Raw genomic sequence first — 57671 nt, forward strand, 5'->3', positions numbered from 1 at the left:
TGGAATCTGTGGAATCTGTGGAATCTGTGGAATCTGTGGAATCTGTGGAATCTGTGGAATCTGTAGTACCGTTAAGTCCACCTGTTCAGAGTAATTCACTCGATATTGCACAGTATCATAAGAGTTCAACCTACCAAAACTTAAAAGCTAAATTTGGCTATAGGCATTACAAAGCGCCAACTGTTAAAGAGGGGTTTAAGAAAAATCAACGTAAGAGTAATGGAGTTAATTGGTGGTGGATTGTTTTGGGTCTCATTGGCTTATTGTGTATCAATTTAGCTCTATATACCTATAAGCGTTATCAGCACTATCAACAAGATCAAGCAATTAAGTTAAACAAGCTCACTGCGGAACAAAAACAGCAGGTAGCTGAACAGCGTCGTGCTTTAGGTCGATTACCAAATAAAATATTATCAAATCAAGCCCTAGATGAATTACTCGGAAAAAACCGAGAAAAATAAACCATTCATCGCAATAGGATAATTAGTGATAAATTGATCACATAACAATCAAAACAGTGTTTGAAAAAAATAGTTAAATCGCATATAACCTAATGAGAAGTAAGGATATGGATAAGCTCATGTATAATTTAGGCAGAGTAAAAGAATATCAGCCTGATCATGGTTTCGGTTTTGTCACAGTACAAGATAATAATGAGACGATTTTTTTTGAAATCTCAGATTTTCCATCTGAAGGGGGATTGCCACGTAAAGGTGAAAATGTAAAATTTATTATTGTACAAAATCAAGGGAAATTAAAGGCAAGCCAATTTATTCGTTTAGATCATGCACCTAAATATTCTTTTAAAATGCCTTCATTGAAAGTACAATCTTGGCATGATCCTGTACAACAAAATCGTTCTAAAGCAACTAAAGTATTTGCATGGCTAAGCATTTTGTTCATGGGCACATTGGCGGGAGGTTATTATACTTGGAATATATTTCAGGATTATCAGGCTGAGCAAAACTTTAAACTAGATTTATATACACAACAACAAAATGATATCGTGATTGAACAGCGCAAAGCTGTTGGACATGTAAAACAAGTTTATTTTTCACAAAAGTCACGTGAAGCATTGAATGAAACAACTTCTAATCAGACTGAAACAAGGCAAATGACAGCAAAAGTGATTGCGCCTTCACTAGAAAAAAATGAACAAGCATTACAGAAGTCGGAACAGAAAGAAAGACCCGCCGCTGATGTTCGTGTCACAAGTGATTTAATAAAGCGTAGTCAGATCATTGATGAAGGTAGCAATCAAAATTAATAAAAAACGCCATTAAGATGGCGTTTTTTAATTTGATATTGAGAATTCAAGAAAAATTATCTTAAGTCACAGAATTGCATAAAGGCTTTCAGACCTGGTCCTTGATATTTTTGACGATGTACAAGCATGAACAATGGGCGCGCTAATTGCCAAAAAGGTGTATCGAGAATTACCAATTGATTTTTTTCAAGTAAGGGTTCAATCGCAAGTTTCGAAATACATGATATGCCTAAGCCACCTGCAACAATTTTTAAAATAGCTTCATTGTGTCCAAGTGTGAGGCGAATATTGGCATTTTCCAAATCTTTTAAAATAGCAGTATCAAACACTTCTCGTGTGCCTGAACCTTCTTCACGCAAAATCCATTCCGCTTGTTGAAAATCTTGAGGTTTTAAAAGACGGTTTAATTGTGCTAAAGGATGATCAGGTGCACAGCACACGGCTAACTCATCATCACGCCAATGGATACACTGTAGTTGAGGTAAATGGCATGAGCCTTCAATGAGGGCTAAATCGAGCTGAAATTGATTGACTGCTTCAATCATCTGGCGGGTATTGCCCACTTGTAGTTGCAAGTGTGCTTTTGGTTGCATTTGCAAAAAATTAGCCATTAAATCAGGCATCAGATAATCACTAATGGTCAGTGTTGCGCCAATGCGTAAATCAATACTTTGCAGTTCACCTTTAGCTGCTTGTTCAAAAGCATCACAACGACCTAAAATTTCCAATGCTTGTGGCAGTAAAAAACGACCAAGATCATTGAGTTGTAAGCGTTTTCCAAGACGATCAAAGAGTGGTGCACCCAAACCATCTTCGAGGTCTGCCAATGCCATACTTGCTGCACTTTGGGTTAGACGAACAGCATCACTTGCCTTGGTGACGGTACCTTCTTGAGCCACGGCTACAAACACAGCCAATTGGCGTAAAGTCATACGCATGGAGATCGCCTTAACATTTAAAATTATTCATCATTTAGCCTGTCATGCTAACATGAGCTGTATCACTCACGCCACGTAGAAATCATGTCAATTGATAAATTTAGCTTAGAAACGGTTTTATCTGTACATCGTTGGACCAATACTTTATTTAGTTTCACCATGACTAGACCTGCTCATTTTAAATTTACCGCAGGTCAGTTCGCTCGTATTGGTTTAAAAGTAGGTGATGAATTGGTGGTTCGGGCATATTCAGTGGTGTCATCACCCTTTGATGAAACGCTCGAATTTTTCTCAATTGTCGTACCCGATGGTGCTTTTACCTCAAATTTGCAACATTTAAAAGTAGGCGATGAGCTGTATTTGGAAAAAATTCCTTATGGATTTTTAACGTTAGCACGTTACCAATTGCCTTTGCCACAAGATTTATGGTTACTTGCGACAGGAACTGGTTTAGCCCCATTTATTTCGATGCTACAAGATTTTGAGACATGGACGAAGTATCAGCATATCAATCTTGTATATAGTGTACGTACTGAAGCTGAGTTGGCATATGTAGCGCGAATTCAAGAGATTGCCGAAACTTTTGGCGAAGGGCATCAAGGTTTTAAATTTATTCCAATTATTACACGTGACCCAAATGCGATATTACATGATCGTTTACCAGTGTTGATCGCAAATGGCGAATTAGAAGAAGAGGCGGGTTTGGCTTTTAATCCTGCGACTACGCATGTCATGCTCTGTGGCAATCCACAAATGGTTGATGATACCAAAGATGCACTTAAAGCGCGTGGTTTGACTATGAACCGTCGTGGTGAAGGTAATATTGCAGTCGAAAATTATTGGTAATGTTGCATCAGGGTAAGTGTTAGATCAATGAAAAACTCAGATGTGTGATTCAAAATATTGATGCTCTAAACATAAAATCCTCAGAGTTGAGGATTTTTCTATACCCATATTTTTATTTTTAAATTAAGCTTTAATGGACAAACATATCCATCATTTCACGTAATTCTTGAATTGCTGTTGCTTGGTCGCAGCTTAACCATGTTGGCTCAAAAATGCCTGAATAATGTTCTAGGCGATCTTGTGGAACGACTAAACGAATTGGACAATCTTCCTCAATTAAGCGCCATGGAATAATAGGAACTTCATTATCCAAAAAGGCAGCGACATCTCGAATATCAATAATCATCGCGTTGATACAATCAGGCAATGGCATAACAGACAATTCTTCAGTACGACGACGAAAAAACTCTAAGTCACCCCATTTTAGAATATAACTCGGTTTCTTAAATTCAACGATACCAATCAAATTTTCATCACGCGTTGTATGTAAAAAACACTGTGCAGTGACATCTGTGTCTAGATCAAGCGAGACACTTTGCCTAAGATAGGTCATACCTGAATTGCCAAAAATTGAGCGGGAACATAGTATAGCCCACTTTCAAACTGAACATGCTAAATCCCCTAATTTACTTTTTTATTTGAGTTGTTTTAAGATTGGATGAATATTATTCTATTTTTGGAATGTGATTGTAAAACATAAGCTTAATAAATAGTCTTGGAGTATTCGCTTCATCGGAAAAAAATGACCCGAATTCACCTGTTCATTAAAATATAAATGAGTACACAATGACCTTTATATTATTTAAAAATATGCATAGTATTTTGAATGAACTTGTATCTATTTGATAAAAAATGAAGGAGAAAATCAATGACCGATAAAAAGCCGAATAAATTCGTTGCACCTATTATTATTGCGGGAATTACGGTAGGTTTTTTGGCAAGTGCTTATAAATTTGTTTTTGCCAATAAAGATACATCTCGTGCTGATATACAGAAAAAACAAGATTCCACGGACAGATCTCAAGTTAAAAAAAATGACCAAAAAGATGAATAATTTTTAATCGTTATAGACTTTTGATGTGAAATAAATTAGATTTAAATTATTAATATATAAAATATTAATTGATAATGTAATTGATTGGGTCTGAAGAAGAAGGAACTTCTATGAAATTTATCACTATTTTTAAAAAGATTGTTTTGGCAAAATTAAGCCAATTGGAAAAACGTATTCAGAGCATTGCACCGCAAGATCCAATGGATCAAGCTATTGCACGTGCCCATATATCTCAAGCGCAGTTATTTCAAATGGATTATTTGGAATAAGTTCTATATTGGATGATATTGATTTAGATGTCACAAAAAAGCAGTTTGAATTAATGACAATTCAAACTGCTTAATTTTTTGTAAGGTATTTTACTTATACATATTCAGATGCTGCATGTGCAGAAGCCCAAGCCCATTGGAAATTAAAGCCCCCTAAATGTCCTGAAACATCCAAAATTTCACCAATGAAAAATAAACCTTTTTGTTTTTTACTTTCCATGGTCTTCGATGAAACTTCAGTGGTATCGACACCGCCTAAAGTCACTTCTGCAGTACGGTAACCTTCAGTACCAGAAGGCTTAACTTCAAATTGATGTAATTTATTGGCAATGCTTTCAAGCTTTTCATCGCTGAGTTGCCCTATTGCTGTTTCAGCCCATTCAGCCCAAATTAAAGTCTGTAATTCAAGCACCACACTTTTTGGTAAATGTTCAGCCAATAATGTACGCAAAAGTACTTTAGGATGGCTTTGTTTTTTTACTTTAAATAATTCAAAAAGTTCCACAGCAGGTAAAAAGTTAATGTTAAAACTTTGCCCAACATTCCAATAATTTGAAAGCTGTAATGAACTTGGACCACTCAAACCACGATGGGTAAACAATAAGGCTTCAGTAAAGCTATTGAGTTCATTTGATAAAGTTGCTTCTACTGCATTACCACTGAGTCTTGTTGTGACTTCTTTGAATTGATCGGAAAAAGTAAATGGCACTAATCCTGCACGAGTGGCGTGAATGGAATGTCCAAATTGTTTGGCAATGTCATAACCAATAGCAGAACCACCAAGTGTTGGAATAGATAAACCGCCTGATGCAACAACTACCGATTCAGCTTCAAAATAACCTTGATTTGTGGCTACTTGAAAATTTTTACCATCAACAGTTGAAACCGCTTTGACTTCGCAACTAGTTTTAATATCGACAGATTTTGTTTTTTCACATTCATTCAATAACATGGCTAAAATTTCTTTCGCACCATTGAGTGTGAATAATTGTCCATGTTTCCGCTCTTCGTATTCGATGCCATATTCACAAACCATGCCGATAAAATCCCAATTGGTATAACGGCTGAGTGCCGAAATAACGAAATGTGGATTATGTGAAATGAAGTTTTCAGGCTCAACATAAAGATTGGTAAAGTTACATTTACCACCGCCTGACATGAGAATTTTTTTACCAATTTTATTTGCTTTTTCAACTACTAAAACTTTACGCCCACGGGCAGCAGCTTTGGCAGCAAGCATTAAACCTGAAGCACCAGCGCCGAGAACAATAACATCATAGAGGTTGGAAGACATGACACACTCAAGAGGGGGGAGAAGAAAGCACAGCATTATAGACAATATTGCTTTCGATTTCTTGCGTATCTTTTTAGTTGCAGATTTGACAAAAAATTTCTAGCTGTTACATCATTGATTTAAATCAGAAAATGGCATTTTTCGTCCCTGTAAACCACCTGAATGAATCACCAATATTCGAGTATTTTTCGCAAAATGATTATTTTCGATTAAATTCAAAAGTCCAAATAGCATTTTGCCTGTATAGATCTGCTCTAAAGGAATTTGATATTGTTGTTCAAAATTTTGTATAAACGTAAATAATTCAACAGTGGTTTTGGCATAGCCTCCAAAACAATAATCATCTGTAATTTTCCAATTAGATTTAGCCGTTTTAAGAGCAATTTCCTTTTGTAAGAAATCACCTTTAAGTGCTGAAAAGCCTAAAATTTTTTGATGAGTCGAACTTGCTTCAATGAGTCCTAAAATTGTTCCACCTGTACCGATGGCACAGCAAATCACATCATAATTTTTACGATCATCATCGGTTAATATTTCCTGACAGCCTAAAATGGCAAGCGCATTACTACCGCCTTCAGGTACGATGTAGGCATCGGGATGTTCTTTTTTGAGTTGTTGTAAAAATGCTTCTGTATCTTTTTGACGATATTTTTCTCGTGAAAAAAATTGCAGTTGCATGCCAAATTGTTGCGCTGTAGATAGGGTATGATTTAAAGGTTTATCTGCTAACTCTTCACCCCTAATAATACCTATACTCTCAAAACTAAATAGATGTGCTGCATAAGCTGCCGCTGCAATATGATTGGAATATGCGCCACCAAAGGTAATGATTTTTTTTGCAGCTTGTTTTTGTGCTTCAAGTAGGTTGTGTTTTAGTTTAAAAAATTTATTGCCCGAAATGTGTGGATGAATTTGATCGAGTCTTTTAATGGTGATTTGAACAGGTGAATCTAAGGTCAATGTTTGATAAGACACAGTTTGGGCAATACGATCAAACATAGACATAAAGACAATTCCTTATAAAGTTGAGTGCATTGTATATGTAATAAGTTTTACAACGACATTCTTATAATTGATAAAAAGACATTATTTAGTGTGATGCTGTATTTTCAGAATGGTAGTTGTTTCGAGCGAATTTTCCCAAATTTACTCTTCCTTTTGATGATGCTTTCGCATGAGATTGGTTTGAAAGCCGATTCACATATTTAACAGACATTTTTTTGATCAAGACCCTTACTATTTATATCATTCATTTTTAAATTTAAACTTTAGAGAATTACTTGGAGATAAGATCAGATAAGTTAAAGTGAATGATGACGATTAAAATTAAAGCATTTTTTGATATATCTATCTGATTTAACAAATCTAAATAAAAGAGAACCCAAGTGAGTGTAATAAAAACAATTATTTTTATAGTCAGTTTGTTGAGTACATTATTTATTATGGGTTGTGATATGAAAAAAGATCCAACTCAGGAGAAATCAGAAAATAAAAATGAGTTAAAAGAAAAGTTTAATCATTGGAAAGCCGAGCAAGATCCTAAACTTGTAGATGATTATTTTCAATTTATACGCCAATATTTAACACAACCACCAACAAAGCTTGAAATTATGACCAATCGTAATGTCATGGTGAAAGCATGTGAATCGGAGCGTTTTGCTATTCCACCGAAAGCGTATTGGAATAATATTGTGGGTAGTTTAAAACTACTCGATCAACTGTATCGTGATGCATATTTTGAACGTTACACCATTACAGCAATGTATCGTAGTCCATCGCTCAATACCTGTGTGCATGGGGCTAAGCAAAGTAAGCACGTTTATCATTATGCAGTCGATTTTCATGTACTTGATCCGAAAGAAACACATGAGCAAGATCGTAAATTATTGGTCAAAGCCTTATGTCAATTTTGGCAAACTGAAGGTACAAAATTGAAGATGGGTTTAGGTGTGTATGGAAATAATCGTTTTCATATTGATACTCAAGGCTATCGAACATGGGGTAAAGACTTTAAGTCAAAAAGTTCGCCGTGTTTAAAAGAATCTGTAAATTAAGTTATTCATTTTAAGATGCAAAACATAAAATATTGAAAATAGATTATTACAATAACAATTGAATGATGAGCTGATTTTTTAAGCAGAAGTGCTATGCTGTAAAGAATAAAAATAATGAATGGGAATCTGTGATGAAAAAATTATCGATAGGTTTGAGTGTATTCGTCATATGTATGTTGGCAGGATGTGACCAAAAAGCACCAACACCGACAAAGACTGAGGTTCGTTCAATTCATATTGCAGGTATGCCTGTATATGAAAAAGATTATCGACTGAATGTGGGTGATTTCAATACTGAACTGAATATTGAAAATAAATAACGATTTAATTTAAGCGGATAGATTGAATGATAAATTGCCAGATCTATCCTGAGCTATTGCATATTTGAATGGCTTAAATTAAATCAATTTTCCAATTTGATGCCTGAATTTCTAAATTATACTGATGTAATTGAGTTGTGATCTCATCATAATGTTTCTGTAAGTCATTCATAGAAATAGTATGAATCCATGAAGGATCTTGTTTATATAAATGGTAGTCTTCATTCACCTTATCAATTGCTTGCTGAAGAATCATTTGTTGATGTTTCAATGCTTGTCGATCTGCAAGTACATTTAATATTTTACGATTATGAATCGTTTTTGTAGCGGCATTGGTCGCATTAATACGATGGGTCAATTCGTAAATTTCTTTATTTACTGCAAATGCTTCACGAATTAAACTTTGTGGTGCCACACTGAGTTTAGCACCCGCTTTGATTAATAAGTTGTTATTTATACGTTGCTGTAAAGCATCTCGCTTTGTAATAAGATCAATACGAAGTAAAAGTGCTTCAGCAATTGTCATATTTTTAAAAGTATTCTTTAAATTCATTGAACTTATTTTTAAGTATTTGTTAATTATGTCTGCTAGTTTAAGCTTTTTAAATTATAAAATAAAGTAAATAATAATTATTAAAATCAGAATTTTACATGTAATTTGATTTGACTGTTTCTTAGGGTCTGAATATTTCATTTTTTTATTTAGAGAATTTAATTTTTAGTTCATTTTTGCAGTAAAATTACGCAAATTTATTCAATGATAAGGTTGGACACTTGGAATCATTACTTATATTGGGTTCTATTGCTTTTGCGCTGATGCTCGGCGCAATCAGTCCAGGTCCAACGTTTATTTATGTAGCTAAAAACTCGATTGCAATTTCACGCCGTCATGGTTTGTTTACTGCTTTAGGTACAGGTACAGGCGCAGCTTTTTTTGGCTTACTTGCTGTAATGGGCTTGCAGGCTATTTTATTGGCAGTGCCTTCAGCCTATTTGATTTTAAAAATTTGTGGTGGTCTATATTTACTTTGGCTTGCCTATAAAATTATTAAACATGCCAAAGAACCGATGGAGCAGGCAGATAGTCAGGCTCAGGTGATGAGTTATGCTCAAGCATATCGTTTAGGTTTTATTACTCAGCTCAGTAATCCTAAAATTGCGATTGTTTTGGCGAGTATTTTTACTGCACTATTACCAAAAGAAATTCCAAGTTATTTTTATGTGGTTTTGCCGATGTTGTGTTTTTTTATTGATGCAGGTTGGTATTCACTTGTTGCCGTTGCTTTATCTGCGGAAAAGCCACGCCGTGTGTATTTAAAATTTAAGAAAGTATTTGACCGTATTGCTGGTGGGGTAATGACTTTACTTGGATTAAAGTTAATTTTTGGGATGAAGTGATAAACATTAATACGTTAGTTCCTGTTGGAACTACAATGGTTTGCCCATTTTTGAAAAATTTAGTAATTAGTTTTAGGAGTAGCATTTAAATAAGGAATTATTTCAGTATTTATTTTTCTATTCAAGTTGTGTACAAATAACTGTTGAAGGAACAACTATTATAATCAATTCAATGTAAAGAAAGTTCTTGAAACTATTTCCCATGATCATAATAAAAATAAAGAGTGCCCACATCAAATTGCGGATACAGCCGTAGAAAAATGCTTTTCAAAAAGTTGTTGGAACTATTTTGGCTTTATAGAAATGCTCAAATAAGAATTGGGTGATTACGGAAGAAAAAAGCCAAATACATAACCTAATGGGGAATTCAAATAAGTGTACCAATCATGGGAACAACAATCGAAGGAGTGATTAAACCTTGTAAAAAATATTGTGGATTTCGTAGAATGGTCGATGCATGGAATGTGAGGGTAACACAAAATGTCCCAATAAAAGGACTAATCGTAACAGAGCATATAATATTTTAATCAACACGAATTAAAGAGCACGAATAATGATTTATAAAGCTTTATTTTTAAGTTTAATGTATGGGGGTGTATGCCAAGCATATGCAAATGAAGAAATATATGAAACACGCTATGGTCAGTTTCAAATCAAAGAATCTAATGAATATCTAGGTGGTGCATTATATTTTAATAATAAACTAGTTAATCCTGTGATAGAAGGTAACAATAGTTTAGATGTTGAGGGGATTTATCAGTTGAAAGGCGATGATGTGCTTCTTGTGGAAGACGTAGGAGGACGTGGTTGCCCAATCACTTTGTATTTCGTAAAAATTGCTCCGACAAAGAAAGTTAGTGTTTCACCCGCTTTTGGTTCTTGTTCTGATCTAATCAACGTGAGTACAACAACGAGTCAAATTGTTGTCAAAATGCCTGATTTTATCGGGGCGCCGGAAAGTGAAGCCCAAGAAAGAGCAGTGGCACAGCATAAAATGATTTATATTTATGATGGTCATGTAGTTAAAGAAAATGGAAAAATAGTGCAGCAAGATAATTAAAATAGTGTGATTATAGATTTAAGTGATAAAAAGCCCCTACATCAGTAGAGGCTTTCATCTTAAAGTATTAAACCTTAAGAAACCTTATCGCCCGCTTTAGCACCAGATTCAGGTGAAATCACCCAAACACCTTCGCCATTGCCCGCAGCTAGAACCATACCGTTTGAAATACCAAAACGCATTTTACGAGGTGCAAGGTTTGCCACCATCACCACCAATTTGCCTTTAAGGTCTTCAGGTTGGTAAAACTCACGGATACCGCTAAATACGTTACGTGGTTCAGCTTCACCAACATTCAAAGTCAATTGAAGAAGTTTGTCAGAACCTTCAACAGTGCTTGCATCTAAAACTTCTGCAACACGAAGGTCAATTTTCATAAAATCTTCGATGCCGATGGTGCTTGTGTTAAGAGCTGCTTCACCGACTTTAGGTTCAGGTTTTTTCTCAACGGCTTTCTTTTCTTTTTTCTTTTCAACTTTTACAGGTTCAGCCGCAGCAGCTAAAGAGTCCTTAGAAGCATCAACCATAGAGGCAACAGCTTTCGGGTCTACACGTTGCATAAGTGGTTGGAACTGCGCAATTTCATGATCAACTAAAATAGTTTTGCCTGATGCAAAGTTGAAGTTGTCCATTTTCAAGAAGTCTTGAACTTGGCTTGCAAGTGTTGGCAATACAGGTGCAAGGTAAATTGCCAATTGACGGAACAAGTTAATGCCGACAGAACATACATCATGAACTTGTTGTTCTTCGCCTTCAATTTTCGCCAAAGCCCACGGCTTTTTCTCATCGATATATTGGTTAGCTTTGTCTGCAAGTGCCATGATTTCACGAATTGCAGCAGAAAACTCACGAGCTTCATAAGATTTGGCAATCGAATCGCCTGCATCAATAAAGCTTTGAACCAGTTCAGGCTCTGTACAGGTTGTTGATAATTTATTATCAAACTTGGTGTTAATGAATTTTGCACAACGGCTTGCAATATTCACGACTTTACCGACTAAGTCTGAATTCACTTTTTGTACAAAATCATCCAGATTCAAGTCAGAATCCTCAACTTTATCAGATAGTTTCGAGGCAAAGTAATAACGTAAATATTCAGGATTTAAATGCTCTAAATAGGTTTCTGCTTTAATGAATGTACCACGAGATTTTGACATCTTCTGACCATTCACAGTTAAGAAACCATTGACGAATAGACCTGATGGCGTACGATAATTCGCACCTTCAAGCATTGCAGGCCAGAACAATGCGTGGAAATAAACGATGTCTTTTCCAATGAAGTGATACACCTCATTTTTAGAATCTTTTTTCCAATACTCGTCAAAGCTGAGTTCAGGACGTTTAGTTTTGATGTAGTTTTCAAAACTCGACATATAACCAATTGGCGCATCGACCCAAACGTAGAAATATTTATTTGGCGCATCAGGAATTTCAAAACCGAAATATGGTGCATCACGAGAAATATCCCAATCGTTCAAACCATTTTCAAACCATTCATCAAGTTTGTTTGCGATTGAAACAGGTAAACGACCTTCATCACGTGTCCATTTTTGCAAATATTCTGCAAAGTTTGGCAATTTAAAGAAATAATGATCAGATGATTTTTCAACAGGTGTCGCACCGCTCAAAGTTGAACGAGGGTTGAGTAATTCTGTTGCATTATAGGTTGTACCGCAAACTTCGCATGAGTCTCCATACTGATCTTCAGCTTTACATTTTGGGCATGTGCCTTTGATAAAACGATCAGACAAGAACATGCTTTTTTCAGGGTCAAAAAGCTGTGTAACAGGGCGAATGGCAATATTGCCTGCATCACGGTTTTTGATATAAATTTCTGAAGAACGGTTTTTATTTTCGTCGCTATGCGTTGAATCATAATGATCAAAAATGACATTAAAGCCATCAAAATCACGGATGTGTTCTTTTTGCACATTCGCAATTTGCGCTTCAGGGCTAATACCATTTGCTTCTGCACGAAGCATAATTGCAGTGCCGTGAGCATCATCTGCGCAGACATAAGTCACGTCATGTCCCATTGCACGCATGGCACGAACCCAAATATCTGCTTGGATGTAACCGAGTAAATGTCCCATATGAATTGGGCCATTTGCGTATGGAAGGGCATTAGTCACTAAAATATTACGCACGGATAGACGCTCTCATTCGTATTTTATATAAGGTCATCGATTTTAACGTAATTGCTGTGAAGATGCACAATAGAATCGGTGAAATGTTTTCAAAATAATGTTTCTGTATATTGTTTGCCAAAGAATAGCGATAATGTCGCTTTGATGCCGTCCGATTTGAGTGCCTATAGATGATTAATCATGATTTTAATGACATTGACCATGATGATTTTGATCGTGAAGTAACACGGATTCCCCAAAATTTGAAAGCCAAACAGCAGTTAGAAAATAACATTCTCAAACAGGCTGAAAATTATCTTGAAGATATTTCAGAAGATGAGCATTCATTTTTAATCAAAACATTACAGAACCTTGCTGTTGATGAATCGTATTTCAATGTAATTGCAGAAAATTTAGAACAGCCAATTGGTACAAAATTTGCCAATGATGCCTTGAACTTGTTACATTTTTGGAAATTAATCAATGATGTAGATGATGTTAAAACTTTTGATTTATTGGACATTGTGAATGGCGCATTCTTCCAGTCTGAAATGCTCAAAGCCCTTGATACATTGGAAATAGGCGAGCAAAAAGAACAATTTAAAACGGTTTTGGTGCAAAGTTTTAAACTTTATCAATCTGAATTTTATGTGGGTTGTGTTCCTGTGCTTTATGCGCTTTTGGAAGGATTACTTACGGCTGTACTGATTCAACATGGTTATTTAAAACAACAAGATAGTAAATTTATTGATGTGTATAAAATTGTTCCTGGCTTAAAAGGGCATGAAATTAAGAGTTTATGGCATAAGGCTAAAATTGCCCATGAATTAAATCCGTACTTCTCAGAATTACCCGCTTATAAAATGGATAGTAGCTCGACTGTGAGTGCAACACGTCATAATATTTTGCATGGTTCTGAACTGAATTGTTTTACCCAAGGTCGTTGTTTTGTGCTGTTTATTTGGTTATTTGGTACGGTGAGCTTTATGGGGAATGTTCGTTCGTAAAGTATATTGGTCAAAATAGATAATAAATGTATGGAAATGATAGGTGTGGTTTGGCATAAAACTTCACCTAAATTTCACACAGCATTCAAATAAAATACAATTCAAATATAGATGCTAAAGCCAAGATTAGAAGAGGAGTAGCTCATGCGATCTTGGTCATTATTTTTATCATCCATGTTTGCCAGTTTGGTTTCTGTACTCAGTTTGGTGATTTCATTTTGTCTATTTTTAATTTTTTATCATGGCGATTTATTTGTATCAGCTTCTGATCGAAGCGCGCAGCGGGGCATAGAAGTCATCGTTTATCTCACTCCAATGTTGATACTGATTGGATTTATGTGTTTTAGCTGTATTTTTCGATTATTCACCTCACCACTTAAAATTTTTGAGCCTCAAAAAATATTTAAATTATTTTATAAATTAGGCTTTATTTGGTTCGGCTTAATATTTTTCTTTCAGTTTTTAGATGGCAGAATGGCTGAATTAAGCGAGAGTTTGTACTTTGGTTTGATTGGCTTCATTATCTTAATCATTCCACTATTTATAGGTGTTATAACTGGTCATTTCCTATATTTATATATAGGCAAAGGGATATTTAAAATGAGGGACAATAAAAAAGTAATTGCAAATTATAAAGCGTTACAAATTCCGCCCTTATAATAAACTATGCTAAATATAGAGCATCTCAAACGGAAAATTTTTCAAATGTTGAAATTGATCGCAGAAGACTTTATCCAAATTGATAAGATTGACATCGTTTTGCCTTTATATAAAGAATTGGTAGAGAAAACCAAGTTAGAGCAGGGCTGTATTTCTTATGATCTTTACCATGATCTTAAAAATAAGGGGCATTTTGTTTTTATTGAAGAATGGCAAGATAGAAATGCTTTAGACGTACATGTAAATTCTGAACATTTTCAACGTTTAGTGCCACAAATAGATCAATACAAACGCCAAGATGGGATTTTTACTCATATGCAAAATTTTACAGAACTATTTTAAAAGTAAACTTTTTTTAAAGTTCACTTTCAACGAGATGTTTAACTTTTAAAGCTTTTTCAAAATGATCGAGTCGATGTGTTTGAATCCACCATGTTGCCACTTGCATAAGTGTTGCGGGATCATCATTTTTATTGGCGAAAAAAGCATAAAAGGAAAGTCCGACATTTTCACCTTTAGAGACAATTTTTTGTTCACATATTTTGATCATTTTGGTTTTGATTTCAGCGTTCATTCAAATCTCTATTCTGTAAGTAAAATTAAAAATTGAAGTTGAGTGTAAAATTTATTCGTAACATTGTGTAGGACAATAATTGCAAATTGCATTTTTTTTACTTTTATAGATGCTCAGTTGTTATAAAAGAGAAGACATAAAACCATTGGAGCAAATAACATGACAACATTTGATGATTTAAAAAATAAAGCGTCTGAAGTTGCTGATGATCTAAAACTTAAAGCAAAAGAAGCAAAATTAGGTGCTGAAAAAGTCGCAGATGATTTAAAGCATAAAGCGCAAGAAGCTTTACTTAAAGGGGAAAAAGTCCTCAATGATTTAAAACACAAATCTGATGATTCTACGGATGAAAGTAAAGATTCAGAGTCAACAACAGCAGAAAATGTTTCTAAAAAAGACGATACGGCACCGAAAGCATAAGGTTAGGGTGTTAAAGACTTGAGTGTTTCTACCATCGCTATTTGTCGTGAATAGAAAAATAAAACCACTGTTTTAAATATAAAAGCGGTGGTTTTATCTTTTGGAATTCTATTGTTTTAGAATGAAGATGAGTTTTGAAAATATAGTAATATCTTAGTTTCTAGACCATACAATTTTACGTACTTGGTTATTAATGATTGTCAAGGTATAGGTGATACCTGAAATTTCATACACATAATCAGAAACAGTTTTTACCACATTGTCCTCTTTAATTTCATAAGTATTCATAGATTTAGGTGATTGGTTTAGCCGAGTTACCACATCACTAAAACTGTCACCAATAGAGACGATTTGACCTGTGACAGTACGAATTGAAGTTGTTTCACTTGCTGCAAAAGTTAAAGTTGAAGCCGACATAGTCAATGCGATGATGCATGCAAATATAGATTTCATGAACACTCTCTGATTATTGTTGTGGTTCTTTCAAGAAAACCACTTAAAATGATGGACTACACTAGACCATAGCTCAAAAAACAATTTGATTTTGTATATGAAATATTAATTTTGTCTAAATAATGTACTTTTTATCTCGTTAAAATCATTAAAAGCTTTGTTATTAACGTCATTAAAAAAATATTAATACATCTATAAATGCAGTTTTAAATTATTTACCCAAATGAACCCTATTTATTAACTTAACCTGAGTGCAATTTATCGTTAAACTATAGCTTCATGTTTACCTTAGTACGTTTTGTACTTCTTGTTGTATTTTGCCTTGGAGCATCGTATGTCGTGGCTTTCTTCTCTTAAATCAGTCTTTTCACCTGCTCCGGAGGTGAATGAAGAAGGCGTTCAGCACGTATTACAAAACTATATTTTGCCTGAATCGAGTAATGCGCTAAAAGATCGTATTACACAGGTTAATGTGGAAGGTAAAATTTTACAGATCACCATCAATACCTTTCCAGAAGAAGCTGATCATTTACAAAAAATTCATGATGATTTAGCAAGTGCTTTAGAGGCACATGGTATTCAAGAGTTGAATATGCATGTAATTCAGCAAAAAATTCAACATGGTGAAGGCTGTTCAAGTCATTCACATGGTCAAGAAGGGCATAGTTGTTCAAGCAAGCCTCAGACCGAAACTCAGACTCAAGCAGAACCGACCAAATTACCACCTGTGATGGATGCATCTGCGAAAACTGAAGAAGATCCAAATAATCCACCGATTCAAAAAGCTGCACCACAACAACGTGATATTGCAAAACATCCACGTATTCAAAATGTGATTTTGGTGTCTTCGGGCAAAGGTGGTGTGGGTAAATCGACTACTACAGTAAACCTTGCTTTGGCATTACAGCAACTTGGTTTAAAAGTCGGTGTATTAGATGCTGATATTTATGGTCCAAGTATCCCAACCATGTTGGGTAACTCAGGTATGACTCCAAAAATTGAAGGCGAAAATTTCGTACCGCTTGAAGCACATGGTTTGGCTGTATTATCCATTGGACACTTGATTGGTAAGGAAAATACACCAGTGGCTTGGAGAGGTCCAAAAGCAACGGGTGCGCTTATGCAACTGTTCAATCAAACGCTTTGGCCTGATTTAGATGTATTGATGATTGATATGCCACCAGGTACAGGTGATATTCAATTGACTCTTGCACAACGTATTCCTGTAACGGGCGCAATCATTGTGACGACACCGCAAAACGTTGCACTTATGGATGCTGTTAAAGGTATTGAATTGTTTAATAAGGTCAACATTCCAGTGATGGGTGTCGTTGAAAATATGTCTACACACATTTGCTCGAACTGTGGACATGAAGAACAAATTTTCGGTACAGGTGGTGGCGATCAATTATCTGCTCAGTACGATATTCCACTGCTTGGGCGTTTACCTTTAAACGTACAAATTCGTGAAAATGCTGACGCAGGTAAGCCTTCTGTCATTGTAGGTGATGTTGCTGCTGATAATTATTTAGAAATTGCACAAAAAATTGCCGATAAATTACCGAAAGTTGAAAAGAATAAAAGCAGAATTTTCTAATATTCTACTAAAAAAATTTAATAAGCCCACTTTAAACAGTGGGTTTTTTATTGTGGAAGAAGCAGATGGCGTGGTTTGTATATAAAAAATGCACTTAAATGTTTTGATTACAAACCAGTTACATTTTTTTCATAAGCAGTCCTCAGTTAAGGTGCCTAATCACAACAAATACATAATATGATATAGATCGAGTTTAGTGATGAAAGCTTTAATTCATACTGTTGTTCTTGCTGTTTCTACTGCAATTATTGCTGTACCTGTGATGGCGAACTCAACAACAGCAACACCAACGTTAAAACAAATTACAACTGCTGTTGCTCAACCACATTTTGATAAGCAAAAACAGGCATTAAATGCGAAAGAAATGAAAGCGAAAAAAGAAGCTGATGAAAAAGTTGGCAAAGCGAAAGCCAAAGCAGATAAAGAGGCTACTCGTGCAAAAGCTAAAAATGATAAAGCCTTAAAAGTTACTTCAGAAAAACAAGCTAAGCTTGTGAAAGAAAAAGCCAAAGCAGATCAGAAAGTACAATTTGCAAGAGATGTGAAAAAAACATTTACGGGTCACTAAAACTTCGAGCTGTATCGCATTAATTTTGCGTAGAAAAGACTGATATTGTTCAGGCTTTTCTACTTTTAAAGTCTTTAAAAGTAGATTTTATGGTTTTATAAAAGAGAAAACTTTTGAGGAAATTATAAATGAAAAACTTAAATATATTGAATAATAAAGTTTTTATGAGTGTATCCAACACAGCTAATGGTGATGTAAATAGCGCCACACGTTTTTATTACAACCAAAAAGGGAGTGTAATCACTGCACATTATGAAGGAGGCGTGGTTCAGCTTGGCTCTATTATTGGGAAAATGTTAGATGCCGAAAACTTTCAGATTTGTTATCAGCATTTGACCGTAACAGGTGAGCTAAGAGCAGGGCAGTGTACAACTCATATTGAGTTGCTCGATAATGATGTGATTAAGTTATTGGAAAATTGGCAATGGCTCAATGGTGATTTATCGACGGGGCACTCAGAACTCATAGAAGTCGTTTTGAACTAATTGATTATAAATATTATTTGAAGTACGAAAACTGAGTTTACTGATGACGATTACGCCATTTTTTTATGACTGTCCAACGCCAATAAATACGTGTAAGCGTAAATAAAACTACTGCAAATAGTAGGGCTTCAATCAATAATCCTGTAGCTAAAATTTTGGCTAGACTAAAATCGATATGTCCATGTCCAAAATTTTGAATCCAATGCACAATTTGATGAAACACGCCAAGTAGCATATCTTTATTAATCATGTGTACACCATAAATTTGTGTACCAATCCAAAATGCAAAAATTAAAATTGGCACAATGGTGAATGGATTCATGATCCAAGCCAATAATAAACTAATGGGTAAATTGGCTTCAAATAATAAAACAGTGATAATAATCAATGCACTATGTAGTGGAATAGGTAAAATTCCCCAAAATGTACCAATAAATACTGCTTTAGAAATAGACTTACGATTGACATACCAAAGCTGAGGATTTGAGGCATATTTACCAAAAATCTTGATGATTTTCAAACTATTGACTCTTTCAGGCGAAGGGAGCCAGGACTGAAAAAAATGCTTTGCCATAAATATTGATTAAAATAAGAAAAAGATGATTGTGCATGATTACATTTAAAAACGACAGTGATTTGCTGTAGTTATAGATAAATTGTAAATGCGAGATGTTAAAGATTAACTCATCAGACTGAATATAACCTTAAATATGTAAATAGATGTATTTAATGTTGTATTAAAAGCTATGTAATTAACTGATTTATAATAATTTAGTGTGATATTTATCACATTTTTATTCTGTGGTGACCTTTAGGTCAATATATTTTGAATAATAGTTAAATATATGTTTTTAAATAACAAATATTTTAAATTAATCAAAAAAATATCTCATCTTACAATTAATTTTTTGCTAAGTGACACAAACTGATTTAATCTGCGCTCAATTGAATAGTGAGGTCATTTAATGATTTCATGGTTTTTTGTTGGCTTAGTCATCACCATTTTATTGACACCTGGTCCAACTAATACACTTTTAGCATCTTCTGGTATTCAGTCAGGTATTCGTAAATCTTTACGTTTAATTCCTGCTGAAGCACTGGGCTACCTCATTGCAATCTCAATTTGGGGATTGATCATTGGCACAGTATCAAAAAAAATTCCAATGATTCCTGTCATTTTGAAGCTCTTTAGTGCTGCTTATATTTTTTATTTAGCAGTAAAGCTGTGGCGTACTGCAACAGTACAAGAAGATTTTACTCAACCAAGTATTCGTCCTCGTGAGTTGTTTTTAGCAACACTGTTGAATCCCAAAGCATTATTATTCGCAACGGCTATTTTTCCAGTATTTGTGTGGCAAAGTACTACGGCATATAGTGCACATATGCTAACATTTTTATTGCTGATCGTACCGATTGCTTTTTTTTGGATTATGATTGGTTCGGTCTTGGCATCCAATAAAATTAGTTGGTTGAATCAATGTAATATGCAACGTACAGCTTCTTTAGTATTGATTAGTTTTTCTGTTCCATTGAGTTATTCGGCTTTGGCAACATTATAATGAATATTTTATCTTTATTTTTCAGTGCTAGATTTTCAATCTAGCTTGTTTCTGTTGATTGTTTTAGTTCATGAAAAATACGTACTCATTTCTTTCAGTATCGTTTTACGTTAAAGTACTGCGCAATTAACACTGTTTTTTGGATATCTATAAATGGCGATTAAATCTGATCGTTGGATTCGCGAAATGAGCGAAAAACACGGCATGATCGAACCCTATGCAGCAAACCAAGTTCGTGTAAATGAACAAGGTGAAAAGATTGTTTCTTATGGTGTTTCAAGCTATGGCTACGATGTTCGTTGTGCACCAGAATTCAAAGTGTTCACCAATGTACATTCTGCTATTGTTGATCCTAAAAACTTTGATGAAAGAAGTTTCATTAATATTGAATCTGATGTCTGTATTATTCCGCCGAATTCATTTGCTTTGGCTCGTACAGTTGAGTACTTCCGTATACCACGTAATGTTTTGACCATTTGTTTGGGCAAATCGACTTATGCGCGTTGCGGTATTATTGTAAACGTCACCCCACTTGAGCCTGAGTGGGAAGGTCACGTCACTTTAGAATTCTCTAATACAACCAATTTGCCCGCACGTATTTACGCAGGTGAAGGCGTTGCACAAATGTTGTTCTTTGAATCTGATGAAGTTTGTGAAACTTCATATAAAGATCGTGGTGGTAAATATCAAGGTCAAACAGGTGTGACCCTACCTAAAGCTTAAAATACCACGCTAATTTTAAAAGCAAGCTTCGGCTTGCTTTTTTGTTTTTTAAATCAAGTAATATAATTGTTATTAAATCGATTTATTGCTATTAATACCTAATATTATTTAAAATTATTAATTTTATTATTTAGTATATTTAACAAGATATTGATTTTTATCGGAAAGATTAAAAAATAAACAATTTAAATAGAATCAAGTGTTATAAATACATATGCATTTGCGTAATAAAACAATGAATGTGATTTATTTTACATTTTAGATGGCAAAAGATTAAAAATAGATGCCGAATCAATTTTATTATGCATAGAAAAAATGGATTGATTTTCAGACAGGGCGATCAGTATGTCTAAATTAAAAAAACTAAATATTGCTTTATTAACTAGTTATAGTTTAAGCGGTTCATTCACTTTTGCAGGAACACTGCAAACCATGACAGATGAGCAACTGTCTGCATCTGTTGGTCAGGCATTGATGAGCTTATCCTACATTTCTCCACAAGATTCTAGAAATCTTGAAGCTAATCGAAGTGGTGGAGATAATACGATTGGTTTTTATAAATTAGGTATTGAAGCTGAACTTGAATTGAATGCAAATATTAAAAAGTTACAGCTCGGTTGTGGCGGGGTAAATGGAGTTGGTGGTTGTGATATTGATATTGATAATTTAAGTTTAAGTGGTTTAGCTGATACAGCAAATGGTCGAGTAGCTTCTTCTGCAAAAATGACAAATCCTTTTCTTGAGTTTGCAATAAAAAATCCAGAAAGTGCTTCTACACGTTCAATCGCTGGCTTGCGTTTAAGTGCGGAGAAAGTCGTGGGTTTACTGACTGCAGGTACTGAAAATTCTACAACACAAAATGGTATAAAAAATATTTCTGGATTTATGCGTATTCAATCAGATGAGTCTGGATATGTTTATGGTAAGGCAAATACTGATGCAAGACGGTTTATTGCAAGTAAGGATGCAACATATGTCGTCGATAGTGTTACTCAAACATTTAATAACCAAGTTAGTGGAAAAGTTAAAGTTACAGGTTTTCTTGGTGGATTAGTTCAGCCGATTACTTTTCAGACTACTGACGGCGGATTTAATATTCCTGCAATGAATAATATTCCTTTCATTCGTTCCGGTGTTGTCGTCAATGGTAATCGAGTAAGCTCCTTACCATTACAAGCGACATTAAATGTGCCAAAAATAGAGGTGGATTGGAGAGGAGTTTATCCAGAAAGTGGACAGACAATATATGCAAATCCTCAAGAGTCCCCAATAGATTGGGGGTTTAGTACCCCGTCTGGAGTACAAACTCAAGGGGGAATTGTAAAAGCTGTAATTACTGACTGTAGTGGCTTAGCTTGTATTGTTGCAAGCCCAGGTAAAGTATTACCTACTGTTTTTATGAAAGGTGCAATTCAAGGCATTAAAGCGGATGTAACAATTAATCAAGGGTTAGGCTATATTCATAGCTTACCTATTAATTCGCCTTTTTCACTGTCATTACAATCTCAAGCAATAAAATGGACAGGTAGTTATTATGGTGCAAATCCAGAGAGAAAAAATGTAGATGGATCTATAAATAATAGTGTACCGGAAACGATTTCTGATATCGCACAAAAGGGGTGGTGGATGTCATTTTCTGATCCTATTAATTTAGGAAGTGTCGATCCTGTTAAAAAAATTGATATAGCACCTTTATTTCCTCAAATTGCATCTCAAATTACTAATTTCTTAATGGATGAAAGAAATGCAGCTAGTTTAAGTGAATCTCAATTAGGAAATGTAATTAGTGGAAATGGTGACATCAACGTAGGTATTGGTACACTGAATGTACCAGGCGCACTTAATTTAACGCTGAATGATTTACAGCTAAGTGGTCAGAAGTTTGCACCGAACTGTTATGGTAGTTTGAAATTTTGTTAAACAATTGAATTTTTGAATTTAAAAAGCGACTTTAGTCGCTTTTTTTGTGGATCAATGCGATAAAAATACACTGATTAGTATCACTTTTTTTGTTATGATTAATTTTTAAACATATAAAAATTAATGGTTTTTGTCGCGTAGAAAAGCTGATGTGATTGTTAGTTTTTATTTGTTTGGTGGTGAAATTAATAGATTATTTTAATAACTTAAAAATAATCTATCTTGTAAGAAAAAAAATAGAACTAGGAATAGGAAAATGCATAAAGGAATAGTCATGGCATTGGCTTCAATGGGACTCACAGGATTGGTGAATGCTCAAGGAATGGTGCCATTAACAGATGTACAGCTCTCAGAGACAACAGGTCAGGCGTTGATGAGTTTAAATTATATCGATCCTGCAGCGACAAAAAATCCAATGAAGGGGATTGTGACTAATGGTCAGTCAAATAAAATTGGCTTTTATAAGTTAGGCATGGAAGCAGAAATTGAACTAAATGCCAATATTAAGAATCTACAATTAGGATGTGGAGGAGTAAATGGTGCAGGTGGTTGTGATATTGACATTAAGAATCTGTCGTTAAGTGGCTTACCTAGTTCTTATGATGCAGTAGGAAATCCTGTTTATAGTGAAGGTCGAGCATCGACGAGTGGTAAAATGACAAATCCATTTATGGAATTTGCGATTAGTAATCCAGAAAGTTCTTCAACAAGAGAGCTTAAGGGGATTCGTTTTAGTGCTGAAAAAATTGATGCCTTATTGTCTGCAGGTGTGAATAATGGAGCAACGGCTTCAACGACAGATGGGATTCAAAGTTTAAGTGGGTTTATGCAAATTGCAGCAACTTCGGGGACGGTGAATACTGCTGTAGGCACATTTGGTAAAAAAGCAGATGAGATTGTTAAAGGAAATATTAAAGTTGTGGGGATTCTTGGTTCGTCATTTACGAGTTTGCCAAATGATGCACAAACACACGGTATTACATTGCCATCTATGAAAGTTGATTTTGTTACCCCAGCATTCCAGGTGAATGGCTCACGACAAGCGAGTGCGCTGATTGATGGTATTAATATTACTTTAGACCATATTCCATTGGATGCAGGACCGAATAATCAATTGGCTGTTTCATTAAATCCATCAATTCTTGGAGTAGATTATGCTCGGGTGAAATTAAAAGCAGGTTCTGCTGTTAAAAATTTGAATGTAGGTGTAAGTTTTTCTCAAAGTTTAAGTATGATTCATAATATTCCTTTGAAGGGAACAGGGGGCTATTTAGCAATGCAAAGTACTTCATTGCTTTGGCCTGGAGCAAATATTGCTGATGAAGATCGTAATAAAACAAATCTTTTGGATATGTCGGGTGCAACCGATGTTGCAAAAACAGGCTGGTGGATGTCATTTGCTGATCCAGTACAACTTGGCAAATTAGAGGCAACAAATCCTGTGGATATTAGTTCGGTTTATGCTCAAGTTGCATCGTTGATGAATGACCAATTAAAAAATAGTAATCAAACAATTAACTTAGGATTTGGTGAGGCAGTAGAAGCGCTGCAAAATAAGGTTATTGAAACACCAGAAGCTTTGGTTGTTGATTTAAATAAAGCAACGAATCCATCACTTGGCGGTAAACCTGCTTCAATCTTATTGCAAAATTTACAATTGAAAAATCAAAATGTAGTTTCAAACTGCTATGGTGCTCTCAAATTTTGTTGAGTTATTCTTATTTGAAAAAGCAGCTTAAGCTGCTTTTTTTATGTCCGAAGATATTGATTTAAAATTAAAAATAATGGGAGTCACTATATTGTATTTTGCTTTACTAGGTGTGACATAAAACGATTAAATACAATATATTAATAAAATATTCTTAATGATATGGTTTTTAATTAGTATTCGAACAACATATGAGTTTTGTAAGATTACATTAAATGTGCTTGAAATTTTAACTAAATTGCTTGTATTGTGATTTTTATCACAAGTAAATCTTGAAAAATACTTACATACTAAAAAAATATAAACAATAAAAAATACAAATTGTTTAGATATCTTGAAATATTTTGTTTGGGGTAGTTTAGATAGGAAATCCAAATTTTTCTAAGGAATAGAGCGATGTTTAATTTACAAAAAATAGGCTTAAAGCCTTTAACATGGGCAATCTTTGCGCTGAGTTGTGGGAGTGTGCCATTGGTTTACGCAAACTCGAATTTAAGTGTTATGACCGATGAACAAATGTCAGAAACAACGGGTCAGGCGCTGATGAGCTTGTCTTACATATCACCTACAGATTCAGCAAATTTGCAGAGTAAAAATGCACCAGGGAGTAATATTGGGTTTTACAAATTAGGTATGGAAGCTGAGCTTGAACTAAATGCAAATATTAAAAAATTACAGTTAGGTTGCGGTGGGGTAAATGGTGCAGGTGCATGTGATATTGATATTGATAATCTAAGCATTAGTGGGCAGGGTGCTACGTCAGCAGAGCGTGCATCTTCATCGGCTAAACTTACTAATCCATTTTTAGAGTTCGCAATTAGGAACCCGCAGTCAGCGTCAACACGTGAGGTGGTAGGGTTAAGGGTAAGTTCAGAAAAGGCCCAAGGTTTGTTAACCGTAGGTACCAATAACGATCAACCAAATGGTATTAATACACTGTCAGGATATATGGTGGTAGATGGTTATGGAAATGCAACAACTAAAGAAGGAACATTTGGTTTAAAACCAGGTGAAACAGTAAACACAACAGCAGATATCGGAATTCTTTTATGTACTTCTGGTTGTGGGAGCAATCAAGGACTAACCGCTGGATATGGAGCAGGAAGTAGTGGTTCCAATAAAGGAATTAAAATTCCTTCTATGGTTGCTCCATTTACCGTAAATAATGCTGTAGTTAGTGGTAATCGTTTGACCTCTGCCAATGTAAATGCTTCTGCACTTATTCCAGATATTCCAATTAATCAGAATTCAGGACAGTTGGGGGCAAGTTTGAATCAGCAGGCATGTGTTGCTTTGTTTATTTGCGTACAAAATACTTTTATTAAATTAAACACGACAGTAACAGGGTTAAAAGCGGATATTAATTTTAGTGAAGATCTTGGATATATTCATAATTTACCAATTAATAGTTCTGTCTATTTGGCATTGCAGCAACAAGCATTACAATGGCCTGGTGCAAAAGAAGTTGCGCTTAAGGGGTGGTGGTTATCAATGCAAGATCCAGTTAATTTAGGTGATATTACCCCAACAGATCAGATTGATATTTCATCTGTTTATGGTCAATTTGCAACAATTTTAGGTCAAAAATTGCAAGAACCTGCATATAAAATTAGCGTAAATACGGGTGATGGCTTGCAAGCATTATTTGGGTCAGGAATTACTAAAACTGTATCGCCTGTCAATTTGAGTGATCGTTCGGTATCAATAGGTTTAAAAGACTTAAAATTATCTACACAAAATGTAGTGCCTAACTGTTATGGTTCACTAAAATTTTGCTAAGAAATCTATCGAATTACAAATAACGTAGATTCATTTTTGTGCACTTAAAGTGATGTTTATTTAAGTAATTATCCAAGCTGATTGTATATATTTTAATATTATATATTTTGTAAGAATGCATTCATTCATCGGAAAATAATATGTGCAGTCGCTAAAGTTTTGCGATAATCAGATAAGTTCTATATTATAAATATGTGAATTGGCTAACATAATACTCGGTGACACGGAATGTCAGGCGTGTAAAAACGCATGAAAGAGTAGGAATATCAAATAATAATATGGTGCGGAGCATCGTATAACAAAGGAAAGTCATAGATGACTACACTCAATTATACGGTATATTTTAAAAAAACCGTTTTAGCGAGTTTCATTGGTTTATGTTTAAGCCAATCTTGTTTTGCACTTGAAACTTTGTCAGATGAAAGCCTTAGTGATACGACAGGTGAAGGTATTGCACTTTTACCAACAGATGCATATATGGTTTTTCGCGAGGCAGGTGCAAATGAATCCGCTACGAACGTTTTGGCTGACCGTACCAAAGACACAGGATATATTCATTACATTCCGGTGGGTCCATTGTCTAGCGAGGCTAAGGCAAGTGGTGCTGGAAAAGCTGATCTTTATATGTATGGCTTGGCGCTTTCTAAGTCGGATGATGATTCGAACTCTCGTTTAGCAAATACAGCTGCAAAAGCAGCAATTTCAAGTTGGGGAACTGCAACCAATCCTTGGATTTTAAAAGTAGATACTGCGAAAAACATACCGACTTTTACACAAGATGTAGGCTCATCCAAAAATACTGAAACAGGTGATGTAACTTATATGGCATTAGAAGCTCCGCTTTATGAAGTGGGAGCTAGAGATGCAATAGGTGCTGATGCGTATAAGTTAAAATTAGCCATGTGGGCAGATGCTTTTCAGCGAAACCCTAACATAGTAGAAGGGACGACAACTGCTGTAGCTGGTCAAAATCCATTAGATTCGGGGATGATCGCTCGTATTCGTTTACAGGCAATTTGGAATAACTTTAGTATTAATGGTAGTAAAATTCAGTTATTCCAAACACTTGGTGGTGCAACTGGGCAGACGGGTTTAAGTCCTTTTTATGATAAAACTTTAGGTCTGTCAGGTGTTCTTCGTTTTAATAGTGGTGATGCAACGAATCTTAAATTAATACAAAAGGATACAGATACAACAAACTCAAGAACTGGAGTGATGTCTGATTGGCAGACTATTCACGCGGGTGCAGATTCCAATTTAAGTACCGCAACTTCTGGAAATTGTAATAATACTGGTGCTTCAGGTTCTAGCATTGGTAGTGGGACAGGTTGTGGTTATATTGTACAAAAAAGAACCCGAACGGATACGCGAGAAGTACAACGTACTTGGGAATTGCCAGATGAGTATAAAAATAATGTTTTACGTTTAAGTACACGTGAAACGGCTACATCAGCTAATGGGACACAAAACTTATATACGCCTGCAATTAATGGTGGATTAGCACCAAGTTTTGACGCAAATGAAGGTGTTTCAATTTACAACCTAAATACAAACTTGGTTTTAGGTAACTTATATCAGCCACTCATTGTAGGTTCAGATGGTAAAAACTTTAGCTTGGAATTAGCCCGCATTCCAAACAAAGAAAGTATTTATAAGCAGATTTATACTGATTATGGCTATAACGGAGCAATTGATTCTTCTTATAAGGGCTCAACATGTAATGTATATAGTTGTGGTACAGAAGTGACTTTGGGTGGCAAAAAGTATCAAGGTTCTTCTGCGACACACAGTAGTATCAGTATTGGTAGTGTTTATACGCCTGATGGAGGCAAGTCATTAATCGCTTATAATGGTGCAGATGCAGTAGGTATTGCCTTTGGTTCGAATTTTCAAGCAACGGCTACCTCTAGTGTGACGGGTACTGAAGTTAAGTATGCACAGCGTAATTTGGGTGATGAAACGTGGAATCAAAGAGTACAGTGTAATTTGATTTGGCAATGTACAACCACAGTTGGGCATTTGTACCAATGGTCTTATATTGGTGTAAATGGGAAAATAGAAACACCTTCGCTAACAATAAAACCGAATAATGCAAATAATTGTACATACAATTGTAATAATACTTCAGGAAGTACGCCTATTTATGGTACTTCGGCAAACCGTACATGGTCTGACACCAATTTAAATGGTGCGGCTTGGCAATCAACAGCAAATGCTACGGTTGATAATTTAATTGGTGCGAGTAATGGAAAAACAGGCGTTACACTTCCTTCAACAAATATGGTTCCAACACCAACCTTACCAGGAGTTGCATTAAATAATTTAGGTTCAGCTGTTATTGACGGTATGTTAATTCAGCATATGAAAATTACAACGAAAGGCTTATAAGGAGATTTATCATGAAAAAAACAGTTCTTTTCCTTATGACAAGCCTTATAAGTGTTGGGGTTTTTGCGATGGAACCGATGTCTGATACCGACTTACAATTGGTAGAAGGACAGGCAGGTGCTGATCTTTCATTGAAATTATCTTTAAATCACACGAGTGATTTTAAATTTGACACGACAGATGGAGCATGTAAAAACCTTGCTTTCTGTCATATGGCAATATCGGTAAATAAGAGATTTGTAAAACCTGATGCATCTAAGCCAGATAGTTTTCTTGAAGATAGTATAAGTGGAAATAAGTTATGGGTTGTCTTCAAAGGAATACAGGGAACGCTTGATATACAAAAACTAGGTTTAGATGGAGTTGACCTTGTTTTAAAGGGTAAAGATGGCGTTGAGCGTATTAAGCCTGCAATTCAATTGAGTTTTGATCCAAATAAGCCATTACTTATTCGTAACTATGGTTTTAATTCTGTTGCAATTGAACAAGATAATTTTACAAGTGCGATGTCAGGTGACAATTTGGTTACAGATGGTTCAACATCATCTACGCCTATTGGTGATTATGGTTATCTAAAAACAGATACTTATACTTCAGCGAATGCACCAAATTCTGCGTATGACCATGGGCGTGAAAAAGGCTTTATGGGTATGAAAATGAATGGTAATTTGGTCATGCAAGGTAAAATTATGATGTTTAGCTGTGATGCAAATCATCCACGTTGTTAGTTTGCTGTGAAAAGTTAATAGGGAATGAGTGATGAAAAATAAAAAGCAAAGTCACAAAAATGGATTTATTCTAAATACGCTTACATTTAGCATGATGTTGTTGAGTGGTTCTGTTCATGCATTACAAGCGTTAGATGACGGTGATATGCGTGCTGTGAATGGGCAGGATGGCGTACACATAGTGACAAGCTTTGATGAAGCTAATGTGGATACATTGTATTGGACGGATCAAGCAGGTCGTGGAACATTTGCAACGAGTCAAAAGCAAGAATTAACAGCAACAGCAGATAAAGTTAAAATTACTAAAAGTAATGTTGCAACTGTTACACCGGGTATAGATTTAAAGCTTGATATGGGGAGTCAAGCAGGAAAATCAGGTGTGGATTTACAGTTGGCGCTGAATCCAATGTTATTAACTGTTGATTCATTTAGAATTTGTAATACTGATAATAATACGACAGGATGTAGCCCTTCAATTGGAAGTTTAGCTGTACAGACAACTTCACCTTTAAATTTTGCCTTGAAAACACGTGATGGTTTATTTAGTTCAACAAGTCAGTCAGATTTAGTTTTAGGGCTTAAAAATGCCAATATATATCTTGGACAAACTGATACCAATAATGAGCTGAATCAACTCATTCTAAAAAATATGAACTTTAACTTCATTGGTAAAGGTCATATGTATGTTGACTCAAAAAATGGTTTTATCATGAAAACCAATAGTGGGACAGATGCAAATTCCACGACGCAACCCGATGCGAATAATGGTTACGTTGATTTTACACGCGTTGAGGATTCAGCATCAGGAAAGGCTGGATTTATTAACACAGGAACATATGGAAATGGGAGTGTAACAACGGGGTCAGGTCTAAACCTTGAGTTTATGCTCAATAAAAATGTTGATAAAAATGCTCCTTATGCTTTAGATACAACAACCAATACACCTCCAAATGCAAAAGGTTTAATCCGTGTGGGTGCAAGTGGTCGTATGGTGAATGGTCAGTTACAATTACGAGGATTAACGACAACTGGTGATAATGATCTATTAGGTAAGGCAACGAGTTCTAGTGGTACGAGTGGTAACAATATTATGGGAGGCTCTGGTATAGCCTTTCGTATGAAAGCAGATTTTACCAAAGATGGTGACTCAATGTTGGGCACCGATGGCAAGGCAACAACTTTAGAAATTGGCGGCGCAGGTCTGAATTCTTATGGATTCGAGTTTGGTAACTTAACAGGATTACAGCCGAATACACGTGGTACCTTTGACAGTGGTAATATTTATCTTAACTTAATAGATACGAAAACAGTTGCACTGCCTGAAAATGAGACATTTCAAACTTCTCGGTTTGGAAATAATAGTTTTTTAACCTCTCAAGCAGATTATAGTCAAAATATTCATAACTTAGTCAATAATCCATATGCTGTGATGATGTCGATTCGTGGTGGGGAATTCCAAGCAATTTCACGCCGAGGTCGTTTTACCACAACAGCAGGTGTAACTGATCCAACAAAACTATTTGCAGATAATGGTTCAAATAATGATTGGGGATTGGCACTTCCTTTTTATAATTTGAACACCAATATGGCAATGTATGGAGCAACAGTACCAGGAAATACTGCTTACTATTATACGATTGATGGTAAGAAAAATCAGGTGAGTGCAACGGCTAATCAAACCGCTCGTCTTGGGTTTTCTTTAGCGATGAGCACGCAAGGTATAGATCGTGATGCGAATAAAATCAAACTTGGGAATAAGACGACCTCTATTCTTGTGATTGATGGTGGTAAGTATGGTGCAGGGAAAACAACTGATTACTACATGGGGCTTAGAAATGTTGATATGTTACTCAAGGGTGACGGTAATATCGGTATTGAGAAAGGTAGTGTAAATATTAGTTTGAGAAACATGCTAATTGTCATGGCTGCAGAAGTTGCCGCAGGTTATTTGCCAGGTACAACCTATAAGTCATGTGCAACAGGTGTTGCTGCTGCAAGTCTTGCGTGTGGGGTGAAGAGTAGTGCTTCTCTCAATAACTTTGCTTTAGCTGATGATGTCTTGGTGGGTGCTAAATTACGATTAGGCGGTGATATAAACCTATCATTAATTCCAAATAATAATATTGATGACGGCGGAAAAATGTCAATTGTAGGTGATCTTACTTTGGCAAATACAGGTAATACCATTCAAATTAGTGATCCGATTAATGGCTCAACCATTGGTTTAGATAATTTAACGGGTAAAATTAGCTTTAATAACGCAATTGTGATTAGTAAAGATCAAGAATCAGGAAAAGGTAAGGTTGGCTTTAACTCAACATTTAATTTTAATCCTGATCAAACTGCAGCAGGCGTATTTAAAGCAAAAGATTTAAACTTTTATCCACCAAATACAGGTATGGGAGCACGTTTAGGTGAGATTGCAATTACAGGTGGGAGATTGAAGACGGAGTTAGGTATTATTCCTCGTTAATTAATCTAAAAATGTATACTGTTTATCGGTTTGCGATTGGATGGAATTCGAAAAGACATTACACTGAATGCGACTCGAAATAACTAAAATATTTCCTAAGGATTAGGATGATGAGAAAAAATATAATGCTAGGGTGTATATCAATCTTGTTATACAGTCCGCTAACTATGGCAATGCAGCCATTAGATGATGAGATCCTGTCTAATACAACTGGACAAGATGGAATCAACATTGGTCTAGGCGTAAGTAAAATAGAATTGAAACAAGCTTCGATCATTGATAATGATGGCATATCAACAGGTAGTGATTATAAAGGTCGAGCATCTCTAGTGCTTGCAGGGCAAACAAATACGCCTGTTTCTATTAATTTAGTTGGTGCAAATGCAAACCCAAGTATTTCTACAATTATAGATACGGATGGTGGTGGTGGAAAACCATTTGCAAATATTGGTATAAGTATTGCTCAAAATATTACGGGTATCAAAATTTCGCCATTTTCAATTTATGTAGCGAGTGCGACTTCAACGTCTGATGCAGTGAATAATAAGTCAATTTATGCAACAACAGGCACATTGAATGCTGATGTTAAAAAAATTCTAAACATTGGTAGTGCATCAAATAATTTTGAAATTGCTTTTCATAATACTAATAAACCTGGATTAAATGTACAGCTTGGTAATGTACCACAAAGCCATATGTTGGCATTTAGTGGTGCAATTCAGTCCATTTGTGGTACAGGTTCAGGTTGTCCGATCAGTATTGTATCCGATACCACATCGGCTTCTTTTAACTTTCAGCTTCAAGCAAACAATGCAACAACAGGATTTAGACTAGATCAGTTTCATGCGGGCATTGAAAAGGGTGGTGTCGTTTTTGGTAATTATGGTTTGAATGCTACAGATAAAATTACTTCAGATAAAGTTGATGTTGCATTAAATAACGTGATGTTAGGTGATACAGGTGTTTCTGATCCAAATATTTTTAATGGTATTAAAAATGGTTCGATGGGGAATATTGGAGCAGTTGGTGCTTCTATAACCAATCTTAAAGTCAGAATTTCAGGTTTATAGTTTGATTATGGCATACGATGCTTGATGATATTCATAAAAAATCCCGCATTAAGCGGGATTTTTTATTTTGAATGGCAAATTATTTTGCAATTTTTGCCAATAACTCTTCTTTAGAAATATTTATAGATTCAGCATCTTTACGACCTTTGTATTCAAAAGTACCAGCATCCAAACCTTTTTCACCAATCACAATACGATGTGGAATACCTGTCAATTCTAAATCAGAGAATTTAACACCTGGGCGTTCGTTACGATCGTCAAGGATTACATCATAACCTGCTGCTTGAAGTTCTGCATATAGTGCTTCTGCAGCTTCAACTGTACGTGGTGATTTGTGTGCATTCATTGGAACAATTGCAACTTCAAAAGGTGCAATCGCCATTGGCCAAATAATGCCTTTATCATCAAAATTTTGTTCAATTGAAGATGCAATTACACGTGTTACGCCAATGCCATAGCAACCCATTGTCACTGTGAATGGTTTGCCATCTTCACCAAGTACTTTACAACCAAGTGCTTCAGAATATTTTTTACCGAGTTGGAAAATATGACCTACTTCAATACCGCGTTTAATCAGGATTGTACCTTTGCCATCAGGCGATGGGTCACCTTCAACGACATTACGTAAATCGAAAATTTCAGTGAATTGAGCATCACGTTCCCAGTTTACACCTGTTGCATGTTTATCTGCTTCATTTGCTCCAGCAACAAAATCAGAAAGCACAGATGCAGAGCGGTCAATAATAACAGTTAAGCCTTTTTCAACTAAACCTTGAGGACCGCAGAAACCTGGTGTTAAACCATTGGCTTGAATTTGTTCCTCTGTTGCAAATGTAAGTGGTGATGCAATCTCAGCATGCTTTTCTGCTTTAATTTCATTAAGCTCATGATCACCACGTAAAAATAGTGCAACAACCGGCGTATTACCTTTGTCATCTGCTACGCCTTGAACCAAGAGGGCTTTTACTGATTTTGCAGGATCTGTTTGTAAAAATGCAGACACTTCTTCAATCGTTTTTTGTGCAGGAGTATCGACAACTTTAAGTTCTTGTGTTGGTGCAGCGCGTTCGCCAACAAGTAGTGCTTCAGCCATCTCGACGTTTGCAGCATAATCAGATTCAGTTGAAAATGCGATGTCATCTTCACCACTTGATGCCAAAACATGAAATTCATGTGAACCTGAACCGCCAATTGAGCCTGTATCTGCTTGAACAGGGCGGAAGTTTAAGCCTAGACGTGTGAAAATACGGCAATAAGCTGCGTACATTTCATCATAAGTTTCTTGTAATGATGCTTGATCTACGTGGAAAGAATACGCATCTTTCATAGTAAATTCACGTGAACGCATCACACCAAAACGTGGACGAATTTCGTCACGGAATTTGGTTTGAATTTGGTAGAAGTTGATTGGCAATTGTTTGTAACTTTTCAACTCGTTACGTGCAAGATCTGTGATTACTTCTTCATGCGTAGGACCAAGAACAAAGTCATTGTTGTGGCGGTCTTTGAAGCGTAAGAGTTCAGGACCGTATTGAACATAGCGACCTGATTCTTCCCATAAACTTGCAGGTTGAGTTACGGGCATCAATGTTTCGAGTGAGCCTGCACGGTTCATTTCTTCACGGACAATTGCTTCAACTTTATTTAGTACACGAACACCCATTGGCAACCAGCTATACAAGCCTGAAGCCAATTTACGAATCATCCCTGCACGAAGCATAAGCTGATGTGAGATCACTTCAGCATCGTTTGGGGTTTCTCTTAGCGTTGCAAATAAAAAGCGACTCGCGCGCATGAAGATTGTCCTGAAATAGTTAATTATTAAGAGCTGAAGTATACAATAAAAATGCTGAGGACTTCTGAGAGTTTCAGCAAGGTTGAGCAAAAGTCAGCAATATTTTAAGATCGTTTAGCTCAATTTTTTAAATAGCCGAATACTAAAATTTTTAACATCATCTAATAATGTGAAAATCACTGGAACCACGACTAAAGTGAGTAAGGTGGAAGTGATGACACCGCCAATGACTGCATGTGCCATAGGGGCACTTTGTTCGCCACCTTCACCAAGCCCTAAAGCAAGCGGAATCATACCCATCACCATTGCACTTGTGGTCATTAAAATTGGACGCAGACGCGTTGTGCCTGCTTGAAGAATTGCATCGTAACGATTCTGTCCATTTTCCATGGCTTTTTTAATGAAATCGATAAGAAGAATGGCATTTTTGGTGACCAAACCCATGAGCATGATAATGCCAATAATCGAAAATAGGTTCATGGTGCTTTTAAACAAGAACAATGCAAGGAAAACACCAATCAGCGATAAAGGGAGTGATGCCATAATTGCAGCAGGGTGAATAAAGCTGTTGAACTGCGAACCTAAAACAATATAAATAAACACAATCGATAGCGTTACAGCTGTGAGTGCATAACCTGCCGACTCCGCCATGTCTGCATTGGCACCTTGTGTATCAAAGCTATAACCTGCAGGTAGCTTAAAATTATCTTGAATTTTTTGAATATCTTTACCAATATCACCCGCAGGTCGACCTGAAGTATTGGCTTCAATCAAAATTTCACGAGACAAATCACGTCGATTAATTTGTGAAGCACCATAGCTTTGATCTAATGCTGTGACACTTGATAGTGGAATGAGAATGCTTTGCCCATTAGTATCTGTCTTATTTGAGTTGATATACAGGCGCTGAATATCTTGCGGAATGGTTCGTTGATGATCATTTAAACGTAGATTAACATCATAAGTTTCGCCACGTTCATCTTCCCAAGTAGTGACATTATCTCCTGCTATAAGAGGGCGCAATACATTACCAATTTGATTGACTGAAAGTCCAAGGTCACTCGCCATAGCGCGATTGACCGTCATTGATAAAGTCGGTTTCGGATCTTTGAGGGAGCTTTCTAGATCGACAATACCTTTGACTTGTGCCATTTGTTGCATAAAACGATCGGAAATTTTTTGCAATTCTTCTAGGTCTTGTCCTTTGATAGAAATCATAATTGGCTTTTGTCCACCAGACACAGTTTCATCGGCAGATGCCACAGAGGTAATGCTGATTCCAGCAATATTTTCTAATCTTGAACGAAATTCATTGTTAATGTCGGTCAATGTTTCAGTACGTTGTTGTCTGGGAATGACTGAAACTTTCAACGAAACATGGTTTTTACCACGATCTGTTGCGCCATTAATTACACCATAAGTTGAAATGACCAATGGATTTTGTCGCACGATTTGATCAACTTGTTTGAGTTTTGCTTCGGTATACTCAAGTGAAGCATCGACAGGCGTTTCAAATTTAATGCGAATTTCGCCTTTATCGGGAATAGGAACGAATTCTGTTCCAATCATTTTTGATAAAGCCAATGCACCAAACAATGATGCGATTGCCACTGCGATAGTGATGAAACGGAAACGTAGCGCAAGTTTCAGTAAGTGTGCATATACATGGTTGAGCTTATCGAGTTGAGCTGAAATCCAATCGAAAAATCTTTTGACAATAGATGGCTTTTGTTTACTTTTCGGTTTTTCAGCCCAATGTGCAGACAGCATTGGATCGAGCGTGAAACTGACAAACATGGAAATCAGTACCGCAATACTGACCGTGACACCAAATTGATAAAAGAATCGTCCAATAATTCCGCCCATAAAGGCAACAGGTAAAAACACAGCCACGATCGTCAAAGTTGTCGCTAAGACAGCGAGTCCAATTTCTTTGGTGCCTTCAAGTGCCGCCGTGATATGATCTTTGCCCATTTCAGCATGGCGAACAATATTTTCTCGTACCACAATTGCATCATCAATCAAAAGCCCAATACACAGTGACAAAGCAAGCAAAGTCATCATGTTAATTGTAAAACCAAATGCCCAAATAAAGGTAAGTGTTCCAAGTAGGGCAATAGGTAACGTTAAACCAGTGATGATTGTTGAGCGGAAAGAACCTAAAAATAATAAGACGATAATGACGGCAAGCACTGCACCTTCAATAATCGTTCGAGCGACATCTTTAATGGTAGCGCGAATAGATTTGGAGCTATCAGCTACAACTTGCAGGCTTGTTCCTTCAGGCAGTTGCGTTTTGATTTGATCTAAAACTTTATAGCTGCCATCGACGATATTAATGACGTTGGTATCTGCACTGCGTAAAATATCAATGGAAACAGCAGACTTACCTTTGAGAAAAGCACCTGTCGTTTGCTCGGCTTGGGTATCTTCAACTTGAGCAAGTTGTTTTAAATAAATTGGTGCACCATTTTTTTGAGCGACAATTAAATTTCCAAAATCAATGGGATTGATGATTTTAGACTGAATTTCGACAACCACTTCTTTACTAGATTGTTTTAATGTTCCTGTTGGAATTTGTGTATTTTCAGTTTTTAAGGTGTTAATGACTTGGTCAATACCAATGCCAAAACTTTGTAATTTAATGGGATCAATATGAATACGAATTTGTCGTTTTGAATCACCTAATAAATTAACTGAACCAATGCCTGGAACGGTGCGGAGTTGTGGTACAAGACGTTGATCAATATAAGTGCTGAGTTCTCGTAAACTCATATTTTGTGATTCAAAAACTACAGACATGATTGGGCTTGAGGTCGGGTCATATCGTTCAACAACAGGTTGATCAATTTCATCGCGGAATTTGGCGCTCACAGTCGCAATCTTTTCACGCACATCTTGAGCGGCTGTTGCAGAACTAATATCGAGATTGAACTGCGCCACAATGGTCGACAAACCCTCACTTGATTGGGAGGTGAGTTGTTTTAAACCTGAAATAGTATTGATTTGATCTTCAAGTTTTTTGGTGATTTCAGACTCAACCGATTCAGGTGAAGCACCTGCATAGGTGGTATGGATCACAATAAAAGGGAAGTCGACATCGGGGAATTCTTCAACACTCATTCGTTGCCATGAAGCAAGACCAAGTACCATCAGACACAACATCATCATGATGGTAAATACAGGATATTTGACACTAATCCGAGTAAGCCACATCGTAAAATCCTGTTATTGTACTTGCGTAATAATCGCAGTTTTGTTGACATCCTGTGTTGAGAGTTTGATGCGACTAATCAAATCACCCAATTGTAAACCTTTCACGATAGCAAGATTATTTTCAGGTTGTTGACCTAGTACATTAACGGCTTCTTTATGCACTTTTTGATTGCGAATGAGCCAAACGTAAGGTTTGGTTTTTAAGTCTTGAATGCTGTCGAGTGGAATTTGAAAACCATCAATCTGTTGATTACCGAGAATATTACCTTCAATAAAGGCACCAATACTCAATGACGGAATGTTTTGTTCAGGTTGTGCATAGAAATCAATTTGACGACTCGTTTGATCTGCAATCGGAGAAATACGACTGAGCTGAGCAGTAAAAACTTGTGGATTACCCTGAATTTTATATTCAATTTTATGTCCAATTTTAAGTGCAGTTTGTTGCTCTACAGGTAACTTGGCTTGAATTTCTAAATGATCTGGATCAACTATTTCAAATAGCGTTTGCCCTATTGTAACCGTTTGACCTAGTTCAACTTGGCGTTTGGTAATTACACCTGAAATAGGACTTTTGATTACACCATCTTGGTTGGCTTTTTGTGCAATATCGACATTGGCTTGTTGAGCTTTGACATTTTCAAGTTGTGCTTTGTAATCCACTTGGCTTTGTTCATACTCAACTTTTGAAATAAAGCCTTGATCATATAATCGTTTTTTACGCTGAACCATAAGTTCTGCTTGATTAGCTTGTGCTTTTGTTGACATTAAGTTTGCGTGGCTTTGTGCGAGTCGGGCAGCATTATCATGATTGTTGAGCTGCACAAGTACTTGTCCAATTATAACTTTTTCTCCAACTTGCATCGTGACTTGCGTAGCTGTAGCAGAAACTTGCGCTTGAATTGAACTTTGATTGATTGCACGAATAGTACCACTAAAAGGTGTTTTTGAAATCGCAAGTCCTGTTTGGGGGGCGACTAAATCTTGTTGAATTAATTCGATTGTATTGTTATTAGTTGCTTGTGTAGGCGCTTTTTCTTTTGGTAACTCAGGTTGACTACAAGCCACTAACATCAAGCACACGCTCAGCAGGCTAAGTTGTTTGAGAGAGTATAAATATTTAAACTTCCAAAAGGCATTGCCCATGCATAAATCCCTGTACGTGAATGGCGTAGAATTTACTCCATTGCCTTTAATCGATTGATAATATCTTCATAATTTGTTTGGGTGTTCCGGTATGTAGTTTGTAATGATTCAATCGATTTTTTTGTTGTGTTGATGTTTTGTTCATTATAATTCAGGCGATCATTTAACACTGCAGGCACAGGTTTACCTTTACGATAATATTCAGTTTCTTGACGCTTGTAAGCGATACGATCAGTTTGAAGTTGGCGTAACTGTTGTTGTTGCAGAGAAATTTGTTTTTGGATGTTTTTGAGTTGCTCATCACGTTTGAGAGTTGCGACTTTACTATTACCATAAGCACGTTTTAAACGTAGATCATTGTCCTGTTTTTTAGCTTGTGCTGCACGATTTGAAGATTGTCTCTGATCTTGTTCAGCATTGTAGGACTGGTTACGTTTAATGACTTGCATATTACGATCAAGTGCTTCATATCCATAGCGAATATGGGCAGGGGTGACAGAAGTGCTGATATTGGCTACACCTTTGCTGTCGTAATAACGATACCATACAGCTTTGGGTTGTGCATTAGCGCCATGAGATAATGTTGCACTCAAAAATAAAATGACCAATGCGAGTGATTTGAGCATTCTTTTTAATGAAGTGCTGTTTTGGATTGCATTCGAATCAATGAGATACAACATTGTTCCCCCGAAAATTGTAATTTACTTATAGATTAGTAATAATGTCCTCATTTTATGACTTCTAATTAGATTTAGAAACAGATAAGTACTAAAATACAGCATAATAATTTTATTTGTGTGAGCATTTTATAGGGTTCTCATTAAAGTGAGAGCTGTGCCAATAAATGTTCATTGATAAAGTAAGTGAATATATGTTAAAAAATACTGATTAATTGTAAAAATAAATTAGTTCAGCTCTATTAAATCCAGATCAATGGGAAGGGTCATTAAATGGACGATAAATTTCAAAACCTAAAAGTCATGGTAATTGATGATTCAAAAACCATTCGTCGTACTGCAGAAACACTATTACAACGTGAAGGTTGTAATGTTGTTACAGCGGTTGATGGCTTTGAGGCGTTGTCAAAAATTGCTGAGGCAAATCCTGATATCGTTTTTGTTGATATTATGATGCCAAGGCTTGATGGTTACCAAACGTGTGCTTTGATTAAAAACTCGCAAAATTATCAGAATATTCCAGTAATTATGCTATCGAGTAAGGATGGTCTTTTTGACCAAGCCAAAGGTCGTGTTGTCGGTTCAGATGAGTATTTAACAAAACCATTTAGTAAAGACGAATTGCTAAATGCGATTAGAAATCATGTAAGTGCTTAATTTTTTGTTGTTGCGTAATTAAAATAAAGTAATTGGGGAAAAAAATGGCACGTATTCTTATTGTGGATGATTCACCGACGGAAATGTTCCGTTTTCGGGAAATTTTAAGCAAACACGGTTACGAAGTACTAGAAGCAACAAATGGGGCAGATGGTGTCACACTTGCTCAGGCTGAATTGCCTGACTTAGTGTTGATGGATGTGGTCATGCCTGGTGTTAATGGTTTTCAGGCAACACGTCAAATTGCACGTGGCGCAGTTACAAAGCATATTCCAATTGTGATTGTTAGTACTAAAGATCAAGATACAGACCGTGTTTGGGGTAAAAGACAAGGTGCTTGTGATTACCTGACAAAGCCTATTGATGAAACCCAATTAATAAATGTAATTAAGCAATATCTCAGTGCGGGATAAATTATGGCAGCGAATGGGTTTATCGAATTACTCCGTTTGTCTAAGCGTGGCAATAAAAGCTATGCGCAAGGCGAACAGGAAGTAAACCGATGGTCAGGCATTGCATTTGAGATGATGGGGCAATATTTTGTTGCTCCATTGGGTGAGGTGGCAGAAGTCATTTATCCCCCGAAGTACACTTCAGTTCCGAACGTTCAGGATTGGGTGCGGGGGGTTGCCAATATTCGAGGTAGGTTATTATCTGTTTCAGATTTACCTTGTTTTATTGCTGGACAAAGAAGCCAATTTTCCCCAACTCAAAAAGTTTTGTGCATTAGCCAAAATGATCATTATGTTGGTTTGATTGTAGATCAGGTTTTGGGTATTCAACATTTTAATAAAAAAGGTTTCTTTTCAAAAAATAATGATTTGACAGAGAAGCTTGAACCGTACTGTCAGGGATATTTTCATCAGCATAATCAAGCTTGGAATATATTTTTGTTTAGTCGTTTGTTGAATGATCCGAAGTATATGAATGCATCGGAAAAATTTATAAATTAGTCTTGACGCGGAATTTAGATATCAAGCGTATCGGGGAGAAGCTGAATGGGCTTTAAACTTAAGAAAAAAAATACAGGGGATGCTGCTCCAAATAAAAGCAACTCTGGAGTAGGATTTAAACTGAAAGCTCGTATTGACCAGTTTGCAAAACTGTTCGGTGATAGCGATAAATCAAAACCGTATATTCAAATGGCTCTCGTCAGCCTTGTTGCGGCAGTAGTGCTGTTACTCATTTTGATTTATACCGTTCCTCGAAGCAATGATTTAACCCGCAGTTTGGGTGAATTACGGTTACTTTCTCAAACCATGTCTCGTCAGTCAACAGAGGCGATGGCAACAGGTTCACCTGAAGCAATCAAAGCATTGGTTGATTCTCAGAAAAAATTTGCCGATAACTTGGCTGTTGTAAAAGATACACATTCTTCTGGTAAAGGTGTGGCAGAAGTTGAAAAAATTTGGTCTCAAGTGTCTGAAGACATTAACTTGATCGCATCACAACAAAAAGTTATTAACCATCTTTATGACACAAACATTGCCATTGGTGAAGCGATTCCTGGTATTCAGGCAGAGTACAATCTAATGGTTGACCAAATGGCGCGTGAAAACATGCCAAGTAGTCAGGTGGTTATTGCGAAAAACCAAGTATTTATTGCAGAACGTATTTTACGTTCAATTGGTTCAGTTTTAGGTGGTTCTGATAACTCTCGTGCCTCTGCTGACGACTTTAATGCCGATACTGAAACTTTTGGTGCGTATCTTGATGCTCAGTTAAATGGTAATGCAGAGTTGGGGGTAATGAAGATTACTGAACCTTCTATGCGTGAATCACTTGAAAGTATTAAAGTGGACTATGATGAAGTATTGAAATCAGCATCGAGTTCTGTACTGAAAAACTCGACTCAAATTATCAATGTACGTCAAGCATCATCTGATATTTTTGCGCAGTCAGATAAGTTACTTCAAGCATTAAATGCATTAACAACCAATACAGGTGTAGCAACAGTACTTCCTGCTTTGATTTTAATTATTGCATTGGGCTTCTTGTTATTTAGTACATTTAAGTTGCTTACGCTTCGTAGTGATTCGGATAAAGTTCGTGTAACTCGCTTACAGGATGAGTATGACCGTAATCAGAATGCAATTTTACGTTTACTTGATGAGATTGCCGATCTTGCAGATGGTGATTTACGTTCGTATGCGACAGTATCTGAAGATTTTACTGGTGCAATTGCCGATTCGATTAACTTCGCAATTGACCAATTACGTGACCTTGTATCTCAGATCAATGACACATCACAAGAAGTTGCGCAATATACGCAAACAACACAGCAAATTACTAACCAGTTGGCTGAAGCATCTGAGCATCAGGCACAGGAAATTGCGGGTGCATCTTCTGCGATTAACGAAATTGCACAATCAATTGACGATGTATCTGCAAATGCATCAGAGTCTGCGGAAGTAGCACAGCGTTCAGTACAAATTGCATCAAATGGTGCGGAAGTGGTAAACCGTTCAATCGAAGGTATGGATACAATTCGTGAGCAGATTCAAGAAACCTCGAAACGTATTAAACGTTTAGGTGAGTCTTCTCAGGAAATTGGTAACATTGTATCTTTGATTAACGATATTGCCGACCAAACGAACATTTTGGCACTAAATGCAGCAATTCAGGCATCTATGGCAGGTGAAGCAGGTCGTGGTTTCGCCGTGGTTGCGGATGAAGTACAGCGTCTTGCAGAACGTTCAGCATCTGCAACAAAGCAGATTGAAACACTGGTTAAAACGATTCAGACCGATACAAACGAAGCTGTAATTTCAATGGAACAAACGACATCTGAGGTTGTGCGTGGTGCGAACCTTGCAAAAGATGCGGGTGTTGCACTAGATGAAATTCAGTTGGTATCTGGCAACCTTGCAACCTTAATTGGAAGCATTTCTGAGTCTGCAAAACTTCAGTCTGCATCTGCAGGTCATATTGCAAATACGATGAACGTTGTACAGGAAATTACATCACAGACCACAACAGCGACTTTCGATACAGCACGTTCAGTTTCTGAACTTGCAAATATGGCAGAGTCACTGCGTCAATCTGTATCAGACTTTAAATTACCTGAATAACAGGATTGCTTCGTTTCGGGGGAGGATATGTTTCAAGTTTTTGAACGTATCCTGAATAAAATAAGATCTTGGCTGTGCTATCGGACATAGTCAGTCAAAGATCAGATCCCGATGATGGGAATTAGACATAGAAGCCTGAACTATGAAAGAAGTATTAAAACATTTGGTTGAAAATACCACTTTGCCTGAAGATAGTTATCTAGAACAGGACGAAGAAATTCTTGAGATTTTTGTAGAAGAACTCGAAGAAATTTTTGAAACACTTGATCCTTTGCTTCAACAGTGGATGCAAAACAATAGCCAAGATGATGTCTTGGTGAATATTCGACGCTACTACCACACCTTGAAGGGTTCGGGTCGTATGGTGGGTGCGAAAAGCTCTAGTGAATTGGCATGGACGGTTGAGGATACGCTTAATCGTGTGATTGCTAAAAATTTGATGTTGACTGCAGATGTTCAACGGTACGTAAATACTGTATTTAATATTTATAAATATAAGTTGTACGATGAGTTTAAAGAGAAGAAAGAACATCATCTTGATTTACGCCCATTAGTTTTACTTGGTTTACAAATTCAGCAAAATCAGGGCGTAGAACCTGCATTAGAAAATTTATTACAATTGTCTGAAAAACTAAACAGCTCTCATATTATTACAGGTCTAGAAGTAGGCGGTGTTGATGAGCTTGTTGAAGACGTGGCTGAGTCTGAAGTCGTAGATGCTGTACCTGTAGAAATGGCAGTAGAAGAGGTTGTTGAGCCTGCTACTGAGGAAATTACAGAGCAAGCATCCGTTGAAAGATTCACACGTGAGAAGCAGTTGCAGGCCGAGGTGCCTGCAAATACATTTCAAGATGAAGAAAAAGACGATGGGTTACTATCTGAAACGATTGCTATCTTCATTGAGGAATCTGAAGAACATCTTCAAACGATAGCTGACTTTCTACAACAGGAAGAGCACACTGCTGATCAATATAATCGTTTGATTCGTGCCTTACATACCTTGCGTGGCAGTTCATCGATGGCACATATCGATGATATTTTTGAAGCAAGCGGAAAGATTGAGCATTTATTTAAAATGTTGGTTCAAGAGGATACTGAATCTAGTTTTAATGAGAGTGCATTGTTGACGCATTATGCTGAATTTGTTCGTGATTATTTACATGAGTTGAAATCTAATAAGATTTCAAAAGAGCATGCGGCAGAAATTACGCAAAAATTCAATGATGCTTGGGATCGCTACGGTTTTCAAATCGAGCAATTGCATGATCAAATTCATGCACAAGATCTTGTTTCTCATTTGGTTAATTTAAATATTGATCAGTTGCTTGACGCTGAGTTTGAGTTTGATAAGCGTGCACATGCTGAACATTCAAGCTACTTTGAGCAGCTTATTCAGCAAGCAGATTTATTGATTCAAAATACTAATAATCGCGCATCGCAAGGAATTTTTGAATTTACAAGTGGATTAAAATCCGCTTATGAAGCTGTGCTTGAAAAACCTGAATTACTCAATACAGATTATGCTTTTGAGTTGTTTACTCGCGTACATCAAGAATTCATTCATTTATTCGATACACTTGCATCAGGACAGCGTGTCAGTCTGAGTGCTGAAGCACATCAAGTGATACAAGACTTGAGTGATTATGTGCATCAAGAACTGCAACCTGTAGAGAATGTACAGGAAACGCTTGAAGTACAAAGCCATGATGATGTTAAAGCTGTTTCAGAGGTTTTGTCTGTTGCAAATAATACAGCGTCTTTAACACAGGTTGTTGCGCAGCGTATTCGTGATGATAAGAAAAAGTTCGATTCAGCTGAAAGTTTCCGCAATTTTGATGAAACCATTATGGAAATTTTCATTGAAGAAGCGGATGAGTTACTCGCTGAGATGGATACAGACCTCAATACATGGTCTAAAGATCTAAGTAGTACTAAAGCATTGAATAATTTGATGCGTCATTTGCATACCCTGAAAGGGGGAGCAAATATGGCACAAGCTGAACATGTGGGTTGGATTGCACATGAGCTTGAAACCATTTATGAACGTATTATTAAGAATCAAATGCAACCAACACAAGAATTGGTTCAGAGTATTCGTTTGGTACAGGATGATATTGCAGATCGCTTGCAGATTATTCGTGATCAAAGTGTTGATTATCCATCTGAAAATATTGTTGATCTACTTCGTAATATTGAAAAACAACCTGCTGAACTTGTAACAACAGAGTCAACTGAACAAGCTAAATCTGATCAACCCGTTGCTGATCAAATGCTTGATCATCCAGATACGAATGCAGATGATGTGGCGTCACCGATTCTTGATGAGGTTGAAAGTTCACATACAGATAATTCAATTGATGAGCAAGAGATTGATCATGTTGAACTGATTGCACGAGAAACATTCTTTGAGGAAGCAGAAGAATTATTGAGCGAAGCAGAACCATTATTAAAACAGTGGTTTGATGAACGTGGTAACCGAAGCTTACTTCTACAATTACAGCGTATTTTTCATAGTTTGAAAGGTGGGGCAAAGATGATCCATCTGGATCTCGTTGCTTCAATTGCGTATGAATTAGAAAATGCTTTTGAGCAGTTTGCTGTTAGTAACTTTAACTCAAATGCATACGATGCATTGCTACAAACAGCTGAAAAATGGCTCAAAGAAGCGATTCAAAAGCAGAATTATCAGCACTACGATAGCTTAAAACATAATCTGAGTAATATTCAGTATGTCGATGTTAGTGTACAACTGCCGAATAAGCTGACACGTACAGATTTATTGCTCGATCATAGTCCGATTGAGTTTATTCAAGGTGATGGCGCAGAACCACCATCAATGTTTGGTGACTGGGATCAATCAACTCAGTCTGATCAGAATAGCGAGATGATTCGTATCTCAGCTGATTTGATTGAAAAAATGATTGATCTTTCAGGTGAGAATGCAATCAACCGTTCACGTATCGAGATGGACTTAGGTCAGCTTGGTAATACATTGGTTGATATGGAGCTTGCAATTAAGCGTCTAGCCGATCAGTTGCGTCGAATGGAGGGTGAGCTTGAATCACAAATTATTGCAAAACATGGGGATTTAGGTTCACGTTATGCAGACTTTGACCCCTTAGAAATGGACCAATATTCATCACTGAATCAATTGTCTAAATCTTTGGCAGAGTCTGCATCGGATTTGGTTGACTTCAAAACCACTATTGCAGAAAAGATTCGCGATACAGAAAGTTTGTTATTACAACAATCACGTATTCAAGCTGAAATTCAAGAAAGTTTGATGCGGACACGTTTGGTTCCATTCTCAAGATTATTGCCACGTTTACAACGTTTAGTTCGTCAAACAGCAACAACATTGAATCGTCCAACTGATTTGATTGTTAATAATACCGAAGGCGAGCTTGACCGCACAATTTTGGAAAAATTGGTTTCGCCACTTGAACATATGTTACGAAATGCAATTGACCATGGTATTGAAGAGCAAGACGTTCGTCAGCAAGTACAAAAGCCAGAAACTGGTCGCATTGAATTGAACATTAGCCGTCAAGGTACAGATGTTATTGTTGAATTTAGTGATGATGGTAAAGGCATAGATGCTGAAATAATTAAAGCTAAAGCTATTGAAAAAGGCTTGATTCAAAAAGATCAAAAGCTGAGCCAAGAAGATATTTTACAATATATCTTCCACCCAGGTTTCAGTACAGCAAAACAAGTCACACAGATTTCTGGTCGTGGTGTTGGACTTGATGTTGTGCAAAGTGAAATTAAGTCGATGGGTGGGCAAGTCACTGTCCAATCCACACTAGGTCAAGGTTCGATATTTACCATTCGTGTACCGACAACGGTAGCGGTAAGTGACGCCTTGATGGTGAAAGTTGGTGATCAGCAGTTTGCGGTTCCATTATCACAAATTGATCGTATTGTGCGTATTTCACCTATGGCATTAGAAGAATTCTTTGATAGTAAAGAAGAGTTCTTTGGTATTGATAACCAATCTTATAAATTACGCTATTTGTCAGAGTTTGTATTGAATCAGCCTGCACCTCGTTTACAAGGAATTGGTCATTCATTACCTGTATTGCTCATTAAAGGCAGTATGGGGCAGAGTATTGCTTTACTTGTTGATCAGTTGGTTGGTTCGCGTTCTCAGATTGTGGTTAAGGCGATTGGGCAGCAATTCTCAAGCATTGGTGCAATTTCAGGTGCGACTATCATGGGTGATGGTCATGTCTGTCTGATTCTAGATGGGCAAAATATTGCACGCCAAATCCAATCAACACAGCGCGTGAAAGATGGTATTGATCATCGTGATCTAAATCGTAAGCGTGATCAGCGCCGTATGGTGATGATTGTTGATGACTCCGTAACAGTACGTAAAGTAACATCACGTTTACTGGAACGACATGGTTTTGATGTTATTACGGCAAAAGATGGTGTAGATGCCATTGAGCAACTTGAAAGTGTGAAACCGGACTTGATGTTGCTTGATATTGAAATGCCACGTATGGACGGATTTGAAGTGACGAACTTGGTTCGCCATCATGAAATTCATCGTGAATTGCCAATTATTATGATTACCTCTCGTACAGGTGAAAAACATCGTGAGCGAGCATTTAGTTTGGGAGTAACGAACTATATGGGTAAACCCTTCCAAGAAGCTGAATTGTTGGAAAATATAGAAGATTTATTGACTGACAAGCGGGAGGTATATTGATGGCGAAGAAAGAAATCAGTGCTGCATTTGATCAGGTCAGCAGTCAAGAGTTACAACATTTAATTACGGTTTCGACTGGATTTATTGATGCGTATATTATTGACTGTCATGATAAAGAAGCGATGTTATTACCTCAGAATGTTGTCTTATCTGCACTCGATAGTGCAATTAATGTCGATAAGGTTGAATGGCATGATGTTAAGCTTCCAGTATTCAGTGTGAGTAATCCAAATATAACACTAGGTGTAGCACTAGTTGTTGAAGGGGAACAGGCTAATCAACGATTTGCACTGATGTGTAATGAAATGCCGAAATCAATTCGCTTACGTATTTCTGAAGTTGTTGATGATAATCGTACGATTAAAGACAAAAGTGTTGCGTATTATGTATTGATTGGTCAAACCACTTATCACGTGCCTGATTTAGACTTTATTCAGAAAAAAATTGGTATTGCGCTTTAAAATTAAGCCAATCTGATTGAAATACAAAAAGGACGTTTTAGAACGTCCTTTTTGTATTTAAAAGGTCTATTGAAATAGATGAGAACTTAGGTAAGTAAATTTACTAAAATTTGTTCATAAATTTCAGCCAATGGCTCTAATTCAGCAATATTAACGTGTTCATTGATTTGATGAATCGTTGCATTTAATACACCTAATTCGAGTACTTGTGCGCCTGTAGGTGCAATAAAACGACCATCTGATGTACCACCACTCGTTGATAGTTCAGTGTCTGTGCCTGTAACATCTTTAATGGCTTTTGTTGCAGCATTCACTAATTCACCAACGGGCGTTAAAAACGGTAAACCTGAAAGTGTCCATTCAATGTCATATTGCACATTATGACGATTTAAAACTTCAAGTACACGTGCTTTAAGCTCTTCAGCCGTTACTTCGGTTGAGTAGCGGAAGTTAAATAAGGTAGTCAGCGTACCTGGAATAACGTTGGTTGCACCTGTACCTGATTGAATATTTGAAATTTGGAATGATGTTGCAGGGAAGTATTCATTGCCATGATCCCAAACTGTTTCACATAGCTCAGACAGCGCTTTAGACACAGCGTGAATTGGATTGATGGCAAGGTGCGGATATGCCACATGACCTTGTTTGCCTTTTACAGTCAGTTTGGCATTGAGTGAGCCACGACGACCATTTTTAACAATGTCACCTAAAGTATCAGTGCTAGATGGTTCACCTACTAAACACCAAGTCATTTTTTCCTTACGTGCTTCAAGGGTCTCTACGACTTTGACTGTACCGTTAATTGATGGACCTTCTTCATCAGACGTAATGAGAAAGGCAATGGAACCTTTGTGGTCAGGATGGTTTTTAACGAAACGCTCAGAAGCAACCACCATGGCTGCCAAAGCTGTTTTCATATCGGCACTACCACGACCATACAATTTACCATCACGGATTTCAGGTAAGAACGGGTCTGATTCCCATGAGTCAAGGTGACCTGTTGGTACAACGTCTGTATGACCTGCAAAACAGAATACAGGTTCAGTTGTACCACGGCGTGCCCATAAGTTATCTACATCTTCAAAACGCATATTTTCGATATTGAAACCAATGGCGCTCAAGCGGTCTGCCATAATGGTTTGGCAGGTATGATCTACAGGCGTGACTGAAGGTTGGCGAAGGAGTTGTAAACTGAGTTCCAGCGTTTCAGAGCGATTCATACACAAGCATCGATTAATCAAATTGATGCTTATCATAGAGCAAGATAATTCTGAAATAAAATAAAATACGATATTTTATATGGTAATAAAAAAATTTATGAATTATGTGCATGTGAAATAAGTGATGAATAAGGCTTATAGATATTTTAAAAAAGAGCAGTTATGAAAATTGAGTGATTAGCAAATATAAATCGCATAAAAAGCCCTGCATAGATACAGGGTTTCTTATGGATTTGTTGAAAATTACAATTTCTTTTCAACTTTATCGGCAGAATTCGAAACGGCATCACCCGCTTTAGAGACATCTTTACCGACACCTTTAACGGTATTACAACCTGTTAAAACGAAAGCAAAAAGCATTGAAGCAACTAAAATTTTTTTCATCTTTAATCTCCAGATTAAATTATTTTAAATTTCTTGTAGCGTGCAAAATTAACAAGACTTGCCATTACTGTTTTACGCTTCAATTACTTAGTTGTGTATGCCAAAATTCAATAAACTACAATTGTTCAACATTCAAACAAATAAAAGATGCTTGACGAAACATATAAAACTGTTCTTTTTCTGTACTTTTGTATAGGCCATTGCTCCACCAATATGCAGGAGGTGATGAAAGTGTTGCATCATGACAAATCCATTCTTGTCGTTGTAATCGATAGTAATTTGGCTGAGGAATATGATGCCCCCAATAACCAATATTACGTGCTTGGTTGACCCACGTTGGTATATTTAAAGCCAGATAATCATTGTCTAAAATATTTTTGGGGATGGTTGGTAGATAAAGCTGTCCTTTTAAAACAGCAAAACGCTTTTGAATAGAGTGATTTTGAACAGTTTCAAACTGAAATTGCTTTTGTGTGAAATGATTAAGTTTACGCTGTAGGGTGTCGGTTCGATTTAAACCGTACCAATGCGGTAGGCTTAAATTGGCTTCGGCGAGATAGTATTTTAAAGCCACCTCCCAGTGTTCAACTTGTTGTGTTTGCGTGTTGAATATTAAAAAATCGAGTTCACCTAAGGTTTGTTTCTCTTGAATAATTTGGATGCTATGTCCAATGAGTTTGAAATGATGGTACATATCATCCTGTAGCCAAAACCACATTAAATATTCAAAACGTAAGCCTAAGCGCGTACTCTTTAGCTGTGCAAGAAAGTCAATTAAGGGCTGAGGGTTTTGATCAAGTTCAAGCAAACGAGAATGGTAATTTTCATATTGTTGTTGCCAAAACCCATTTGGATGTAAATCAAAAACATGCTGTAGTGATAACTCTGGTGGGATATTGGATAAAATATTAGGGCTTGCAATGCTAAATGCCAATTGTCGAACAGCAGAATGTTGAAACTGTTTCCATGGTTCAAAAAGCATTGTCATAAAGTATCCATCAATCGTTTTTAGAAATATAAAATCTACAGCAGAAGCACGCTTGAAGCATATATACTTGCAGCATTGTTTTAAATGGGTTGCTGTATGAGAATCGTGTTTTGGCGAAGTCTAGTCATTCTATTTATAATACTCGGATTTATAGGTGCGTTATTGCCGGGTATGCCGACAACGGTTTTCTTGATCTTAGCAGCTTGGGCAGCATCTAAAGGATGGCCTCAGGTGGATACATGGTTAATGAACCATCCCAAGTACGGTGCAACCTTACGTGCATGGCGTGCAAATGGTACAGTCCCTCGTAAAGCGAAGTGGATTGCAAGTATCATGATGTTGATTAGTGGCATCATGATGTTACTTACCAATGCACCGATTGCTGTAAAAGTATTTACGGATCTTATCATGCTCAGTGTGGCTATTTGGCTTTGGATGCGTCCTGAACCAGAAGCAACGACTGAATCCAAATAAAGAACATTTGCCAAATTAAGTTATGAAAATAGTCAGGTAAACGAGATAAACACAATAAAGAGAGAAAATATGTATTCCATAGAGCAAGCCGATATTATTATCGATTTAGCCTCACAAACGCTTTCATTACCGAAACATAATAAGTTTTACACCGTATCAACGGGACTTAATGGAATTGGTGAAATTGAAAATACTGGTAAAACACCTAGAGGTTGGCATCGTATAGAAAAAAAAATTGGTGCAGATGCGCCATCCAATGCTGTATTTAAAGCGCGTCAAATGACAGGGGAAATTTATTCTGTTGAGTTTGGTGCCGCGAATCCCGAACGAGATTGGATTTTGACTCGTATTTTATGGCTCAGTGGTTTGGAAGAAGGATTTAACAAGGGAGAAGGTTGCGATACATTTAACCGATATATTTACATTCATGGTACACCTGAGAGTGAACCGATGGGTATTCCACGCTCACATGGTTGTATTCGCATGCATACAACACCGCTTGAAGAACTGTTTGAGTGGGTGAAAGAAGGGGATTTAGTATATTTGTCTGAGCATAAAATTGAAAATTGAAATATGGATCGATTAATTCCTTATCTTTAAATAGATAAAAAACATACAAAAAACACCATTTTTAATGAAAATAATCTATTTTTTAATCACTCGAGCGTGAAAACGCAATTTCTTCATGAAAAGCGTTTGACAGGCTGTGAAGTTTCTCTATAATGCACCACACAAGCGATGAAGTCGTAAAGGGCGCTTAGCTCAGTTGGTAGAGCGTCTGCCTTACAAGCAGAATGTCGGCGGTTCGATCCCGTCAGCGCCCACCAAGTCTTTACGTTAAATGTTTTAAGTGCAGCGGTAGTTCAGTTGGTTAGAATATCGGCCTGTCACGCCGAGGGTCGCGGGTTCGAGTCCCGTCCGCTGCGCCATTTAATTCAGATAACACATTGTTTGTACTTTAATAGCAATATTATGTAATGCAGCGGTAGTTCAGTTGGTTAGAATATCGGCCTGTCACGCCGAGGGTCGCGGGTTCGAGTCCCGTCCGCTGCGCCATTTACATAGTAGAACTTTTAAGGGCGCTTAGCTCAGTTGGTAGAGCGTCTGCCTTACAAGCAGAATGTCGGCGGTTCGATCCCGTCAGCGCCCACCAGATTTTTTGTGATGCAGCGGTAGTTCAGTTGGTTAGAATATCGGCCTGTCACGCCGAGGGTCGCGGGTTCGAGTCCCGTCCGCTGCGCCATCCTTAAAATCGAATGTTTACCCCTATGAAGGGCGCTTAGCTCAGTTGGTAGAGCGTCTGCCTTACAAGCAGAATGTCGGCGGTTCGATCCCGTCAGCGCCCACCATATACCGTGCAGCGGTAGTTCAGTTGGTTAGAATATCGGCCTGTCACGCCGAGGGTCGCGGGTTCGAGTCCCGTCCGCTGCGCCATTTATCTTAAGTCCTGAAATTAAGATATTTGCAAAAAGATAAAACTTACGCAATGTAGTTTTATTACGATCAGGGCGCTTAGCTCAGTTGGTAGAGCGTCTGCCTTACAAGCAGAATGTCGGCGGTTCGATCCCGTCAGCGCCCACCATATTTTAATATTCCCCCGTTATATTTTAAATTTAAATCATCTAATTTTATATTCTTATCTGTCATTGCTATACCTTATCGTTATTTTTAGATAAACTCACTTTATAATTTTAATTATAAGCCATGGTTATGAGAAATCCTTATCAACGCAAGGCTGCGTTAAATGCGACACAAAAGAATAATAGTGCTACAGATCAATATCGTCTTTTTATCGAAAATATTGTTCAACAAGGTAAAGTATACGCACTTTATCAAGATGGTTGGGCACTATGTGCGACCCCATCAGGACAGCAAACGTTAGCTGTTTGGCAATCTAAATCGCTTGCGCAACTATTACAAAAAGGTAATTGGGAAAACTACCAAGTAGAAGAAATTGCATTGATTCAGTTTGTAGAAAAAATGATTCCATTTATTCGTGAAAATGACAAAATTTTATCTATTAACTTAACCCCAGAAGGACAAAATGTTCTGGTTTCAGGGGATAAGTTTCTCATAGATTTGAAAAAATATCTTTATCATGTGCAACTGACCACGCCAAATATATTTAAAAGTGGTTCAGTGCCATTGCCACGTAAAATTCGCCTTCATGAAAAAGTCAGCAGTTAAGATGAAATGAGGCAATTCAATTAGTATTCATTGAGCAACCAACCGCTTAAATAAGCAAAATACTCTCTGAACCATGCATTATAACGTATGCTCAGTGGGGTTGGTGCAGAGATCATCAAGACGTTGCTATAACCTTGTTTATGCGCGATTGCTTCTGCACGTAATGTATGAAAATCACTTGTGACAATCGCAATGGGTTGTTGTAGACTCAAGTGATGTTGTTTAAGAATGGCTTGGCTATTTTTTAAATTCAATTCGGTACTCGTACTCTGATCTTCCAATAAAATACGCTGTGTCGAAATGGCATGTTGTTCTTGTAGGTACTTTGCCATTGCTTCAGCTTCAGTGATGGTTTCACCATAATCTAGACCACCACTGACAATAATCGGAATATTCGCTTGTTGTTTTGCAAAGCTCGCTGCACTGTCTAAACGGGCTACCAATGCTGCTGAAGGTTTTCCTTGTGTGATTCCGCTACCAAGTACAATGATTGCTTGTACGGGTTGATGTATTGTAGGTTGCAAATTGGAGCGATGAATATATAAAAAAAATCCTGCAAGACTGATGCACCATATTATAAATCCGATCCAACCTATATGCCAAAAATGTCGTAGTCGTGCGTGTTGATTTAAATAATTTTGAATTTTGTGCCAAGCCAATGCAGTGCCGATAAAAACAATACCTACCAAAAGAGGGATAATGGTTCCTAAATGCAGTTTTTTGAATAAAAATAGAATAAAACCATCAAGAAAGAGCACAAGACCGATAATAAGTAAAAGTAGACGGAATATTTTTGTTTGCATATTCAAAAAAATGGGTATGTATTCTGAGTTGTTTAAGTTTACGTCGTCTTATGTATTTTTTCATGTTTAATTTGGTTGATTTTTATTGTGAAAATAATTGATCAAAACGGATATTAAAAATAATAACAAACGGGCAATTTGCCCGTTTGTTATTTTGTCAGATGTAAATATTTAAATTAATAAAGATTAAAGCATATTAATTAATAGACATCTCTGCGATAACGCCCTTGTTGACGAAGTTCATCGATCAGATCAGCGCCTAAAATATCATTCAGAGCATGATCGACATCCGTCGCCATACCTTGAATACTACCGCAAACATAAATCACTGCGCCATTGCTAATCCATTGTTTTAATTCATCTGCATTTTGACGAAGTTTATGATGGACATAGATTTTTTCCTCTTGATCTCGAGAGAATGCAAGATCAAGACGTTTCAGCATAGCAGTGTTTTGCCAAGCTTGAATGGTGTCTTTAAAGAAGTAATCAACATTATGTTGGCGTTCACCGAAAATGAGCCAATTCTCTGTATAGCCTAAATGCGCACGTGCAGAGAGTAGACTAAGTAAGCCCGCAATACCCGTACCATTACCAATACAAATAATTGGACGATCATCGGTGATGAGGTGAAAGGATTCATTACTGCGAATACGCAAAGCAACCGTATCTTTTACAGATACATGTTGTGTTAACCATCCTGAGCCAAGCCCCAATTCACCTTGAGCATCACGTTGCTGACGTACAACTAAAGCTAAACGATGTTGCTCAGGAATACTTGCGATGGAGTATTCTCGGCTTGGTAAGGCTGGTAGTTGAGTAAGCAGTTGTTCGACATTTTGGAAAGGCTGGATGGTAACCGTTAAGTCACGATTCCATAGTGCTTGTGCAAGCATCATTTGTAATGATGGTACGATAGTATCACCAGAAATACTTTGTGATTTCAGGAAGTGATCAATACGATTTTGGCTATTACCTGGTTGAATTTCAGCAATATCACCAGCTTGCCAAGTCACATCATGATGCGCTTGTAGCTCAATATGATAGGCAGGTTCACCCAAACTATTTGGATTGAGCAATTTACATTGTGTCAGCTTCCATTGATCAAAAACTTTATCAATCGACATCGTTTGTAAATCAAGTTGTGTGCTTGCTGTTAGTGCTGTATTCCAACGTTGAATGTCATCATTATTACTGTTATTAACTTCAATGGTTTCAAATAAAGCTGTAGCACCATTATCTTTTAACCATTTGGCAATGCGATGACCAAATAAGCAATAACTATCTGGATATTCTTTTGAACCAAGTGCCAAAACAGCAAATTTGAGGTGGCTGAGATCAAGTTTTTGACTCAATATTTTTTTTTCAAATACTGATGCAAGATCAGGTGCTTCACCCGTACCATAAGTACTTGCAATGAACAGAATTTGGCTATTTTGCATTAGATCATCAACCGTCAATTGCTGTACAGCTTTTACAATCGTCGGTTGCTTTGCTTCTTGTAAACTTATTGCAGTACGCCAAGCCAATTGTTCAGCAACACCGGTTTGTGTTGCATAAGCAATGAGCCAAGGTGTTGCATTTGGGTCAATATTTTGTGTAAGACCTTGTCCAGTAATACCACCTTTTGCTGCAAGCGTTAATTTTTTTTGCTTACGACGTTTAAGGTAAAGCATCCAACCTGTTACAAAGAATAACGGCATTGCAAGTGCTGCAAGCATAGCAATGAATTGGTAGACTGGGCCAAAAAAACTACCTCGATGTACAGGAAGCATACTGCCCATGATTTTTTCATTAAGCTTTTTATCTTCATACAAATCAAGCTTTTCAATTTGATTGGTTTGATAGTTAAAGGTCGCTTTATTGCGTGCACGTTCATGCTGAGGAGTGGCATCAACAAATGAAATTTCCATTTGTCCATCTGCTTTTTTTGGAATACTTAATGTCGCACTTGAATAATCTCGACCAATTTTAGAATTAAAGCCTGTCCAACTTTGTGTTAGAGCAAGATTAATCTGTTCTGGTTTTAAGCCTTTTTTCTCAGATTTAGATGAATCTATATTTCGTTCAGCATCTTGCCCACGAACTTGTTGTGAATTTGGGGCATCACCTTGAGTGCGTTCAACACGTTGTCCACGATTTTCTTGTGATTGTGGATTGTTATTCTCACCTTGAGCACGTTTTTGCCCTTCACCACCAGCAGTAGCTTGCATTTCAGGTTTAGGCTGTTCAACGCCCATCACCTTAAACATGCCGCTACGCCACCAGTCATACGACCAATATAATCCTGTACATGCCAATAATAGATAGAAAATTACGACCCAAGTACCAACAACGGCATGTAAATCCCAAAGGAAATTACGACCTTTAAGTTTTGGCTTAATGACAAACCATTGTTTAAAAGAATGTTTTTTAGGCCAACGTAAGTACAAACCACTGAGTACAAAGAAAATCAGCATTAATGTAGATGCACCAGTAATTTGTTTACCGACAGGGCCGACAGTTAAATTACGATGGAGTTGCTGAATAAATTGGAAAAAATCTTTGCCTTTAACTTCGGGAAGTGTTGCCGCAGTATAAGGATTGACCATTAAAGTCGCACCACGACGGGCACCTTCTTTGGCATAGTTAATGGTTGAAGATTCTTCAGCAGCTTTGGCAATAGTGATACTGTTGATCTTCATTTCAGGTTGTGTGCTTTGGAAGTGTTGATACAATTCCGCAGGCGTCATTTTAGCTTTATTTTCAACCTGAACAGTATAACTGTCTGGATTAAGCCATCGGGTAATTTGTTGTTCGTAGGAATAAATAGCACCTGTTACGCCCATGATAGACAGAATAAGTCCCGCAGTGATCCCTAAAAACCAGTGAATCTGGAAAAATGTTTTTTTAAACATGATGAATGTCAGGCTGAGTTTTGTCGTGCAGAATTATAGCTTAAGAATTAGTAGAAAAAATGGATTCTCATATAATATTTATTCTCATTATCATTACTGTTCATGTTTTTATTGTTCTGTTCTAACTTTAAAGCGAATTGAGTAGGTTGTTGTGGTATTTAACTAAGATACATAGGTATAAATTTATATAGAATGGGACGTATAATATAAAAATCCTCCACAAAGGGAGGATTTTTAACATCA

51 protein-coding genes, 8 tRNA genes and 1 pseudogene are annotated in these 57671 nt (G+C 36.7%); 42 read left to right on the top strand and 18 right to left on the bottom strand.

From position 1 onward, the window contains the following. Window positions 1-461: pseudogene (locus tag FW754_RS03495) on the top strand (hypothetical protein); the annotation flags it as partial. A 119-nt stretch (window positions 462-580) separates the two neighbouring features. Further along, window positions 581-1267: a cold-shock protein gene (locus tag FW754_RS03500; RefSeq protein WP_446323889.1), complete on the top strand. Its 687-nt coding sequence runs from the start codon at window positions 581-583 to the stop codon at window positions 1265-1267. 56 nt (window positions 1268-1323) lie between these two features. Here the strand turns inward: FW754_RS03500 and gigC are convergent, their stop codons facing one another. Next, window positions 1324-2205 (bottom strand): LysR family transcriptional regulator GigC, encoded by an 882-nt coding sequence (gene gigC, locus FW754_RS03505; protein ID WP_409511171.1) that lies wholly within the window; start codon window positions 2203-2205, stop codon window positions 1324-1326. 84 nt (window positions 2206-2289) lie between these two features. On the opposite strand from gigC, the gene FW754_RS03510 reads away from it, so the two are divergent. Next, window positions 2290-3051: a ferredoxin--NADP reductase gene (locus tag FW754_RS03510; RefSeq protein ID WP_446323890.1), complete on the top strand. Its 762-nt coding sequence runs from the start codon at window positions 2290-2292 to the stop codon at window positions 3049-3051. Between the two features lie 130 nt (window positions 3052-3181). Here the strand turns inward: FW754_RS03510 and FW754_RS03515 are convergent, their stop codons facing one another. Further along, a complete protein-coding gene (locus FW754_RS03515) occupies window positions 3182-3604 on the bottom strand; it encodes a hypothetical protein (RefSeq protein ID WP_409511173.1) in 423 nt (140 codons plus the stop codon). 315 nt (window positions 3605-3919) lie between these two features. On the opposite strand from FW754_RS03515, the gene FW754_RS03520 reads away from it, so the two are divergent. Further along, entirely contained in the window at window positions 3920-4105 is a 186-nt protein-coding gene (locus tag FW754_RS03520; RefSeq protein WP_409511174.1) for a hypothetical protein, read from the top strand. Between the two features lie 110 nt (window positions 4106-4215). Next, window positions 4216-4374 carry a hypothetical protein gene (locus FW754_RS03525; RefSeq protein ID WP_446323891.1) on the top strand — a complete coding sequence of 53 codons (159 nt, stop codon included), beginning with the start codon at window positions 4216-4218 and terminating at the stop codon, window positions 4372-4374. Window positions 4375-4468: 94 nt separating this feature from the next. On the opposite strand, the gene FW754_RS03530 is transcribed toward FW754_RS03525, so the two are convergent. Next, window positions 4469-5668, bottom strand: a complete 1200-nt coding sequence (locus FW754_RS03530; protein ID WP_409511176.1) for an NAD(P)/FAD-dependent oxidoreductase — start codon at window positions 5666-5668, stop codon at window positions 4469-4471. Between the two features lie 111 nt (window positions 5669-5779). Then, a complete protein-coding gene (locus FW754_RS03535) occupies window positions 5780-6667 on the bottom strand; it encodes a 1-aminocyclopropane-1-carboxylate deaminase/D-cysteine desulfhydrase (protein WP_446323981.1) in 888 nt (295 codons plus the stop codon). A 455-nt stretch (window positions 6668-7122) separates the two neighbouring features. On the opposite strand from FW754_RS03535, the gene FW754_RS03540 reads away from it, so the two are divergent. Together FW754_RS03540 and FW754_RS03545 are read left to right on the top strand one after the other, a co-directional pair. Beyond that, window positions 7123-7722, top strand: coding sequence for a D-Ala-D-Ala carboxypeptidase family metallohydrolase (locus FW754_RS03540; RefSeq protein ID WP_446323892.1), 600 nt, complete (start codon window positions 7123-7125; stop codon window positions 7720-7722). 131 nt (window positions 7723-7853) lie between these two features. Beyond that, window positions 7854-8042: an NF038215 family lipoprotein gene (locus tag FW754_RS03545; RefSeq protein WP_419348782.1), complete on the top strand. Its 189-nt coding sequence runs from the start codon at window positions 7854-7856 to the stop codon at window positions 8040-8042. Between the two features lie 73 nt (window positions 8043-8115). Here FW754_RS03545 and FW754_RS03550 read toward each other — a convergent pair whose 3' ends face one another. Then, window positions 8116-8568, bottom strand: coding sequence for a DIP1984 family protein (locus FW754_RS03550; RefSeq protein WP_419348785.1), 453 nt, complete (start codon window positions 8566-8568; stop codon window positions 8116-8118). Between the two features lie 248 nt (window positions 8569-8816). Here FW754_RS03550 and FW754_RS03555 point away from each other — a divergent pair, with 248 nt between their 5' ends. Together FW754_RS03555 and FW754_RS03560 are read left to right on the top strand one after the other, a co-directional pair. Beyond that, complete coding sequence (locus FW754_RS03555; RefSeq protein WP_446323893.1) at window positions 8817-9440, top strand: LysE family translocator; 624 nt, start codon at window positions 8817-8819, stop codon at window positions 9438-9440. 553 nt (window positions 9441-9993) lie between these two features. Beyond that, complete coding sequence (locus FW754_RS03560) at window positions 9994-10500, top strand: hypothetical protein (RefSeq protein ID WP_419348791.1); 507 nt, start codon at window positions 9994-9996, stop codon at window positions 10498-10500. Between the two features lie 74 nt (window positions 10501-10574). On the opposite strand, the gene metG is transcribed toward FW754_RS03560, so the two are convergent. Next, window positions 10575-12647 carry a methionine--tRNA ligase gene (gene metG / locus FW754_RS03565; RefSeq protein WP_409511182.1) on the bottom strand — a complete coding sequence of 691 codons (2073 nt, stop codon included), beginning with the start codon at window positions 12645-12647 and terminating at the stop codon, window positions 10575-10577. 170 nt (window positions 12648-12817) lie between these two features. Here metG and FW754_RS03570 point away from each other — a divergent pair, with 170 nt between their 5' ends. The 3 genes from FW754_RS03570 (at window position 12818) to FW754_RS03580 (ending at window position 14635) form a co-directional block, all read left to right on the top strand. Beyond that, entirely contained in the window at window positions 12818-13633 is an 816-nt protein-coding gene (locus FW754_RS03570; protein WP_446323894.1) for a hypothetical protein, read from the top strand. 144 nt (window positions 13634-13777) lie between these two features. Next, on the top strand, window positions 13778-14293 hold the full coding sequence (locus FW754_RS03575) for a hypothetical protein (protein WP_446323895.1): 516 nt from the start codon (window positions 13778-13780) through the stop codon (window positions 14291-14293). 45 nt (window positions 14294-14338) lie between these two features. Then, entirely contained in the window at window positions 14339-14635 is a 297-nt protein-coding gene (locus tag FW754_RS03580) for a putative quinol monooxygenase (protein WP_419348800.1), read from the top strand. 13 nt (window positions 14636-14648) lie between these two features. On the opposite strand, the gene FW754_RS03585 is transcribed toward FW754_RS03580, so the two are convergent. Next, entirely contained in the window at window positions 14649-14867 is a 219-nt protein-coding gene (locus tag FW754_RS03585; protein WP_419348802.1) for a DUF6500 family protein, read from the bottom strand. A gap of 159 nt (window positions 14868-15026) precedes the next feature. Here FW754_RS03585 and FW754_RS03590 point away from each other — a divergent pair, with 159 nt between their 5' ends. Continuing rightward, window positions 15027-15287, top strand: a complete 261-nt coding sequence (locus FW754_RS03590) for a hypothetical protein (protein ID WP_409511187.1) — start codon at window positions 15027-15029, stop codon at window positions 15285-15287. A gap of 153 nt (window positions 15288-15440) precedes the next feature. On the opposite strand, the gene FW754_RS03595 is transcribed toward FW754_RS03590, so the two are convergent. After that, a complete protein-coding gene (locus tag FW754_RS03595) occupies window positions 15441-15740 on the bottom strand; it encodes a hypothetical protein (protein ID WP_419348805.1) in 300 nt (99 codons plus the stop codon). Window positions 15741-16074: 334 nt separating this feature from the next. On the opposite strand from FW754_RS03595, the gene apbC reads away from it, so the two are divergent. The 3 genes from apbC (at window position 16075) to FW754_RS03610 (ending at window position 18390) form a co-directional block, all read left to right on the top strand. Then, entirely contained in the window at window positions 16075-17337 is a 1263-nt protein-coding gene (gene apbC, locus FW754_RS03600) for an iron-sulfur cluster carrier protein ApbC (protein WP_446323896.1), read from the top strand. Between the two features lie 199 nt (window positions 17338-17536). Then, window positions 17537-17905 carry a hypothetical protein gene (locus FW754_RS03605; RefSeq protein ID WP_446323897.1) on the top strand — a complete coding sequence of 123 codons (369 nt, stop codon included), beginning with the start codon at window positions 17537-17539 and terminating at the stop codon, window positions 17903-17905. Window positions 17906-18033: 128 nt separating this feature from the next. Then, window positions 18034-18390, top strand: a complete 357-nt coding sequence (locus tag FW754_RS03610) for a hypothetical protein (RefSeq protein ID WP_446323898.1) — start codon at window positions 18034-18036, stop codon at window positions 18388-18390. A 37-nt stretch (window positions 18391-18427) separates the two neighbouring features. Here FW754_RS03610 and FW754_RS03615 read toward each other — a convergent pair whose 3' ends face one another. Continuing rightward, a complete protein-coding gene (locus FW754_RS03615) occupies window positions 18428-18970 on the bottom strand; it encodes a DUF2062 domain-containing protein (protein WP_446323982.1) in 543 nt (180 codons plus the stop codon). A gap of 385 nt (window positions 18971-19355) precedes the next feature. On the opposite strand from FW754_RS03615, the gene FW754_RS03620 reads away from it, so the two are divergent. From FW754_RS03620 to FW754_RS03660, 9 genes are all read left to right on the top strand, one after another. Continuing rightward, entirely contained in the window at window positions 19356-19949 is a 594-nt protein-coding gene (locus tag FW754_RS03620; protein WP_446323899.1) for a LysE family translocator, read from the top strand. Window positions 19950-20102: 153 nt separating this feature from the next. Further along, window positions 20103-20672, top strand: coding sequence for a dCTP deaminase (gene dcd, locus FW754_RS03625; RefSeq protein WP_409511194.1), 570 nt, complete (start codon window positions 20103-20105; stop codon window positions 20670-20672). 345 nt (window positions 20673-21017) lie between these two features. Beyond that, entirely contained in the window at window positions 21018-22592 is a 1575-nt protein-coding gene (locus FW754_RS03630) for a hypothetical protein (protein ID WP_446323900.1), read from the top strand. Between the two features lie 256 nt (window positions 22593-22848). After that, on the top strand, window positions 22849-24303 hold the full coding sequence (locus FW754_RS03635; RefSeq protein WP_419348823.1) for a hypothetical protein: 1455 nt from the start codon (window positions 22849-22851) through the stop codon (window positions 24301-24303). 393 nt (window positions 24304-24696) lie between these two features. Beyond that, complete coding sequence (locus FW754_RS03640) at window positions 24697-26079, top strand: hypothetical protein (RefSeq protein WP_409511197.1); 1383 nt, start codon at window positions 24697-24699, stop codon at window positions 26077-26079. Between the two features lie 315 nt (window positions 26080-26394). Further along, window positions 26395-28467 (top strand): hypothetical protein, encoded by a 2073-nt coding sequence (locus FW754_RS03645; protein WP_446323901.1) that lies wholly within the window; start codon window positions 26395-26397, stop codon window positions 28465-28467. 11 nt (window positions 28468-28478) lie between these two features. After that, window positions 28479-29195, top strand: a complete 717-nt coding sequence (locus FW754_RS03650; protein ID WP_446323902.1) for a hypothetical protein — start codon at window positions 28479-28481, stop codon at window positions 29193-29195. A gap of 31 nt (window positions 29196-29226) precedes the next feature. Continuing rightward, window positions 29227-31668 carry a DUF6160 family protein gene (locus tag FW754_RS03655; RefSeq protein ID WP_446323903.1) on the top strand — a complete coding sequence of 814 codons (2442 nt, stop codon included), beginning with the start codon at window positions 29227-29229 and terminating at the stop codon, window positions 31666-31668. Window positions 31669-31778: 110 nt separating this feature from the next. Next, window positions 31779-32738 (top strand): DUF6160 family protein, encoded by a 960-nt coding sequence (locus FW754_RS03660; RefSeq protein ID WP_446323904.1) that lies wholly within the window; start codon window positions 31779-31781, stop codon window positions 32736-32738. A 79-nt stretch (window positions 32739-32817) separates the two neighbouring features. On the opposite strand, the gene FW754_RS03665 is transcribed toward FW754_RS03660, so the two are convergent. The 4 genes from FW754_RS03665 to FW754_RS03680 all read right to left on the bottom strand — a co-directional run bounded on the left by FW754_RS03665 (window position 32818) and on the right by FW754_RS03680 (window position 39521). Next, on the bottom strand, window positions 32818-34533 hold the full coding sequence (locus FW754_RS03665; protein WP_409511202.1) for a proline--tRNA ligase: 1716 nt from the start codon (window positions 34531-34533) through the stop codon (window positions 32818-32820). Between the two features lie 114 nt (window positions 34534-34647). Then, entirely contained in the window at window positions 34648-37749 is a 3102-nt protein-coding gene (locus FW754_RS03670; protein WP_446323905.1) for an efflux RND transporter permease subunit, read from the bottom strand. A 12-nt stretch (window positions 37750-37761) separates the two neighbouring features. Continuing rightward, the gene (locus FW754_RS03675) at window positions 37762-38895 is read right to left on the bottom strand and encodes an efflux RND transporter periplasmic adaptor subunit (protein WP_419348842.1); all 1134 of its coding nucleotides are present in this window, start codon (window positions 38893-38895) and stop codon (window positions 37762-37764) included. A 32-nt stretch (window positions 38896-38927) separates the two neighbouring features. After that, window positions 38928-39521, bottom strand: a complete 594-nt coding sequence (locus tag FW754_RS03680; protein ID WP_409511222.1) for a hypothetical protein — start codon at window positions 39519-39521, stop codon at window positions 38928-38930. Between the two features lie 324 nt (window positions 39522-39845). Between FW754_RS03680 and pilG the strand changes: the two genes are divergently transcribed. From pilG to FW754_RS03710, 6 genes are all read left to right on the top strand, one after another. Further along, window positions 39846-40229, top strand: coding sequence for a twitching motility response regulator PilG (gene pilG, locus FW754_RS03685; RefSeq protein WP_409511205.1), 384 nt, complete (start codon window positions 39846-39848; stop codon window positions 40227-40229). A 44-nt stretch (window positions 40230-40273) separates the two neighbouring features. Beyond that, window positions 40274-40642: a response regulator gene (locus tag FW754_RS03690; protein ID WP_409511206.1), complete on the top strand. Its 369-nt coding sequence runs from the start codon at window positions 40274-40276 to the stop codon at window positions 40640-40642. Window positions 40643-40645: 3 nt separating this feature from the next. After that, the gene (locus FW754_RS03695) at window positions 40646-41182 is read left to right on the top strand and encodes a chemotaxis protein CheW (RefSeq protein WP_409511207.1); all 537 of its coding nucleotides are present in this window, start codon (window positions 40646-40648) and stop codon (window positions 41180-41182) included. 45 nt (window positions 41183-41227) lie between these two features. Next, window positions 41228-43300, top strand: coding sequence for a methyl-accepting chemotaxis protein (locus tag FW754_RS03700; RefSeq protein WP_409511208.1), 2073 nt, complete (start codon window positions 41228-41230; stop codon window positions 43298-43300). Window positions 43301-43442: 142 nt separating this feature from the next. After that, a complete protein-coding gene (locus tag FW754_RS03705) occupies window positions 43443-48017 on the top strand; it encodes an Hpt domain-containing protein (RefSeq protein ID WP_446323906.1) in 4575 nt (1524 codons plus the stop codon). Then, the gene (locus FW754_RS03710) at window positions 48017-48478 is read left to right on the top strand and encodes a hypothetical protein (protein WP_446323907.1); all 462 of its coding nucleotides are present in this window, start codon (window positions 48017-48019) and stop codon (window positions 48476-48478) included. The genes FW754_RS03705 and FW754_RS03710 overlap by 1 nt, the downstream gene beginning before the upstream one ends. Before the next feature lie 86 nt (window positions 48479-48564). Here FW754_RS03710 and dapE read toward each other — a convergent pair whose 3' ends face one another. The 3 genes from dapE to FW754_RS03725 all read right to left on the bottom strand — a co-directional run bounded on the left by dapE (window position 48565) and on the right by FW754_RS03725 (window position 51070). Further along, window positions 48565-49698, bottom strand: coding sequence for a succinyl-diaminopimelate desuccinylase (dapE, locus tag FW754_RS03715; protein ID WP_409511211.1), 1134 nt, complete (start codon window positions 49696-49698; stop codon window positions 48565-48567). Between the two features lie 243 nt (window positions 49699-49941). Continuing rightward, window positions 49942-50082: an entericidin A/B family lipoprotein gene (locus FW754_RS03720; protein ID WP_409511212.1), complete on the bottom strand. Its 141-nt coding sequence runs from the start codon at window positions 50080-50082 to the stop codon at window positions 49942-49944. A 115-nt stretch (window positions 50083-50197) separates the two neighbouring features. Beyond that, a complete protein-coding gene (locus tag FW754_RS03725) occupies window positions 50198-51070 on the bottom strand; it encodes a DUF1853 family protein (protein WP_446323908.1) in 873 nt (290 codons plus the stop codon). Between the two features lie 96 nt (window positions 51071-51166). Between FW754_RS03725 and FW754_RS03730 the strand changes: the two genes are divergently transcribed. From FW754_RS03730 to FW754_RS03780, 11 genes are all read left to right on the top strand, one after another. After that, window positions 51167-51544 (top strand): YbaN family protein, encoded by a 378-nt coding sequence (locus FW754_RS03730; protein WP_409511214.1) that lies wholly within the window; start codon window positions 51167-51169, stop codon window positions 51542-51544. A gap of 69 nt (window positions 51545-51613) precedes the next feature. Continuing rightward, entirely contained in the window at window positions 51614-52114 is a 501-nt protein-coding gene (gene elsL, locus FW754_RS03735; protein ID WP_446323909.1) for a cell wall-recycling L,D-carboxypeptidase ElsL, read from the top strand. A 181-nt stretch (window positions 52115-52295) separates the two neighbouring features. Further along, a tRNA-Val gene (locus FW754_RS03740) sits at window positions 52296-52371 on the top strand. Between the two features lie 25 nt (window positions 52372-52396). Further along, a tRNA-Asp gene (locus FW754_RS03745) sits at window positions 52397-52473 on the top strand. A gap of 50 nt (window positions 52474-52523) precedes the next feature. After that, a tRNA-Asp gene (locus tag FW754_RS03750) sits at window positions 52524-52600 on the top strand. Between the two features lie 21 nt (window positions 52601-52621). Continuing rightward, a tRNA-Val gene (locus FW754_RS03755) sits at window positions 52622-52697 on the top strand. Between the two features lie 13 nt (window positions 52698-52710). Continuing rightward, window positions 52711-52787: transfer RNA gene (locus FW754_RS03760), tRNA-Asp, on the top strand. A 30-nt stretch (window positions 52788-52817) separates the two neighbouring features. Continuing rightward, window positions 52818-52893, top strand: a tRNA-Val gene (locus FW754_RS03765). Between the two features lie 8 nt (window positions 52894-52901). Further along, window positions 52902-52978, top strand: a tRNA-Asp gene (locus FW754_RS03770). 72 nt (window positions 52979-53050) lie between these two features. Further along, window positions 53051-53126 (top strand) — tRNA-Val (locus tag FW754_RS03775). A 128-nt stretch (window positions 53127-53254) separates the two neighbouring features. Beyond that, entirely contained in the window at window positions 53255-53731 is a 477-nt protein-coding gene (locus FW754_RS03780; RefSeq protein ID WP_446323910.1) for a DUF2750 domain-containing protein, read from the top strand. Between the two features lie 20 nt (window positions 53732-53751). Here the strand turns inward: FW754_RS03780 and FW754_RS03785 are convergent, their stop codons facing one another. Next, complete coding sequence (locus tag FW754_RS03785) at window positions 53752-54534, bottom strand: YdcF family protein (RefSeq protein ID WP_446323911.1); 783 nt, start codon at window positions 54532-54534, stop codon at window positions 53752-53754. Between the two features lie 200 nt (window positions 54535-54734). Further along, window positions 54735-57428, bottom strand: a complete 2694-nt coding sequence (locus FW754_RS03790; protein ID WP_446323912.1) for a PepSY domain-containing protein — start codon at window positions 57426-57428, stop codon at window positions 54735-54737. Window positions 57429-57671: the final 243 nt, after the last annotated feature.

The sequence above is a fragment of the Acinetobacter sp. 1207_04 genome (genome assembly GCF_052850415.1).

Excerpts from the sequence above, each read along its gene's own strand:
- FW754_RS03510 (WP_446323890.1), top strand. The coding sequence starts at position 2,290 with ATGTCAATTGATAAATTTAGCTTAGAAACGGTTTTATCTGTACATCGT.
- elsL (WP_446323909.1), top strand. The coding sequence starts at position 51,614 with ATGTATTCCATAGAGCAAGCCGATATTATTATCGATTTAGCCTCACAA.
- FW754_RS03720 (WP_409511212.1), bottom strand. The coding sequence starts at position 50,082 with ATGAAAAAAATTTTAGTTGCTTCAATGCTTTTTGCTTTCGTTTTAACA.
- apbC (WP_446323896.1), top strand. The coding sequence starts at position 16,075 with ATGTCGTGGCTTTCTTCTCTTAAATCAGTCTTTTCACCTGCTCCGGAG.
- FW754_RS03515 (WP_409511173.1), bottom strand. The coding sequence starts at position 3,604 with ATGACCTATCTTAGGCAAAGTGTCTCGCTTGATCTAGACACAGATGTC.
- FW754_RS03725 (WP_446323908.1), bottom strand. The coding sequence starts at position 51,070 with ATGACAATGCTTTTTGAACCATGGAAACAGTTTCAACATTCTGCTGTT.
- FW754_RS03585 (WP_419348802.1), bottom strand. The coding sequence starts at position 14,867 with ATGAACGCTGAAATCAAAACCAAAATGATCAAAATATGTGAACAAAAA.
- FW754_RS03590 (WP_409511187.1), top strand. The coding sequence starts at position 15,027 with ATGACAACATTTGATGATTTAAAAAATAAAGCGTCTGAAGTTGCTGAT.
- FW754_RS03655 (WP_446323903.1), top strand. The coding sequence starts at position 29,227 with ATGAAAAATAAAAAGCAAAGTCACAAAAATGGATTTATTCTAAATACG.
- dcd (WP_409511194.1), top strand. The coding sequence starts at position 20,103 with ATGGCGATTAAATCTGATCGTTGGATTCGCGAAATGAGCGAAAAACAC.
- FW754_RS03660 (WP_446323904.1), top strand. The coding sequence starts at position 31,779 with ATGAGAAAAAATATAATGCTAGGGTGTATATCAATCTTGTTATACAGT.
- FW754_RS03530 (WP_409511176.1), bottom strand. The coding sequence starts at position 5,668 with ATGTCTTCCAACCTCTATGATGTTATTGTTCTCGGCGCTGGTGCTTCA.
- FW754_RS03540 (WP_446323892.1), top strand. The coding sequence starts at position 7,123 with ATGAAAAAAGATCCAACTCAGGAGAAATCAGAAAATAAAAATGAGTTA.
- FW754_RS03705 (WP_446323906.1), top strand. The coding sequence starts at position 43,443 with ATGAAAGAAGTATTAAAACATTTGGTTGAAAATACCACTTTGCCTGAA.
- gigC (WP_409511171.1), bottom strand. The coding sequence starts at position 2,205 with ATGCGTATGACTTTACGCCAATTGGCTGTGTTTGTAGCCGTGGCTCAA.
- FW754_RS03700 (WP_409511208.1), top strand. The coding sequence starts at position 41,228 with ATGGGCTTTAAACTTAAGAAAAAAAATACAGGGGATGCTGCTCCAAAT.
- FW754_RS03690 (WP_409511206.1), top strand. The coding sequence starts at position 40,274 with ATGGCACGTATTCTTATTGTGGATGATTCACCGACGGAAATGTTCCGT.
- dapE (WP_409511211.1), bottom strand. The coding sequence starts at position 49,698 with ATGAATCGCTCTGAAACGCTGGAACTCAGTTTACAACTCCTTCGCCAA.
- FW754_RS03610 (WP_446323898.1), top strand. The coding sequence starts at position 18,034 with ATGAAAAACTTAAATATATTGAATAATAAAGTTTTTATGAGTGTATCC.
- FW754_RS03545 (WP_419348782.1), top strand. The coding sequence starts at position 7,854 with ATGAAAAAATTATCGATAGGTTTGAGTGTATTCGTCATATGTATGTTG.
- FW754_RS03575 (WP_446323895.1), top strand. The coding sequence starts at position 13,778 with ATGCGATCTTGGTCATTATTTTTATCATCCATGTTTGCCAGTTTGGTT.
- FW754_RS03525 (WP_446323891.1), top strand. The coding sequence starts at position 4,216 with ATGAAATTTATCACTATTTTTAAAAAGATTGTTTTGGCAAAATTAAGC.
- FW754_RS03605 (WP_446323897.1), top strand. The coding sequence starts at position 17,537 with ATGAAAGCTTTAATTCATACTGTTGTTCTTGCTGTTTCTACTGCAATT.
- FW754_RS03730 (WP_409511214.1), top strand. The coding sequence starts at position 51,167 with ATGAGAATCGTGTTTTGGCGAAGTCTAGTCATTCTATTTATAATACTC.
- FW754_RS03535 (WP_446323981.1), bottom strand. The coding sequence starts at position 6,667 with ATGTTTGATCGTATTGCCCAAACTGTGTCTTATCAAACATTGACCTTA.
- FW754_RS03790 (WP_446323912.1), bottom strand. The coding sequence starts at position 57,428 with ATGTTTAAAAAAACATTTTTCCAGATTCACTGGTTTTTAGGGATCACT.
- FW754_RS03780 (WP_446323910.1), top strand. The coding sequence starts at position 53,255 with ATGAGAAATCCTTATCAACGCAAGGCTGCGTTAAATGCGACACAAAAG.
- FW754_RS03650 (WP_446323902.1), top strand. The coding sequence starts at position 28,479 with ATGAAAAAAACAGTTCTTTTCCTTATGACAAGCCTTATAAGTGTTGGG.
- FW754_RS03560 (WP_419348791.1), top strand. The coding sequence starts at position 9,994 with ATGATTTATAAAGCTTTATTTTTAAGTTTAATGTATGGGGGTGTATGC.
- FW754_RS03680 (WP_409511222.1), bottom strand. The coding sequence starts at position 39,521 with ATGCTCAAATCACTCGCATTGGTCATTTTATTTTTGAGTGCAACATTA.
- pilG (WP_409511205.1), top strand. The coding sequence starts at position 39,846 with ATGGACGATAAATTTCAAAACCTAAAAGTCATGGTAATTGATGATTCA.
- FW754_RS03670 (WP_446323905.1), bottom strand. The coding sequence starts at position 37,749 with ATGTGGCTTACTCGGATTAGTGTCAAATATCCTGTATTTACCATCATG.
- FW754_RS03645 (WP_446323901.1), top strand. The coding sequence starts at position 26,395 with ATGACTACACTCAATTATACGGTATATTTTAAAAAAACCGTTTTAGCG.
- FW754_RS03710 (WP_446323907.1), top strand. The coding sequence starts at position 48,017 with ATGGCGAAGAAAGAAATCAGTGCTGCATTTGATCAGGTCAGCAGTCAA.
- FW754_RS03665 (WP_409511202.1), bottom strand. The coding sequence starts at position 34,533 with ATGCGCGCGAGTCGCTTTTTATTTGCAACGCTAAGAGAAACCCCAAAC.
- FW754_RS03630 (WP_446323900.1), top strand. The coding sequence starts at position 21,018 with ATGTCTAAATTAAAAAAACTAAATATTGCTTTATTAACTAGTTATAGT.
- FW754_RS03640 (WP_409511197.1), top strand. The coding sequence starts at position 24,697 with ATGTTTAATTTACAAAAAATAGGCTTAAAGCCTTTAACATGGGCAATC.
- FW754_RS03695 (WP_409511207.1), top strand. The coding sequence starts at position 40,646 with ATGGCAGCGAATGGGTTTATCGAATTACTCCGTTTGTCTAAGCGTGGC.
- FW754_RS03520 (WP_409511174.1), top strand. The coding sequence starts at position 3,920 with ATGACCGATAAAAAGCCGAATAAATTCGTTGCACCTATTATTATTGCG.
- FW754_RS03620 (WP_446323899.1), top strand. The coding sequence starts at position 19,356 with ATGATTTCATGGTTTTTTGTTGGCTTAGTCATCACCATTTTATTGACA.
- FW754_RS03635 (WP_419348823.1), top strand. The coding sequence starts at position 22,849 with ATGCATAAAGGAATAGTCATGGCATTGGCTTCAATGGGACTCACAGGA.
- FW754_RS03550 (WP_419348785.1), bottom strand. The coding sequence starts at position 8,568 with ATGACAATTGCTGAAGCACTTTTACTTCGTATTGATCTTATTACAAAG.
- FW754_RS03785 (WP_446323911.1), bottom strand. The coding sequence starts at position 54,534 with ATGCAAACAAAAATATTCCGTCTACTTTTACTTATTATCGGTCTTGTG.
- FW754_RS03595 (WP_419348805.1), bottom strand. The coding sequence starts at position 15,740 with ATGAAATCTATATTTGCATGCATCATCGCATTGACTATGTCGGCTTCA.
- FW754_RS03570 (WP_446323894.1), top strand. The coding sequence starts at position 12,818 with ATGATTAATCATGATTTTAATGACATTGACCATGATGATTTTGATCGT.
- FW754_RS03500 (WP_446323889.1), top strand. The coding sequence starts at position 581 with ATGTATAATTTAGGCAGAGTAAAAGAATATCAGCCTGATCATGGTTTC.
- FW754_RS03580 (WP_419348800.1), top strand. The coding sequence starts at position 14,339 with ATGTTGAAATTGATCGCAGAAGACTTTATCCAAATTGATAAGATTGAC.
- FW754_RS03675 (WP_419348842.1), bottom strand. The coding sequence starts at position 38,895 with ATGGGCAATGCCTTTTGGAAGTTTAAATATTTATACTCTCTCAAACAA.